We start from the raw sequence: 56,638 nt of genomic DNA, 5'->3' as shown, positions 1-56,638 counted from the left end.
TCAAACGTCGCGGCACGTTCGCGACGCTCTCGGGCATCGGCCTCATGGTGGGGGCGCTCGGCGGCCAGATCGTCGGATCGATGTTCTACGGCAGCATCGCCGCCGGCTACGTGACCTTCGCGGTGTTCTCCCTCCTCATGCTGTCGCTGTTCATCGTCTTCAACCCCGACTACTCCTCGAAGGATCTCGAGCCGGAGCCCTTCAAGTTCGGCGACTTCCTCCGGACCTTCTGGGTCAGCCCGATCAAGCACCCCGACTTCTTCTGGGCGTTCACCGGCCGGCTGCTGCTCTACACGGGCTACTTCGCCGTCACCGGGTACCAGCTCTACCTGCTCACCGACTACTTCGGCGTCGAGCGGCCGCAGGACGTCATCCCGATGCTCGGCCTCATCAGCCTCGCCGGCATCCTCATTGCGACCATCGTCTCAGGCCCGCTCTCCGACAAGCTCGGTCGCCGCAAGATCTTCGTCTTCGTCTCCTCGGCCGTCACCGGCCTGGCGTTCCTGCTGCCGTGGGTCTGGCCCGACCTCACCGCGTGGATGATCATGACCTTCATCTCCGGCCTCGGGTTCGGCATGTTCCAGGCCGTCGACACCGCGCTCATGAGCGAGGTGCTGCCGTCCGCGAAGTCCTTCGCGAAGGACCTCGGGGTCGTGAACATCGCGGCGACCCTGCCGCAGACCCTCGCGCCGGGCGTCGCCGGTGCGATCGTGCTCGCGTTCGGCTTCGAGGGCCTCTTCCCCGTCGCGATCGTGCTCTCGATCCTCGGCGCCTTCGCCGTCTGGCCGATCAAGGCGGTGAAGTGATGTCGGATGCCGCCGCCCCTTCGGCCTCGGCCGTCGTGACGCCGCCCGTGGCGGGTGAGCCCGGGGCATCCGCTGCTCGTCGGCCTCGCTCGTTGCTCGTGACCGGCCTCGTCGGCATGGCGCTCTTCGCAGCCTTCGGCCTCGCCGTGGCCGCGAACCCCGAGAGCCCGTTCACGCAGGGCATCGACGACGCGTGGCGCGCCCTCGCCGGACTCGAGCCGGGCACGGGCGGAGAGACCTGGGCCCTGCCGATGCTGTTCCAGCACCTCGGGCAGATCCCGGGTGCGGTGCTGACGCTGCTGCTCATCCCGATCTGGCTCTTCGTGATCCGCCGCTGGCGGTCGGCGCTGTTCTTCCTCGCCGCCGAGCTCGTGGGCAACTTCGGCGTGTCGCAGCTCACCAAGAACCTCGTCGATCGGCCCCGCCCGGCCGACGACCTCGCGAACGGCCTCTACGGGCCGCTGTTCGAGGTCGACCACGGCTCGTTCCCCTCTGGACATGCCGTGAGCACCGGCATCCTGCTCGTCGCGGTCGCCGCCCTGTTCCCGCCCGCGAAGCGACTCGTGTGGTGGATCATCGGCGCGTTGCTCGTGGTCGGCATGATCTGGCAGCGCACGCTGATCAACGCGCACTGGTTCTCGGACGCGCTCTTCGGCATCATCGGCGGAGCCTCGGCGACGCTCATCCTGTGGTGGGCCTTCGCGACCCTGCTGCAGAAGGACTACGGAAAACCACTCTTCCGGCGGAGTATCGAAGCACCGGCTACAGAAGGAGCATCATGACGGACACCCTGAACACCACCGGCACCGCCCTCGGCCTCGACGCCCCCGCCGCCGACATCGTGGCGGAGCTCACGCTCGAGGAGAAGGCGTCGCTCACGAGCGGCGCGAGCTTCTGGACGACGCAGGGCATCGAGCGCGCCGGCATCCCCGCGATCGTGCTCACCGATGGCCCGCACGGCGTGCGCCTGCAGAAGGGCAGCGCCGACCACCTCGGCATCGGCGACAGCGTGCCGGCCACGTGCTTCCCGCCGGCCGTCGCCCTCGGTTCGACCTTCGACCCCGAGCTGCTCGAGCGTGTCGGAACGGCCCTCGGCGAGGAGGCGCGCGCCGAAGGTGTCGGCGTGCTGCTCGGCCCGGGCGTCAACATCAAGCGCTCGCCCCTGTGCGGCCGCAACTTCGAGTACCTCTCCGAGGACCCGATCGTCTCGGGCGTGCTCGGCGCCGCCCTCGTGAACGGCCTGCAGTCGCAGGGCGTCGGCGGTTCGCTCAAGCACTTCGCGGCGAACAACCAGGAGCACGAGCGCATGAGCTCGTCGAGCGACGTCGACCCGCGGCCGCTGCGCGAGATCTACCTGCGCGGCTTCCAGCGTGTCGTCGAAGATGCGCAGCCGTGGACCGTCATGTGCTCGTACAACCGCCTGAACGGCGTCTATACGAGCGAAGACCCGTGGCTGCTGAACACGGTGCTCCGCGACGACTGGGGCTTCGAGGGTCTCGTCGTCAGCGACTGGGGAGCCGTCAACGACCGCGTCGTCGGCCTGCCCGCCGGCCTCGACCTCGAGATGCCGTCGTCCGACGGCCGCTCCGCGGCTGCACTCCTCGCGGCCGTCGCCGACGGCTCGCTCGACGAGTCGGCCCTCGACCTCGGCGCACGCCGCGTCGTCGAGCTCGTGCAGAAGGCCGTCGCCGGAGCCCGCTCTTCGGCAGGCTCGGTCGACGCCGCCTACGACGTCGACGCGCACCACGCCCTCGCTCGCGAGGCCGCGGGCCGCGGCGCCGTGCTGTTGAAGAACGACGACGCGATCCTGCCGCTCGACGCCGCGACCTCGGTCGCCGTCATCGGCGCGTTCGCCGAGAAGCCGCGCTACCAGGGCGCCGGCTCTTCGCTCATCAACCCGACGAAGCTCGACAACGCGCTCGACGCGATCACCGAGTACGCGGGTCAGGCGAACGTCGCGTTCGCCGCCGGCTTCACGACCGACGGTTCCGACGGCGCCGCCCTCGTCGCCCCCGCCGTCGAGCTCGCCTCGTCGAAGGACGTCGTCGTGCTGTTCCTCGGCCTGCCGGGTTCGTACGAGTCCGAGGGCTTCGACCGCGACGACCTGCACCTGCCGGCGGAGCAGCTCGCGCTGCTCGAGGCCGTCGTCGCGGCGAACCCGCGCACGGTCGTCGTGCTCGCCAACGGCGGCGTCGTCGAACTGCCGTTCGCCGATGACGTGCCCGCGATCCTCGAGGGCTGGCTCGGCGGCCAGGCCGGCGGCTCCGCCATCGCCGACGTGCTCTACGGCGCCGTGAACCCCTCGGGTCGTCTCGCGGAGACCATCCCGCTGAAGCTGTCGGACACCCCCGCGTACCTGAACTTCCCGGGCGACTTCGGCCACGTGCGCTACGGCGAGGGCCTCTTCGTGGGCTACCGCTGGTACGACGCCCGCGACGCCGAGGTGCGCTACCCGTTCGGCCACGGCCTGTCGTACACGACCTTCGGCTACTCCGACCTGTCGGTGGCAGCGGATGCATCAGGCATCACGGTGCGCGTCACGGTGACGAACACCGGCGACCGCGCCGGTCGCGAGGTCGTGCAGGTCTACACGGGCCTCGCCGCCTCGGGCGTGCAGCGCGCCCCGCGCGAGATCAAGGCCTTCGCCAACGTCGCCCTCGAGGCCGGCGAATCGCGCCAGGTCGAGATCGCCGTTCGGGGCGAGGACCTCGCGTACTGGGACATCCGCGTCGACCGCTGGATCGTCGAGCCCGGCGCCTACAGCGTCGAGGTCGGCGCGTCGAGCCGCGACATCCGTCTGAGCGCCGTCGTCGAGGTCGAGGGCGAGCAGGTGCGAATCCCGCTCTCGCTCGAGTCGTCGATCGCCGAGCTCGCGGCCGACCCGATCGCCGGGCCGATCGTCATGCAGGCGATGGGCTCGTTCGCGTCGGGCATGGCCGATACCGACATCTTCGACGAGGGCGGGCTCGACAAGATGATGGCGTCGTTCCCGATCGGCAAGCTCGCGGGCTTCCCGGGCGTTCCGGTGACGCCCGAGCAGATCCAGCAGCTGATCGACCTCTCGAACTCGCAGCAGGCGTAGTCGACCGCAGCGGAACCGAACGGCCGTCCCTCACGAGGGGCGGCCGTTCGCCGTCACCGCGCGCTCGGGGTGGTCGTCGTCGTGATGGGCAATCGCACAGACACGGCGGCGAGGATGGTCCGATGACCGTGATCGCGCCGCCCGAGCCCGCCGCCGGCGGCCCCGCGAGGCCTCAGCCGGCCCGACGCCGTCGGGTGGGACTCGCCCGGTTCACGGCGCTGCTCGGTGCCGCCCTCGCACTCGTGCTCATGTTCCATGCCCTCGTACCGGATGTCGCGGGCCTCGGCCTCATCGTCGACACGGCGCTCCCGTGGCTCGGGCTCGTCGTGCCGCTGCTCCTCGTCGGCGCGTTCGTCGCGCGAAGCCGTGCCGCGATCGCCACGGTCGTGCTTGCCGCTGTCGTCTGGTGCCTCGTGTTCGTGCCGTCGGTCGTCCCGCTCTCGTGGACGGCCGCTTCGGCGACGGACTCGCAGCTCACGGTGGCGAGCCAGAACGTCGAGGCCGGCTCCGGCACGGCCGCCGACTCCGCCGCGGCGCTGGCGGCCACCGGCGCCGACGTGGTCGCGCTGCAGGAGATGGACGCCGAGTCGCGCGAGGCGGCCGGCTCGGTGCTCGACGAGGTCTACCCGCATCGCTACGGCGTCGGCACGGTCGGCGTCTGGAGCGTGTTCCCGATCGAGAACGCCCAGATGCTCGATCTCGGCCTCGGCTGGAAGCGCGGGCTCGCCGCCGACCTCGGGACGCCGAGCGGGCCGGTGAGCATCTACGTCGTGCACGCGGCATCCGCTCGGCCTGCGGCGAGTGGCGAACGCGACGTCATGCTCGCGAACCTCGGCGAGCACCTGGCGCGCGATGAGAACGCCCGCGTCGTCGCGATCGGCGACTTCAACGCGGGCTCGTCGGACCGGGCGCTCGGCGAGATCACCGCGCAACTCGCGGAGGCGAACCAGACGGGCGGCGGCTTCGGCTTCACCTGGCCGGCCGTCGCTCCCGTCGTTCGCCTCGACCACGTGTTCCAGCGCGGCATGGAGGTCGTCTCGAACACGACGACGCAGGTCGGCGGCGGCGACCACCTCGCGGTCGTCGCGACACTGAACCTCGAGTAGTCAGCGGGCGTCGCCCGATGCGCCGGATGCGTCGGACGCCCCGGGCTCGCCGGCGAAGGCGCGTGCCGACGCGAGCCCTGCGTCGAGCGAATCCCCGATGCGCGGCGTCGCGGGGAACACCCGGTCGCGTCCGATCGCGTCGATCGCCCCGGTCGTCTCGAGCTGGTTCATCACGCGGGGGCTGAGCCCGACGAGGACGAGCGTCCCTCCGGCGGCGCGCAGCTGCTCGGCGTAGCGCGTGACGACGCGGATGAAGGTCGCGCCGAGCTCGTCGGTGCCGCGGAGGCGAAGCACCACGGCGGCGCGCTCGCAGCGATCGGGCACCTCGGGAAGCTGCGCGGCGAAGATGGGCGCCGCGGCGAAGAACAGGCTGCCGTACGGCACGAGCACGACGATCTCACCCGCCTCGACGCGGTTCGGCGGTTCGGTCTCGATGGGGTGCGGACTCGACGCGTCGTAGACCCAGCGGCGCACGACGACGCGGTTCGACTGCCGGGCGACGTGCAGCACGACCGCGAGGCCGACGCCCACGAGCACCGCGTACTGCAGCGGCACGATGAGGGTGAGCACGAAGGTGACGCCGAGCACGCTCGCCTGGATGCGCCCCGTGCGCCACACCATCGCGAGGTCGCGCGGCTTGAAGGTGCGCACGCCGACGAGGATGAGGAGCGCGGCGAGGGCGGGCATCGCGACCTGCGAGATCACACCGCCGAGCGCGAGGATGCCGATCACCATCACGACCGCGGTGAACACGTTCGCCAGCGCGCTCTTCGCGCCGGCCGCGCGGACGATCGCGGTCGCCGACATCGAGCCGCCCACCGGCAGGCCCTGGAAGAGTCCGCTCGCGAGGTTGGCGACGCCCTGGCCGCGGAAGTCCGCAGACGGGTCGGGGTAGCGGCCGTCGGGGTTCGGCGTGGCCCCGGAGATCGCGGCCCCCTGCACGAGGCCGACGAGTGCCAGGGACAGCGCCGGGATGAGGAGTTCGGCGGTCAGCGCGAAGTCAGGCAGGGCCGGCATCGGCACGGCGTTCGGCACCTCGGTGATGTCGCCGACGATCGCCACGCCGCCGAACCAGGGGATGAGGGTCAGTGCTGACGCAGCGGCGACCGCGACGACGAGCGAGAGCGGTCCGAGGAAGGTGCGCTCCAGCACGAGGATGAGTGCCGCGGTGACCACGCCGAGCAGGAGGCTCTGCCAGTGGATCGAGGGGAGGTGCAGCAGGATGTCGAGGCTGCGCATGATCCGGTTCGGGCCCTCGCCCTCGTAGCCGGTGAGGTTCGAGAGCTGGCCGAGCACGATGTTCACGGCCACGGCGTTGACGAATCCGACGAGCACCGCCGTCGGGATGAAGCGCACGAGCGAGCCGAGGCGTGCTAGCCCGAGGCCGAGCATGATGATGCCGGTGAGCAGGGCGAGCGTCGCGACCGCGACCCCCTGGCGGTCGGAGTCGACGACCGCGGGCACGTCGGCGATCATGACCGACATCGCGCCGGTCGCCTGCACCGACATGAAGACCGACCCGGTCGCGAGGGCGCCGCCGAGCGTGCCGAAGAGGTAGCCGTAGAGCCCGTAGACCGGATTCACCCCGGCGAGGACGCCCGATGCGAGACCGTCGGGGATGCTCTCGATGCCGAGCACGAGACCGGCGCGGGCGTCGGCGAGCACCGTGCGGCGCGTGCCGAAGCGCGCGAAGTAGCGGCGTATCGGTGCGGGCAGGCCCCGCTTGCCGGCGTCGGGCGCGGTCTCGCCAGCACCATCGGACATGCGACCCCCTGCGCTCATCGATTCCCCGCGCTCATCATAGGGTGGGCGCTCGCGCGGGCTCACTCGGTGGGCACGGACGCGGTCGAGATGACGCGAGTTGTCGCCATCGAGTTCGTGAAGCGACGACACGCGTCATCTCGGCGTGACTCGTGCGCCTACGAGCACGCCCTGATGGACTGGAGCGGAATCGCGCACCGGGTTGGGGGATTCTCCCGATGCCGCGCTTGGGCGCGATCCGTACCGTCGCTTCCATGGATCTCGCCGTATTCGCCGGCGTCGTCTCGACCGGCCTCTTCGCCATGAGCTACGTGCCCATGCTGGCGAAGGCCGTGCGCACGAAGGACCTCGCGTCGTACAGCCTCGGCAACCTCGCGATCACGAACGTCGGCAATGCGGTGTACTCCGCGTACGTGTTCAGCCTGCCGTTCGGTCCGATCTGGTTCCTGCACTCCTTCTACGTCGTCTCCTCCCTGCTCATGCTCGTCTGGTTCCTCCGATCCCGTGCTGCACTCGCTCGGACGCGATCCGCAACCCCTTGTCGCGGCCCCCGCGCCTCGCGTAGACCGGAACGTGTCCGCGTCAGCCGCGCGGGCGGAGAGGAGGAACGCGACGATGGCGATCCGACTGAATGAGACGGCGCTGCGCCACGCGCGATCGCTCGTGCGCGACGGCGACGTGGTGCGCGACGAACGCGATGCCTGGAGCGAGGACGCCCCCACGGCCGACGAGGAGAACGCGTTCATCGAACGCGAGGGGTGGACCGAGTTCCGCCACTGGCACCTCGGCATCGACGACGAGGCCGACGAGGAGACGAAGGAGGCGTATTCGTTCCCGTATGGCGACTTCCGCAAGGTGCACCGCTGCGGTGTGATCTCGCTCGAGAGTCGCGCCGGCCAGTACGACCACGACGAGATCCGCGACGCAGCCAACCGGCTCCTGAGCCTGATCGACGAGGGCTGATCGATGGCCGCAGCCACGCGAGCCGAGCGCGCCACGGCGAAGCGCGCGATCGCGCAGTCGAAGCGGGCGGAGTCCGAGGTGCGACGTCTCGCGAAGGAGCTGCCCAAGGGCACCCAGCGGGCATGGCTCGAACGGGCCGTCGCCGAGGCGAGGGCCGCCCGGAGAGCCGCCGAGGCCGAACGCCGGGCCGACCCGCGCCGCGCAGCACGACGCGCGGACTCCGCAGTCGCCGGGCTCGAGCGCGCCACCCGCATCAGCGGTCTGCGCCGTGGAGACAAGCAGCCGCCGTTGGCGGGGCTGCTGGACGCCGACGAGCGGGCCGAGGCCAGGGCGAGACTGATCAAGCGGCGTCGCGCACAGGCGAAGCAGGCGCAGAAGATGGCCAAGACGGTGGCGCGGGGAACGATCGTCGCCGCTGTGACGACGCCGACCGACGACGAACGACGACAGGACCGGCGGCAGGACAGGCGGCAGGCGGCGAACCGCCGACGAGCGCACGGCTCGTCGGCGGCCGGCCGCGCTACTTCTTGACGGTCGCGGGCTTCGCGGCAGTCGCCGACTTGGCGGCGGCGGACTTCGTGGTCGACTTCGCCGCCGAACCGGCGGCACGGGGCGCGCGCACCGTCTTCGGCTTCGCAGCAACGGCCTGCTCCGCGGCATCCGTCATCGGCTTCGGCAGCGCCGTGAAGCGCGACAGCTGCGTGACGTGCTGCGGGCCGAGCTCGTCGAGCGTCGACACCTCGAGCAGCTTCATCGTGCGGGCGATCTGCGTCGAGAGGATCGAGATCGTCTTGTCGACGCCCTCGCGTCCGCCGGCCATGAGGCCGTAGAGGTAGGCGCGGCCGATGAGGGTGAAGCGGGCGCCGAGGGCGACGGATGCCACGATGTCGGCGCCCGACATGATGCCGGTGTCGAGGTGCACCTCCATGTCGGAGCCGACCTCGCGCACGACATGCGGCAGGAGGTGGAAGGGGATCGGCGCGCGGTCGAGCTGGCGGCCGCCGTGGTTGGAGAGCACGATGCCGTCGACGCCCTTGCCGGCGAGGATCTGCGCGTCCTGCACGGTCTGCACGCCCTTGACGACGATCTTGCCGGGCCACATGGCGCGGATCGTCTCGAGGTCCTCGAACGAGATGGTGGGGTCGAACATGCCGTCGATGAGCTCGCCGACGGTGCCGCCGGTCGAGGAGAGCGAGGCGAACTCGAGCTTCGGGGTGGTGAGGAAGTTGATCCACCACTCGGGGCGGGGGATCGCGTTGACGACGGTCGCGGGGGTGAGCTGCGGCGGGATCGAGAAGCCGTTGCGCGTGTCGCGCAGGCGAGCACCGGCGACCGGGGTGTCGACCGTGAAGAAGAGGGTGTCGAAGCCCGCGGCGGCCGCGCGGCGCACGAGCTCGTAGGACTTCTCGCGGTCGCGCATCACGTAGAGCTGGAACCAGTTGCGACCGTTCGGGTTCGCGGCCTTCACGTCTTCGATCGAGGTCGTGCCCATGGTCGAGAGGGTGAACGGGATGCCGGCCGCACCCGCCGCGCCTGCGCCCGCGGTCTCGCCCTCGGTCTGCATCATGCGCGTGAAGCCCGTGGGCGCGATGCCGAACGGCATGGCGGTCGGCCCGCCGAGCACCTCGCGGCTCATGTCCACCACGGGCACGTTGCGCAGGATCGCCGGGTGGAACTCGATGTCCTCGAACGCCTGGCGCGCGCGGGCGAGCGAGATCTCGCCTTCGGCGGCGCCCTCGGTGTAGTCGAACGGCGCCTTCGGCGTGCGGCGCTTCGCGATGTCGCGGAGGTCGGAGATCGTCAGCGCCTTGTCGAGGCGGCGCTGCTTGGCATTCAGCGTCGGCGCCTTGAAGCGCATGAGCTCGGCGAGCTCCTTGGGGTTCGGGAACTGGCGCTGGACCATTGGCGTGCTGCTCTCTCTCGTCACTTCAGGCGGTCGGGGTGTCGACGAACGTCTCGGCGTAGTAGCCCGAGATGTGGTCGTGGGTTCGGGTGCGGGCGGTGGCGGCATCCGCTCGCTGGATGGCCTCGACGATGCCGCGGTGCTCACCTCGCAGGCGAGCGGATGTCGCGTGCCAGTCGGCGATCGCGGCGACGCCCTCGAGGGCGTACCCCTCGATGCCGCTGCGGAGGCCTGCCATCGTCGCGGTGATCACCTGGTTGCCGGAGGCTTCGGCGAGGGCGAGGTGGAAGGCGGCGTCGAGGGCGAGGAACTCGGTGGGCGTGAGGCCCGGGGAGTCCATCGCGTCGAGCAGGAGCTCGGCGGGCGCGAGGTCGGGCGCGGCCCCCGCGGGTGCCGTGGCCTCGGCGAGGTCGCCGGCGACCGAGCTCTCGAGGATGAGGCGCGTGCGCACGATGTCGGCGACGGGGAAGCCGCTCGCGGCGACCTGCAGGCGCATGAGGGCCGACATGCCGCCGCCGGGCGTCGCGATGATGATGGCGCCCGACGTCGGGCCCGAGCCCGCCGAGGTTCGGATGAGTCCGAGCACCTCGAGCACGCGGAGGGCCTCGCGGACGCTCGAGCGGCCGACGCCGAGTTCGGCGGAGAGGGCGCGCTCGCCGGGCAGGCGATCGCCGGGGCGCAGGGCGCCCTCGAGCAATTGCGTCTCGACGTGCTCGAGCACGATTCGCCAGGCGCGCGGTGCATCGGATGTCTCAGCGCCCATGCCGATCGTCCTCTCCGCGTGCCTGTGGTCTGACCACAGTAGCATGTGTGGTCAGACCACAGGTCGGGTCGAGTTCGGCGCGGACGCGCTACGGCACGATGATCGCGCGCCCGCGCAGCGTGCCGTCGTGCAGGCGTCGGTAGGCCTCGGGCGCCTCGTCGATCGGGAACACCTCGGTCTCGACCTTCACGAGTCCGGCGCGGGCGAGGTCGAACACCTCGAACAGCTCGGCGCGGGATCCCCAGTAGGGCGCTCGCACGGTCGAGTCGTAGGGTGCGCCGAGCATGCCGACCGGCAGCATCCCGGCGCCGACCCCGACGATCACGTGGTCGCTCTCGACGCCGGCCACGCTGCGGCCGAGATCGATGGTGGGCTGGATGGCGACGAAGTCGAACACCGCGGTCACGGGGCGTCCGCCCGTGGCCTCGCGGATCCGCTCTGCGGCGTCGGCATCGGAGGCGAAGGCGTGGTGAGCCCCGACCTCGCGGGCGAGCGCGAGCTTCTCCTCGCCGAGGTCGAGTGCGATGACCGTCGACGGGGTGATCGCCCGCAGGATCTGGATCGCGACGTGACCGAGCCCGCCGGCGCCGATCACGACGGCGGTCGAGCCGGGCACGAGCTTCGGCAGCGACATCTTGATCGCGTGGTACGGCGTGAGCCCCGCGTCGGTGAGTGCGACGTTCTGCACGGGGTCGAGGTCGCCGAGCGACAGCAGGTGCCGATCGCTCCGCACGATCATGTACTCGGCCATCGCCCCGGGCGCTCCGAGGCCGGGAGGAGCGATGCCGAGCTCGGCGGCGCGCTCGCAGTAGTTCTCCTTGCCCTGAGCGCACTGGTAGCAGCGCCCGCAGCCCTGGGGCCCGTAGACCGCGACCGAGTCGCCGATCGCGACGCCCGTGACGCCGTCGCCGAGCTTGTCGACGATGCCGGTGCCCTCATGACCGAGCGTGAGCGGCAGGCCGTAAGTGTACTGCTCCTCGGTCAGGCCCATCACGAAGCTGTCGGAGTGGCAGGCACCGGCGGCGGTCACCTTCAACCGCACCTCGCCCGGTCCGGGCTCCGGAACCTCGATCTCGACGACCTCCGGTGATCCGCCGATGGTCCGATACTGCACCGCCTTCATGGCACCCTCCCGTTCGACTCCGGCGTCCAGTACGCCGGACACCCCCAGTCTTCTCCCCGGGCCTGAACGGTGTCGGTGAACGGCAGTGAGCGGATGCCGCGGGGTCAGTCCTTCGTCGGTCGGAGCCGCACCCGGCCGCGGCCGGTCTCGTCGAGCTCGACCACGCCGCCACGCGACTTCAAGAACTCGGTGAACGAGGCGAAGCCGAGGCGGCGCTCCTGGAAGCTCGGATCCATGCGCATCATCTGGTTCTTCACCGTGCTCGACGACTGCCACTCCTCGTCGTTCTTCGCGTGGAGCAATTCAAGCGCCTTGAGCAGCAGGCGGCTGGGGTTGCGGGGGCTGCCGCCGGCGGGTTCGTCGGCCGGCGCGTGGTCGGTCGGTGCGACGAACTGCAGGGCCCGGGCCGACGCGCGCTTCGCGGGCGGTTCGGGCGCCTCGTTCGTCTCGGGCTTCTCGACTGCCGACGTGCCCGCCGCCTCCGCGACGGACTTCGACGTGGCGCGGCGCCGTCGGTTCGGCGCGGGGGCCGCCTCCGCGACCTGCTCCGTCGGCGCGTCGGTCGCGGCCGGTTCGGTCGCCTCGGGTGCCGCGGACTTCGCCCGCGACCGGCGGCCCGTCGCCGGTGGGGCGGCAGGTGCCTCTGGGGCTGCGTGCGCCGCGGCATCCGCTGCCTCGTCTTCGGCGACCGCGGCATCCGTCGCGAGCAGGGTGTCGTAGTCGGCGTACTCGTCGCAGGCCGCCGTGAGCGCACGGCTCGTGCCGCCCGCGACGCCGATGCCGACGACGTAGCGGCCGAGGCGTTTCGCCTTCTGCGCGAGGGCGACGTAGTCGGAGTCGCCCGCGACGATCACGATGTGGGTGAGGTCGTCGATGCGGAACATGTCTTCCACGGCGTCGACCGCGAGGCGGATGTCGGCGCCGTTCTTCGTCGCCGAGAGTGGGAAGAGCTGCACGAGGTCGACGGCTCGGTCGATGAGCTGGCCGCGGTAGCTCGCGTTCACGGGCGTCGACCAGTCGGCGTAGGCGCGGGCGATCGCGATCGTGCCGAACGTCGCGGCGAAGTCGAGCACGGCGTCGACGTCGACCGTCGCCTCGGCGAGCTTCTTCGCCGTCTCCGATCCGGCGGCGGGTGCCTTGCTCGTCGAGGTGTCCTTGCGGTACGCGCTGACCCTGCGCGAGCCAGGATCGCCGTGCAGTTGGTCGTAGCGCGAGATGACGATGTTGTCGAAATCGAAGTACAGGGCCACGCGGGGTTCTGCCGAGATGGGCATGAAGACCTTCCATCGGGGGTGTGCCTTCGATGCTACGCCCGCGGGCTGTGCGCGACCCGAAGGCACCCCCGGGACGGCGTCAGGCGGATGCCGCGGCGAGTTCGCTCGCGGCCCGGACCCCCGCGGCGTCGAGCACGCCGAGGAACGCCTTCATCCACCTGCCGTTGTCGGGCCAGGCGCGCGACGTGACGAGGTTGCCGTCGATCACGCCGCCGCCGTTCTCGAAGGACGCGCCGACGACCTCGAGGTCGATCGCCAGCTCGGGGTAGATCGACGAGGTGCGTCCGGCGAGCACCCCGGCCGCCGCGAGCAGCAGGGGTCCGTGACAGGTGGCCGCCACCGGGGCATCCGTCGCGAAGAAGTGACGCACGATGCGCTTCGCGTCCTCGTTGTTGCGCAGGTACTCGGGCGCGCGGCCGCCGGGGATGACGATCGCGGCGTAGTCGGACGGGTCGACGTCGGCGAGCGCGACATCCGCGGGCCAGGTGTGGCCGAGCTTCTCGGTGTACGTGTCGAAGCCGTCGACGAAGTCGTGCACGACGAACTGCAGCTTGCGAACCTCGGGCGCGCCGATGTGCACCTCGAATCCCTCCTCCTTCAGGCGCTCGTAGGGGTAGAGCACCTCGAGCGTCTCTGCGGCGTCGCCGGTGATGATGAGGATCTTGGTCATGAGGGGTACCTCCGGGGTGTGTACTTCGCTGTACGGATGCCGCGGGTCGGCGACTCGGGCGGGCCGCCGCGTCTGCGTCGACGGGCTGAGTCTGCGCCCGCCGATCCGCCGGTGTCACACCTCGTTCGCACTATGTGCGAAACGCCCCTGGATCCGCCGCGCTCGCCGCGGCCGGCCCGTATCGCGGGCCCCGGGCCCGGCGTAGCATCGGGGCATGAGCGCAGAGGAGCGTCATGGCGGCGCGGGCATCCAGTCGGCCGAGCGCGTCCTGCGTATCCTCGAGCTCGTCGGCGCGGCGCCCACCGGCCTGACCGCCGCCGAGATCGCCCAGCGGCTCGGCCTCGGGCAGTCGACGACCTACCGCCTGCTCGCGACGCTGCACCGCCAGGACTACCTCGCGCGCCAGTCGGGGGAGCACCGCTACATCCTCGGCCGCACGGTCGACCAGCTCGGCCGCGCACTGCAGTACCAGCTCGTCGCGACCGACCCGGTGCGACAGGTGTTGCGCGCGATGCACGACGCGGTCGGCGCACCCGCGTACCTCACGGTCTTCCGGGGCGACGACATCGCCGTGGCGCACATCGAGGACTCGGCGGCGCACCCCCGCATCGGGCAGCTGCACGTGGGCTTCTCCGAGGCGTCGCACGCGACCGCGTTCGGCAAGCTCATGCTGGCCTCCCGCGACGATGCAGGGGTCGCCCGGTTCCTCGAACGGCACTCGCCGACGCGCCTCACCGCGTCGAGCATCACGGACGCCGCGGCGCTGAACGACCAGCTCGACGAGATCCGAGCCCAGCAGCTCGCCGTCGAGATCGAGGAGTACCTGCCGAAGCTCGCGTGCATCGCGGCGCCGGTGCGATCGGCTGCGGGCCGCACCGTCGGCGCGGTCTCGGTCTCGGTGCAGGCGAAGGACTTCGCCGCCCGGTCGACGCAGCTCGAGCGTGCGGTGCGCCGCGGCGCGTGGCAGGTCTCGGCACGGCTCTCCGGCTGAGTCCCGCGTCGCATGCGGTGATCTCGCAAATCCGGGAACACCCGCCGACTCGGTGCGGTTGGCTTCGGATGTCGGTCGCAGGCGTTCGCCCACCAGCGAGTCCCGGACCGCCGCCCACCCACCGTCCGACCCTTCCGAGGAGCCCGCATGACCGAACCCGCCCAGACCGCCGACCGCGTCCGCATCGGCGCTTCCGACCTCGAGATCGCGCCCCTGTCGCTCGGCACGAACGTCTTCGGCTGGACCGCCGACCGCGACGCGACGTTCGCCGTGCTCGACGCGTTCACAGCCGGCGGCGGGAACTTCCTCGACACGGCCGACGGGTACTCGGCCTGGGTGCCCGGGAACGCGGGTGGTGACAGCGAGCGCCTCATCGGCGAGTGGATCGCGTCACGCGATGCGCGCGATGACGTCGTCATCGCCACCAAGGTGAGCACGCACCCCGAGTTCACGGGTCTCTCGGCCGCGAACATCCATGCGGCGGCGGATGCCTCGCTCCAGCGCCTCGGCACCGATGTGATCGACCTCTACTACGCCCACTTCGACGATGCCGACGTGACGCTCGAGGAGACCGTGGGGGCCTTCTCTGCGCTCGTGGACGCTGGCAAGGTGCGTGCGATCGGCATCTCGAACTACACGCCCGAGCGCATCGACGAGTGGTTCCGGGTGACCGAGGCGAACGGACTGCACCGCGCGGTCGCCCTGCAGCCGCACTACAACCTCGTCGAGCGGCATTTCGAGTCCAACGGCCTGCGCGAGCGCGCCGAACGCGAGGGGCTCGCGGTCTTCCCCTACTTCTCGCTCGCGAAGGGCTTCCTCGCCGGCAAGTACCGCACCGCGGCGGATGTCACCGCCGAGGGCGCGAGCGTTCGCGCCGGTGGCGCGGCGCCCTACCTCGGCGAACGCGGTACCCGAGTGCTCTCGGTGCTCGACGAGGTCGCGGCGGCCCACGGGGCATCCGTCGCTTCCGTGTCGCTCGCGTGGCTCCGTCGGCAGCCGACCGTCGTCGCCCCTATCGCCAGCGCGCGCACCGTCGAGCAGTTGGGCGACCTCCTCGCGTCGATCCAGCTCGAACTGACCGATGAGGAGCTCGCGGCACTCGCCCGCGCCTCGGCCTGAGGCGGTCGGGCAGCGGCATCCGCCGCGGTCGCGGCGACACGGCCGGTGAAGTGCAGCGTTCGCGGCGCTCCGGACCGTCGTCGTGGAATGATGCGGTGACGTCGCTCGATCGCGACGGCGGACGGGGGTCGGCGTGCACGCTCGCTGGTGGAAGCTCGACCCGGGCGGCGCCCTCGTCGGTCTGCTCATCGCCGCGCTGTCGATGACCCCGTCGCTGCTGCCGCGCCCGGCGCTCTTCCAGGGGATCATCACCGCGTTCGCGTTCCTCATCGGCTACGGCGTCGGAGTCGGCGTGTGGTGGCTGGTGCGCCGCTTCGTGCGCTGGCGTCCGACGCCCGAACACCGCCGCATCGCGTGGTGGGTGTATCTCGGTGTCGCCGTGGTGCTCGCGATCGTGCTGGCATTCGCCTCGGTCGGGTGGCAGAACGAGGTTCGCCGAACGGTCGAGCTGCCGGAGATCGACGGCTTCGACGGCCTGCTGTTCGTCGTCGGATTCGTGCCGGTCGTGTTCATCGGCATCGCCCTCGCCCGTGCCGAGCGACGACTCGGCACGCGGTTGTCAGCCCGATTCGGGCGCGGCTGGGGCGTGACCGCCGCGGTGGCGATCGTCGTCGCCTCGACCGTCGTCCTCGTCTCGGTCGTGATGTTCGGCCTCGACCGGCTCTACCTCGCGAACAACGGCCCTGCGGCCCCGTGGGTCACCGAGCCGATGAGCGCCTTCCGGTCGGCGGGGCCCGATTCCGAGGTCGAATGGGATCTCGTGGGTCGGCACGGCACCGCTTTCCTCGGAGGCGGTCCGAAGGCCGCCGACATCGAGGAACTCACCGGCGAGCCGGCGCTCGAGCCCGTGCGCGTCTACGTCGGGCAGGCGAACGCGCCGACCGTCGAGGAACGTGCCGCAATTGCGGTGCGCGAACTGGAGCGCACCGGCGCGTTCGATCGCGACGTGCTCGTCGTCGCCACGACGACCGGCTCCGGGTGGCTGGAGCCTCAGGCCGTCGACGCCGTCGAGTACCTTCACGGCGGCGACACCGCGATCGTGTCGATGCAGTACGCGTACACGCCGAGCTGGGTGTCGTTCGTCTTCGACCCCGATGCGCCGGTCGCGTCATCCGTCGCCCTGTTCCAGGCCGTTCGAGCGAAGTGGGAGACCCTGCCCGAAGCGAGTCGCCCGCAGCTCGTGGTCTACGGTCTGAGCCTCGGCGCGCATGGGACGCAGGAGGCGTTCGACGGGCTGGACGACCTGCGTGCGAACGCCGAAGGCGCGCTCCTCGTCGGCAGCCCGAACGGTGCCACGATGTGGCGGGAACTCACCGAGGGGCGCGACGCCGGCAGTCCGCAGTGGCAGCCCGTCGTCGACGGCGGCCGCGAGGTGCGCTGGCTCTCGGTACCCGGTGACTTCCACGCACTCGGACCCGATTGGGAGGCGCCGCGCGTCGCGTACCTGCAGCACGCGAACGATCCCGTCACCTGGCTCGGGCTCGAGCTGATCTGGGCGGAGCCGGACTGGCTGACCCCCGAGGAGCGTGCCGACGAGGTCAGCGACTCGATGCGCTGGATCCCCGCCGTGACCGCGTTGCAGGTCGTCATCGACATGTTCATGGGCGAGAGCGTGCCCGCCAGCCACGGACACAACTACGGCGATGTGGTGCTCGACGGCTGGCAGGCGGTCACCGGCGACGGCGACCTCGACGCGCCCGCGATGGCGCGCATCCAGGGCGTGCTCGAGGGGTATGCGGAGGTGCAGCCCGTCGGCAGCGTCAGCGAATAGTCGCGGACGCCTCAGGCCCCCGCGACCACCGCGTTGTGCAGCTCGTCGGCCTCGACGCCGAGACGCCGCACCCCGCCGCCGACGTTGGTGAGCAGCACGAAGCAGACGCCCTGCGACGGCGTGATCCAGAACTCGCATCCGCCCCATCCGCCGTGGCCGTACGCGTCGCGGACCAGGAGGCTCGGCGCGGCGTTGCGCAGGTTCCAGGTGAAGCCCCAGTCCTGGCCGCGCGAGGCGGGGTAGGGCTCGAGCTTCGTCATGCCGACGGTCAGCGGGCGAAGCATCGCCTCGACGGTGGCGGGGGCGATGAGCGAACCGTCGCCGCGGAGCAGTGCGCTGCCGATGGCCAGCAGGTCGCTCGCGCGCCCGAGTACGCCGGCACCGGGGTGCCCGAGCGCCGCGAAGCGCGGGTAGTCGAGGCCCTGCGCGGCAGCGTCGACGACCTCGTGCGGCGACGCGTCGGGGTCGAGCGTGAAGCCCGTGGCGCCGGCTCGTGCCGCCACGGCGGTGACGGCATCGAACCAGGGTTCGCCGCCGGCGTGCTCGATCATCGCGGCGACGCCGTCGAAGGCGAGGGTCGAGTACCGCGTCGCCGTGCCGGCCTCGAAGTCGCGGCCCGGTGCGACGAGCGATGCGCGCAGTCCGCCCTGGTCCATCGGCGGCTCGGAGATGCCCGAGCTGTGGCTCACGAGGTGTCGGAGCCGCACGACGTCGTCGCGCCCTTCCCCGAACTCGGGCAGGGCGCTCGAGAGGGGCGTGTCGGGCGTGAGCCGCCCGCGCTCGACGAGACGCAGGGCGGCGAGGCCGACGAGCGGCTTCGTCACCGAGAAGAGCGGATAGAGGTCGTCGACGGATGCCGCGCGCCCGCGTTCGGTGCCGAACGCCTCGAGTGCGACCACGCCCTCGCTCGTGGCGATGCCGAGCACGGCGGTCGGGAGCGCCCCGCTATCGACGTGGCGTCGCGTCCAGTCGAGGGCGTCGTCGAAGCGGGGCATGAGGGTCCTCTCGGTGGGGATGGCTGCCGGGGCCGATCGGCCCGCCGGCGGGATCGGGGCTGGGTCAGCTGCGGTAGACGACGTTCAGGGGAGCGTCGCCGCGCAGCATCCGCTCGATCTGCTCTCGCAGGAGCCGCGCCATGCGCGGCATCATCGCCGTCGAGGCGCCACCCACGTGCGGGCTGACGAGCACGTTCGGCAGCGCGAAGAGCGGATGCCCCGCCGGCAGCGGCTCCGGGTCGGTGACGTCGAGCGCGAACCGCAGCCGGCCGGAGCCAGCCTCCGCGATGATCGCGTCGGTGTCGGCGACCTTTCCGCGCGCGATGTTCACGACCAGGGCGCCGTCGGGCAGTGCGGCGAGGAAGTCGGCGTCGACGAGTCCCGTCGTGGAGTCGGAGAGCGGCACGCCCACGATCACGATGTCGGACTCGGGCAGCAGGGTCGGCAGCTCGTCGATGCCGCGGATGAAGCCCTGCTCGTCGGATCGGGCGCGGCTCGCGACGCGCGTGAGCTCGACCTCGAACGGCGCGAGGCGCGCCTCGATCGCGCGGCCGACGCCGCCGTAGCCGATGAGCAGCACGCGCCGGTCGGCGAGGCTCTCGTAGCGGGCGGCGGCCCACCGGCCCTCACCGGCCGCGCGGACGAAGTCGGGGATCCCGCGCTGCGAAGCGAGGATGAGCGCGAGCGTCAGCTCGGCGGTCGAGGTCTCGTGCACGCTCGCGGCGTTGGCGTAGACGTGGCCCGGCGGCAGTGCGCCCGGCACGTCGTCGTAGCCGATCGACTGCGACTGCACGAGCTGCGTCGCCACGCGCTCGAGCGCGCCGAGACGCGCGGAGGCGCCCATGTACGGCGGCACGACGAGGTCGATGCGATCGGCGGGCGCCTCGCCGGTGAGGTCCCAGACGCGAACCTCGGCTCCCGCGGGCGGCGTGCCGAGGGCGGTCAGCAGGGCCTGGCCCGGCACGGTCACGAGGAGGTCGCGATCAGTCATTCCGCCATCCTCTCAAACCCGGTCGACGGCGGTGAACCCGCGCACGTCACACGCCCGGAGCCTTCCTCGGCACTGGGTAGTGTGGAAAGGCCGCGCGCGACCTGCACCACGTGGCATCCGTTCGAGAGAAGGGCGCGCGTTGCCGAACCGCAGCACCATCGAAGACATCTACGCCGACACGTTGCGGCGCAACCCCGGCGAAGTCGAGTTCCACCAGGCCGTGCGCGAGGTGTTCGACTCGCTCGGGCGCGTGCTCGACAAGAACCCGCAGTACGTGCAGGCGTCGATCCTCGAGCGCATCTGCGAGCCCGAGCGGCAGATCATCTTCCGGGTGCCGTGGGTCGACGACGCCGGCCAGGTGCGCATCAACCGTGGATTCCGCGTGCAGTTCAACTCGGCGCTCGGCCCGTACAAAGGCGGCCTGCGCTTCCACCCGACCGTGCTGCTCGGCACCGTGAAGTTCCTCGGCTTCGAGCAGGTCTTCAAGAACGCGCTCACAGGCATGCCCATCGGCGGCGGCAAGGGCGGCAGCGACTTCGATCCCAAGGGCCGCTCCGACGGCGAGATCATGCGCTTCTGCCAGTCGTTCATGACGGAGGCCTACCGGCACATCGGCGAGTACACGGATGTCCCTGCGGGCGACATCGGCGTCGGTGCGCGTGAGATCGGCTACCTGTTCGGCCAGTACAAGCGCATCACCAACCGCTACGAGTCGGGCGTGCTCACCGGCAAGGGCGTGACGTGGGGCGGCTCGCTCGTGCGCACCGAGGCCACGGGCTACGGCGCCGTCTACTTCACCGAGCACATGCTCGCGACCCGCGGCCGTTCCCTCGACGGCGCCCGCGTGCTGGTCTCCGGCTCGGGCAACGTCGCCGTCTACGCGATCGAGAAGGTGCAGGCGCTCGGCGGCATCGTCGTCGGCGCCTCCGACTCGTCCGGCGCGATCCACGACCCCGACGGCATCGACCTCGAGCTGCTCCGCGACATCAAGGAACGGCGCCGCGAGCGCATCTCCGTCTACGCCGATGAGCGCGGGGGCCGGGTGAAGTTCTTGCCCGGGGCATCCGTGTGGGACATCGAGAGCGCCGAGCGCATCGACGTCGCCCTGCCGTGCGCGACGCAGAACGAGCTCTCCGAGGCGCAGGCCGTGAAGCTCGTGGCCGCAGGCGTCGTCGCCGTCGCCGAGGGCGCGAACATGCCGACGACTCCCGGCGCGCTCCGCGTGCTGCGCGAGGCCGGCGTGCTCTTCGGCCCGGGCAAGGCCGCGAACGCCGGCGGCGTCGCGACCTCCGCCCTCGAGATGCAGCAGAACGCCTCGCGCGACTCGTGGGGCTTCGAGCACACCGAGGAGCGGCTCTCCGAGATCATGGCGGGCATCCACGAGCGCACGGCGGCGACCGCCGACGAGTACGGCGTGCCGGGCGACTACGTGGTCGGCGCCAACATCGCCGGGTTCACGCGCGTCGCCGACGCGATGCTCGCCCTCGGCGTTATCTGACGCCTCAGCCGCACGAGTTCGCGGCGTACGGCACCGATCGGCTCTGCGTGATCGTCGACCCGTCGGCGACCCGGCTCGCCTCGATCGTCACGGCGCCCTCGTGCACGCTCGACGCCCGCACCGCGAACGTGTGCGCGACGCTCCGTCCCGGCAGCACCTCGGCGAAGGCGCGCTCGCCGTACGGGGTGACGATCTTCACCGAGACGGGCACCGGCTCGGCGTTCGTCACCTTCACGGCGAGATACGCCTTCGATCCGATGCATCGGGCCTCGGCGACGGCCGTGACCTCGACCGATGGCCCGTCGTCGATCTGCACGACGTTCAGGCCGCGCATCGTGTAGAGCAGCCCGTCCTCGTCGGACTCGATGTGCGGTCCGCTGTACCAGCCGCCGTCGATGCCCGCCACGACGGTCGTGATCGTGAGCGTCTGCGGGTCGATGCGGAACACCGTGGTGTCGGATGCCGCGTAGACCAGGCCGCGGCTGACGGTCATCGAGCCGAAGTCGGTCGAGACGGCAGCCGCATCGAGGGTCTGCACGACGGTGCGGCTCGGGATGTCGATGACGAACACGCCGGCGCCGTGCCTGGCGAGGCCGAAGAGACGGTCGCCCACCGTCGCGAGCGCGGCGATGCCGGCGCCGACGCCCGTGTCGACGCGCCACAGCTCGGTGCCGGTGACGGGGTTCCACGCGACGACCGTGCTGCGCGGCCCGGTCTGGTAGAGGTTGTCGCCGCCGAGGTAGGCGACGCCGGCCGAGGTCGTGACCGCGCGCACCATCTGCTGGGTGTCGATCGGGTTCACCCATGACGCTGCCGCGCGCGTCGCCGGGTTGTAGGCCGTCAGGGAGCCGCCGCCCTGGGTGTCGTTCTGGGTCGCGATGAGCACGAGCCGGTTCACGGGATCCCAGCACACGTCGAGCGGGCGGTTCTGGTTGGCGGGGAATGAGGCGATCTGGTGGGGGTCCACGTCGCTCGCCGGGTCGTACGACCAGAGTCCCTTCGAGTTGTACTGGCCCGAGTAGAGCACGCCGTCGACGACGACGCCGTCCTTCTGCTCGCCGGGGGTGCGCAGGTTCGTGACGGCCTCCGTGTCGAGGTCGTGGCGGGCGATCGCGCCGGTGCCGCCGACGTAGACGCGGCCGGCGCCGACGGCGAGGCCCATGGCCGTCTGGGGGCCGGCGGGCGCACCGGCGCCGACGAGGTCGGTCGTGGTGGTCGTGCGCGTCGCCGGGCCGATCTCGGCGATGAAGCTGTAGCCGGATGCCGCCACGAGGCGATCCCCACGGATGCCGAGTCCCCACAGCGTGCCGATGTCCGTGTCCTGCACCGCCGTCATCGTCTTCTTCGTGATCGAGTAGGCGTACACGGTGGGATCCTTCGCGAAGTACACGGTGTCGCCCTGCTGCGCGAAGAGCACCCCGGTGCGCGCGATGGTCTGGTACGTCGACGGGTTCGCGAGGTTCAGCAGCACCGACTTGCCGGGGCCCTTGAGGCCCACCGCGAGCGTGCTGTCGAGCACCGAGAGGGAGGTGACCGAGACGGCGGCGGCGAACTCGGCGGGCAGCACGTCGACGGGCGTGCGGGTTGCGCGGTCGAAGGCGAACAGCTTCGCGAGGCTCGCCCCGCCGCCGCCCGCGAGCACGCTGCCGGTGCCGAAGTACACGGTGGTGTCGGTGGCGGCGACGGCCTGGGCGATCGTCGCGCCCGGGCTCGGGATGCCCCAGCTCGTGATGGTGTTCGTCGTCGGGTCGAGCTCCCAGAGGCTCGGGGCGCTCGCCGTGGTGGGCTCGCCTCCGCCGGCCGCGTAGACCTTCCCGTCGGGCGCGACTGCCAACGCCCGCACGTCGCGGTCGCCGGTGGCGCCGATCGCGACGGCGGGGGCCTCGGGGTTGGTGAGGTCCCACTGGTAGACGTTCGCGCCCTCCATCGAGTCCCGGAGCATCCCGATGAAGAGCCGGTTGCGAGCGGGGTCGGCGGCGAGCGCCTGGATGCTGTAACCCGATGGCAGGTCCGTTCGGCTCGTCACCGTGCGCGTCGGCAGGTGGAACCCGACGACCCGGGCCGGGCTGAGGTTCCGCGAGCCGATGTACATCGTGTCGCCGACCAGGAGCCCGCTCATCAGCGGGAATTGCACGACGCCGGGGCCGAGGTCGCGAATGCGCGGACCTGTCGCGAGCGCCTGGCCGACGCCGCCGCCGGCAGCGGGCGCCGCCCAGCCCGGGGCTGCTGCACCGAACGCGAGCGCGAGCCCGCCGATGCCGCCGAGCACGAGCATCCGGCGCCTGCTGAAATCGCACGACATGGCGTTACTCCTCATCGAGTGTGTCCGTCGGCATCGATCCGTGCGGCCGGGGAGCCGCGTCGTGCCTGATTGGGCATGTTTCACCCAGAAGGCGTGCACCTCAAGGGAACCGCGCAAAGCGATCAGAACCGCACAACTGCAGCCGTCCGACGCGGCCTCTGCAGAGCGCGCAGCATCGAGATGACCCGTGTTGTCGGTTCCGCGTTGCGCCGACCGACAACACGGGTCATCTCGATCGATGGCGCGCGTGACTGCTGGCGGGCGTTGCGCTCCGGAGGGTGGAGGGAGCGCCGCTACGCGCGGGGCTTCGGCAGACGGATCGGCGAGGTGAGCGCCACTTCCTCGGAGAAGTCGGCGGGCACGAGCCGGTCGTTCGGCACAGTCGGCACGAGCTCGCGCTCGCGGTCCGCCCCTCGGTCGCGCCCTGCCCGGCGTGAACGCTCGGCCACGCGATCCCGCCCGAACTCCCGCTCGATCTCGCGTTCGAGCTGATCGACCTGCAGCGTCGGCACGGCTTGCGTGGTCACGGCCGCGATCGCAGCGGTCGGGGCATCCGAGAACCGCACGGCGGGTCGCCAGGCATATCGCGGATGCCGCGTCAGCCGCATCCCTCGTGACACCACGAGCCAGCCGAGGCCGATGAGCGCGGCGACCATCGCAGCGACGGCAGCGAGTCCGAGCGCCCAGCGCGGGCCCATGCCGTCGGCGACCGCGCCCACGATCGGGGCGCCGATGGGCGTGCCGCCGGCGAGGATCGCCATGTAGAGCGCCATCACGCGGCCGCGAAGCTCGGGCTCCGTCGTGGTCTGCACGTACCCGTTCGCCGTTGTGAGGATCGTCACCGCGCCGAGTCCGATGAGGATCGTCGAGGCCGCGAAGGTCCAGTAGGTGGGCATGAGTGCGGCGGTGAGCGTCGCGAAGCCGAGGAACGCGCACGCGAGGATGACGACGCGGATGCGCGCCCGCTCACGGCGTGCGGCGAGGAGCGCACCGGTCAGCGAGCCGATCGCGAGGATCGACGAGAGGAGTCCGTACTCGCCGGCGCCGCGGCCGAACTCGACGGCCATCGTCGAGGAGAAGATCGGGAAGTTCATGCCGAACGCGCCGATGAGGAAGACCATCACGAAGACGACGACGAGGTCGGGCCTGCCGGCCACGTAGCGGAACCCGGCGACGAACTGGCCCTTGGCGCGGGGTGCTCGAGGGGAGCGCTTCAGCTGCCGGCCCTTCAGCATCGCGAGCGCGCCCAGCACCGCGAGGAAGGTGAACGCATTGATGATGAAGACCCAGCCCGACCCCACGAGCACGATGAGGAAGCCCGCGACGGCTGGGCCGATCATGCGGGCGGTGTTGAACGACGCCGAGTTCAGGGCGACGGCGTTCGACATGTCGGAGTTGGAGACGAGGTCGGAGACGAAGGTCTGCCGTGCCGGGTTGTCGATGGCGTTCACGAGGCCGAGGGCGAGCGCGAAGAGGTAGAGGTGCCAGAGTTCGGCGGTGCCGAAGACGAGCAGGAGCCCGAGCCCGAGCCCGAGCAGCATGAGCAGGCTCTGCGTGAGCATGAGGATCTTGCGGCGGTCGAAGCGGTCGGCGATGAGGCCGGTGATCGGCACGAGCAGCAGCTGCGGCGCGAACTGCAGGGCCATGGTGATGCCGACGGCGAAGGCGTCGTTGTCGGTGAGCTCGGTCAGCACCACCCAGTTCTGGGCGGTGGCCTGCATCCAGGCGCCGACGTTCGAGACGAGGGCGCCGATGAACCAGATTCGGTAGTTGCGGTGGGCGAGGGATCGGAACATTGCACTCACTGGTCGGTGAGCCTCCTGAGGATGGTCGTGGCCTCGGCGAGCGTCTCGCGTTCGGCTGGGGTGAGGGCCGCGAAGCGCTTCGCGAGCCAGGCGTCGCGACGGCGGCGGGTCTCGAGCACGATCGCCTCGCCGGTCGCGGTCGCCGCGACGATGACCTTGCGGCCGTCGTCGGGTGAGGCTGCACGGGTGGCGTAGCCCGCGTCGACGAGGCAGTTCACCGTGCGGTTCATCGACGGCGCAGTGACCCGCTCGAGCTCGGCGAGCCGGCCGATGGTGAGCGGCCCCTCGGTCGAGATCCAGCCGAGGGTCGAGAACTGCGAGCCGCTGAGCTCGGTCTCGGTGCGCTCCTGGCGGAGCCGGCGGGAGAGTCGCATGATCGCGATGCGCAGTTCGGTGCTCTGCTCGGCGAGCGTGCGGCGCCTGGCGGCCGGTGCTCGCGTCGCCGCCGCAGGGGTCGATCGATCGGCCGAGGCAGGGCGCGCGACATCCGTCATATTGCTTAGTGTAACAAATTAGCATTGCTAAGGAAAATGCACCGCCCGGCACCGCGGGCGACCGGGCAGGACAGCGGATGCCCGGGAACGGCGGATGCCCCGGACCGCGTGCGGTCCGGGGCATCCGGTTCCTGTGTGCGCCGCCGCAGGACCCATGGGTCGACCACGTCGGAGCTGCACCGCGCATCCTCACGGATGCGGGCGTCTCTGGGGCGTTACTCGAACAGTGACAGCGTCAGCGTCGAGCTGTAGTTGCCGGCCGCGACCGAGCTCTCGGTGCGGAGGAACAGGCCCGCGTTCGCGGTCCATGCGCCCTCGCTGGCGATCTCGCCGGAGTTCCACGCCGAGGCGAAGAGCTCCTGGTCGACGAGGCCGACGTTGTTCGCCGGGTCGGCGTCGTCGTCGACCACGGTGTCGACCTCGTCGCCGATGGCGACCAGGCCCGACTCACCGCCGTCGATGAGCTCCGGGCTCCAGCCGAGGTGGCCCGCCCCGATGTCGGGCTGCCCGGCGTCGCCGGCGAAGGCCGTGCTCGAGCCGAGCACGTACCAGGCGGCACCCTCGGGGATGTCCTCGGCCGCGCGCGTGTCGGTCACGGTGACGGTCGGGAGCGTTCCCGTGAACTGGCGCACCAGGTCGGTCGAGCCGTCCTCCGCCAGCGTGACGGAGGTGCCGGCGACGGTCATCGCCAGCACGCCGGGCTCGTTCAACTCGGTGACCTCGACGTTCACGTCGACCGTGCTGTCGTCGCCGACGGGGTCGGCCGCGTTCGCCGCGGCAGCGCCCGCCGCCGTCAACATGAGCGCGCCGAACGTCACGGCGGTGACCCGCAACGCGGTGGAGGTGCTGATCTTCTTCATTTCGATTCCTTTACTCGGATGGGGATTGGACGGGGCTTCGGCGATCACCCGCAGTTGCGGGCGTCGTAGTCCACGACACGCGGTGTCACGGTTCCGTCGGAGGTGCGGGTCGCCTCGACGGTGACCTGACCCGCTTCGACGCTCACCGCTCGCGAGTTGAACGTCGCGACCGCGTTCTTGCCGGCGGCGACCGTGGCGAACGACTTCTCGCCGTAGGCGCTCGTGGTCTTCACCGAGATCGCCTCGTCCTCGCGGTTCGTGGCCTTCACGGTCACGTACGCCTTCGAGGCGATGCACCGGGTCTCGGCGACGACCTCGACGTCGACCTCGGGAACGGCCGACTCGCATTCGAACCGGGCGTCGCCCCAGATGCCGTGCGCCCCGTTGATGCTGCCGGGCGCCTGGACGATGAGGTCGACGTACTGCGCACCGGTCAGGTCGATGTCCACCGACTCGGGCGCGAAGCCCGGCGTGAACGTGCGCGACTGGTAGCGGTTGACGCCGTCGGTGTCGACCTTGAAGATCACGTTGCCGCCGAAGCCCGACTCGAGCCCCACCTCTGCGGTGAAGGCCGAGCACTTGCCGCCGACGAAGTAGGTGATCTTCGACTGGGCGTGGACGCCGAGCCCCTTCTCGTACACGGGCGACGTGCCGGTGGCGGGGTCCGTGTAGTTGATCTTCAGGGGCAGGTCGGGCGACGACGCCGAGTCCTTGTTCGCGACGTCCTTGCCGATGACGCCCCACCCGTTCGTGGCGCTCAGCCAGTCGAGGTCGGATGCCCACGCGGAGCCCTCCGGCACCGCCGGCAGCGGCTGGTCGACGATCTGCCAGTCGAAGATCTTCATCCGGCTCTCGTTCGGCAGCACGACCGAGGCGACCTCCTTGCCCGGGTTCAGGCGGATGAGGTTCGAGTAGACCTGGTACTTGCCCGTCGGGTACTCGTACACGGCGGGGTTCGTGGCGCTGTTGCGGCCGAGCGACGTGATGGCGACGGTCGAACCCTGCAGGCCCGAGGCCTGCAGCAGCCAGTTCGGGAAGTAGATGTTCTGCTTCGCGGTCGTGCCGTCGGTGTAGGTGATCGTCAGCTCGGGATTGACGCCGGCTCCCGTCGCCGCCGAGGCGAGCACCGCGAGGTGCGTGCCCTGACCCGAGAGGGCGATGGTCTGCCCCGCCGGCGTCACCGAGTTCGGCGTGCCGACCGGGGTGGGCCACGTGTACTCGATCGCCGTGTCTCCGGTGCCAACGGTGACGGTGCCGCCGGGGGCGACCCCCGCGGCCTCGAGGGCGGCCTTCGAGAAGGATGCCCCGCCGCCGTCGAAGTTGCCGGCGGTCGCCGTGTCGAGGTCGGTGATCGACACCGCGTTGAACGCGCCCTGCAGCGAACCGTAGGCGACGTAGAGCTGGTTCGCCCCAGTCACCTCGACCTGCTGGTTCGAGGCCGAGGTGTACGCGGCCTTCACGGTGAGGGTCTGCAGGTCGGCGCCCGATTCCGGGGTCACCTCGAGCACGAACTCGGCGGTGATCGAAGCGCCGGGCTCGACGCGGTCGGCCGTTCCGCCCGTCGTGGACACGAGGTTCCAGCCCTCGGGCAGCACGGGGGAGAGCACCACGTCGTCCTTCGCCGCGGTGCCCGTGTTGGTGAACGTCGCGGTGGCCGTCGTCTGCTCGCCCTGGAACACGCGGTCGTCGAGGGTGACGTCGACGGATGCCGCCGAGGCGTCCTGATCGCGGCCGCCCACGGCGCTCGTGCCGGAGAGCACGACCTGCGCCGAGGCATCCGATGCCAGTTCGCCCGTCGAGACCACCACGACGCCGCCGGTGCGGTCGCCGTCGTACGCCCAGCCGGTTCGTCCCTCGAGCGCGGCGACGTCGTCGACCTGCTCGAGCGCCGTGCCGTCGAGCTCGACCGCAGCGGGCTCCGAGCCGGTGTGCACCTCGAGGCGGTAGTCGCGGCCGGCGGCCTTGCCGTCGTACTCGCCCTCGCGCTCGCCGAGGGTGACGGTCACGTCGCCCTCCGCAGCGGCAGCGGGTGCGCTGACCTCGAAGTCCTGGTGGCTCGCCTCGCCCTCGGCGTGCGAACGGGTGACCTTGTCGTCCTCGTAGAGTGTGAACGAGGAGTCGCCCTGCGGGTACGTCGTCAGGGTGATCGCCGAGTCCTCGGGCACGAGCGAGGCGTTGCGGGCCGTGATGCCCTGCGGCACCACCGCGCCGGCGCGAACGAAGATCGGCAGCGTGTCGAGCGGGGCCGAGTAGCCGTTGACGACCTTGCCGCCCTCGTGGACCGTGCCGGTCCAGTAGTCGACCCAGCGGTCGCCTGCGGGCAGGTAGATGCCGTTGCGCACGTCGGAGTCGGTGAACACCGGCGCCACGAGGTAGTCCTCGCCGAGCAGGAACTCGTTGTTCGCCTCGACGCTGTAGGCGCCGGGGTCGCTCGGGTACTCGAGCGCGATCGAGCGCATCATCGAGACGCCCGTGCGATGCGACTCCTCGGCGAGCGTGTAGATGTAGGGCATCAGGCGCTGGCGGAGCTGCAAGTAGTCGCGGTTGATCGCGGTCGCCTCGTCGCCGTACAGCCACGGCCGCTTGTCGGTCTGCGCCCAGCCGCTCATGGAGTAGAGCGCGGGGGCGAAGGCCTTCCACTGCAGGTCGCGGACGTAGCTCTTCGTCGAGCCGCCGAAGATGCCGTCGACGTCGCCCGTGCTGAAGGCGAGGCCCGAGTTGCCGGCGCCGGTGAGCGCCGAGACCTGCCAGCGCACCGCGTCGAGGTTGCCCGAGTGGTCGCCAGTCCACTGCATGCCGCAGCGCTGCGATCCCGCCCAGCCCTCGACCATGAGGGAGGTGCCGCGGGCGTCTGAGTACTGCTCGATGCCGCCGTGCGCGGCCTCGCACCCCGTGAGTGCCTGACGGTAGCCCTGGCCGACCCACGCGACGTCGAGCTTGCGCAGGCGAACGCCGGCCTCGCCGACCTCGAACTCCTGGTTGGTGAGGGAGCGCTGGGTCCAGAGGCCCGTCTTCAGGCCGGTCTCCTGCTCGATCGCGTCGACGGTCTGGGGCAGGTCGACGTACTCGCAGCCGTACCCGTCGTTGACGAGCATCCAGCCGGCGGGCATGTCGTTCTCGACGAAGTCCTTCGCGAAGTCGAGCGCCTGGGGGGTCTGCAGCTTGGCGGGGTCCTTGTACGCCGTGTAGGTCGAGCTGCCGCGGTTGTAGCAGTCGGCGTCGCCGTACTCGAGTCCGTAGACCGGCGGCATCATCGGGCGGCCTGTGAGCTGGGTGTACGAGTCGAGCGACTGCTTGTAATCGCCGACGAAGTAGTAGGCGTCGAACCGCTTCTCCTCGTGCGTCGTCGTGTGCGCGGCGAAGTCGTAGCTGCCTCGGGCGAAGGTGTTGCGGAGCACGCCGTAGCCGTTGGACGACATGTAGTACGGCACCGCGTTGGGGTAGCCGTCGTCGTCCCAGTCGAAGTTCTTCGCGATGTTGACGGTGGCGCCGGTGTGGACCGAGCGGCCGTTCTGCATGCCGCCGCCGATGAACTGCTCGCCCTCGATCGGGGCGAGGTGCTGCGTGGCGCTCGAGGCGCCGAAGGTGATCGGCGCCGATTCCGACCAGATGACGGAGCCGTCGGCACGGGTCGCGGTCGAGGCGCCGGTCGCGCGGTCGATGACGAGCGAGACGGCCTCGGTCGCGATGGTGATCGTGTCGCCCTCGGTGACGGTGATCTGCGGGGCGTCGAAGCTGTCGGCGCCGACGACGATGTTCGCCGTGCGCGCGGGGTCGTTCTGCGGGGTGTTGGCCGGGTCGGTGAAGCTGCCGCTCGGGTCGGCCTCGAGCCGGAAGGTGCGGGCGTCGAGGAACGAGACGCGCATCGCGCCGCCTGCTGCGGTGAGGGTGACGCTCGCGCCGTCCTGCTGCACGGCGCTGATCGCGCCGAGGGGAGTGCCTGCGCCGTCGACGGCGACCTCGGGGACCACCGGCTTCGGGGTGATCGGCGTGGTGGCGGCCGCCGCGCCGACGGCGGTGGCCGCAGCCGGCGGCTCAGGTGCGGCGAAGGCGGGCGAGACGCCCGTCGTCGCCAGCACGGCGATGGCGGCTGCCGCGACGACCGACGAGGCGCGTTGGCCCCGTCGTGCGCGGCTCGTGCGGTCGGGGCTCATCGTTGCTCGCTTTCACCGTTGATTGCAATTGACGTTAAGAAGGGCCAAACGCTCATATAAGATCACTTCTTGGTCACTCGGGTCAAGGGGTACGGGACACGAATCCGTGATTCGTCCGATAGCTCCGTGGCAGGTCCGTTGGATTCCTGCCCGCCCGGGGGCCCGCAGCCCCGGTCGCCTGCCATGATGTCGGCATGGCGACCTTCACCGACGAGCACGGGGTCCGGATCCACTACGAGTCGTGGCGAGTGCCCGACGCGACCGCGGTGATCCAACTCGCTCACGGCGTCGGCGAGCACATCGGCCGGTACGCCGAGCTCATCGAGGCGCTGAACGGCGCGGGCTACTCGGTCTGGGCCGACGACCATCGCGGGCACGGGCAGACCGGCTTCGAGCAGCACGGCGGCGACCTGACGCGCATGGGCCGGCTCGGCCCCGGCGGGCTCCGGGCGACGATCGACGCGGTCGAGCAGTTCACGGGAGTCATCCGCGACGCCGAAGGGCCCGAGTTGCCGCTCGTGCTGCTCGGGCACTCGTGGGGCTCGCTCATGTCGCAGATCATCGTGAACCGCAGCGCCGAGAAGTACGACGGCGTCGTGCTCACCGGCACGGCCCACCGCACGCTCGTCGACATGAACGGCGGCGACCTGAACGCCCGGCACAAGCGGCACGGACCCACGCCGGTCGAGTGGCTGAGCCGCGACCCCGAGGTCGCGTCGGCGTTCATGGCCGACCCGTACACGACCCACGTTCCGCTGCGGAAGCTCTTCGGCACGATCGACGCGGCGCGCTTGCTCGGTCGCCCGGCACGTCACCTGCCCGCCGAACTGCCGCTGCTCATCATGGTCGGCTCCGACGACACGCTCGGCGGCGAGGCGAGTGCGGTGAAGCTCGCGAACGCCTACGTGCACCGCTCGGGCCTCGTCGACGTTCAGCTCATCGTCTACGCGGGCGCGCGGCACGAGGTGTTCAACGAGACGAACCGTGCCGAGGTGCGCGCCGACCTCATCGGCTGGCTCGACGAGCGCTTCGCGGTCGACTGAGCGGACGTCCGACCGCTCCCGGGCTCGACGGCGGCAGCGGATGCCGCGGCCGCTCGCGCCTCAGATCGCCGCGCGCCCCGGGGGCACGTCGAAGCCGAGCAGCCGGATGCGTGGATGGCTCGTGAGCTGCGACTCGGTCGCCCAGGGGTAGACGATCGTCGTGATGTTGCAGTTGCCGAGCACCGGCAGCAGGTCGCGGTAGCCGTCTGGGTCCATACCCGCGAGCTCGCAGAACAGCAGCCTGATGAGCGTCGCGTGCCCGACGACGAGCACGCGTCCCTCGGGGAACTCCTCGACGAGTTCGTCGAACACCGGCAGGGCGCGGGCGATGCCGTCGCGGCCGCGTTCGCCGCCCGGCAGCGGGTTCGTCGCAGGCGCGCGGCAGAATGCCGGCCACTCCTGGGGGAAGCGCTCGGCGAGCTCGGTCGGGGTGAGCCCCTCGCCGTCGCCGAAGTCGATCTCGACGAGGCGGTCGTCGATGCGGAGGGCGAGGCCGGTCGTCTCGACGGATGGCGCGGCCGAACGCCGCGCGCGGGAGAGTGGCGAGGCCACGATCGCATCCAGGCTCGCATCGACCGCCCAGGCGCCGAGTGCCGCGGCCTGGCCGAGGCCGTGGCGCGTCAGCGGGACATCCGAATTGCCCGCGTACCGGTGGTCGGCGTGCCAGGTCGTCTCGCCGTGGCGTGCCAGGTAGAACGTCGTCATCTCGGGCCCCCTGCCGTCCCCTCGATCGTAGGCTGCCGCATCCAAGCCCGGCATCCGTAGGCTGTACCGCATGCACGGTGAATACAAGGTGCCCGGTGGCAAGCTCGTGGTCGTCGATTTCGAGGTGCGCGACGGGGTGATCACGGATCCGCGCGTGGCGGGCGACTTCTTCCTCGAGCCCGACGAGGCGCTGGGCGACATCGACGCGGCGCTCACCGGCCTCTCCGCGGCATCCGACGCGAAGCAGATCGCCGCGGCGATCACCGCCGGCCTCCGCCACGACGCGGTCATGCTCGGCTTCTCGCCCGAGGCGATCGCAGTCGCGGTGCGACGGGCGATGACGGATGCCACGAGCTGGGCCGACTACGAATGGGAGATCGTGCACGACGCGGCCGTGCCGCCGCGCACGCACCTCGCGCTCGACGAGGTGCTCGCGACCCGCGTCGGCGAGGGCCGCCGCAAGCCCACGCTGCGCTTCTGGGAGTGGGACGAGTCTGCGGTCGTCATCGGCAGCTTCCAGTCGGTCAGGAACGAGGTCGACCCCGAAGGCGCCGAGAAGTACGGCTTCGAGGTCGTGCGCCGCATCTCGGGCGGCGGCGCGATGATGATGGAGCGCGGCAATGTCGTCACGTACTCGCTCTACGTACCGGGCGAGCTCGTGCAGGGCATGAGCTTCGCCGACTCCTACGCGTTCCTCGACGACTGGGTGCTGCAGGGGCTGCGTGCTATCGGCATCGAGGCGACGTACCAGCCGCTCAACGACATCGCGAGCCCGCTCGGCAAGATCGGCGGCGCCGCCCAGAAGCGGCTCGGCTCGGGCGGGGTGCTGCACCACGTGACCATGGCCTACGACCTCGACAACGAGAAGATGCTCGAGGTACTGCGCATCGGTCGCGAGAAGATCAGCGACAAGGGCATCGCGAGCGCTGCGAAGCGCGTCGACCCGCTGCGTTCGCAGACCGGGCTGTCGCGGGCGGCGATCATCGAGAGCCTGAAGCAGACCTTCGCCTCGCTCTACGGCGCGACGCCGGGCACTGTGAGTGCCGACGAACTCGCCGAGGCCGAGGCGCTCGTGGAGTCCAAGTTCTCGACGCAGGAGTGGCTCCAGCGGGTGCCCTGACCGCGCACCGACCCGCGCGCGAGGAAGGCTCAGCGATCCCCGTTAGACTCGCCGGGTGGATTGGTGGATCTGGGTCGGCATCGCCGCGGTAGCGTGCGCCTTCGTGGCGTTCGCCGTGCGGCGCGGCTGGATCGACCTCTCCGACAAGACCAAGCGCGGCGGCGGTGGCGGCGGGGTCATGATGATCGGCGACGAGGTCTTCGCGCCCCGCAAGCACGAGGCGCAGGTCGAGCTCGACCGGCAGAGCCGGCTTCCGGTTCCCTCGCCGATTCCGGGTGACGGCGACAAGGGCATCGCGTTCGCCGACGACGGCACGGATGCCTCGCGGCCCGAGCCTGCAGGGGCCGACCGCTTCCGCGGCACGATCCGCCTCGACGTCGACCGCGACTGAGTTCCTCCCTCGGCCGGGTCGGGCCATGGGCTGCCTCGATACGCTTCGCTGCTCCGCCGGCGGATGTCTCGACGACTGACAGACTGGACCGGTGAGCTTCGACGAACCCGACCGCATCATCCATGCGGACAACCTCGCCGTGCTGCCGACCTTCCCCGACGGCCGCTTCACGCTCATCTACCTCGACCCGCCGTTCAACACGGGCCGCGCACAGTCGCGGCAGTCGACCCGCCACGTGCGCGTCGTACCGACGGATGACGCCGAGCCCGAGCCATCCGGAGCCATCACCGGGTTCGCGGGCAAGCGCTACGAGCGCATCCGCGGCGACCTGCTGCGCTACGACGACCGCTTCGACGACTACTGGGGCTTCCTCGAGCCGCGACTCATCGAGGCGTGGCGGCTGCTCGCCGACGACGGCACCCTGTACCTGCACCTCGACTACCGCGAGGCGCACTACGCGAAGGTGCTGCTCGACGCCCTGTTCGGTCGCGAGTGCTTCCTCAACGAGCTCATCTGGGCCTACGACTACGGCGCGAAGGCCAAGCGCAAGTGGCCGACGAAGCACGACACGATCCTCGTCTACGTGAAGAACCCGTCGGGGTACTGGTTCGACTCGAGTGCCGTCGACCGCGAGCCCTACATGGCGCCCGGGCTCGTGACGCCCGAGAAGGCGGAGCTCGGCAAGCTGCCGACCGACGTGTGGTGGCACACGATCGTGTCCCCGACGGGCCGTGAGAAGACGGGGTACCCGACGCAGAAGCCCGAGGGCATCCTCCGCCGTATCGTGCAGGCCTCGACGCGCGAGGGCGACTGGGTGCTCGACTTCTTCGCGGGGTCGGGCACGACGGGCGCCGTCGCGGCGACCCTCGGCCGGCGCTTCGTGCTCGTCGACGAGAACCCCGAGGCGATCGCCGTCATGAAGGGCCGGTTCACGGATGTCGCGGGCGTCGTGTTCCAGGCGGGCGCGACGCCGTAACCGGCTGAGGTGGTTGCCCGTGAGCTGCGCCGATCGCGACGACGCGGGCCCCGCTCGGGCGGGTGTGCCCGGGCGAGGCCCGCGTGCCGTGCCAGCCGGATCAGCCGCTCGTGGTGGTGCGTCAGCGCGTCGTCTGCACCGACAGCTGGTCGAGCACGAAGTCGGTCTGCTGGCCGTCGTCCTCGGTGCTGACGAACGAGATGGTGACCGTCTGGCCGGCGAACTGCGTCAGGTCGATGACCCGCCTGGAGTAGGCGGGCACGCGGTCGCCGTTCCACCAGGTGGCCACCGTCGTCGTCTGTCCGCCCGACTGGACCTGCAGCTCGAGCTTGTCGGCCTTGACCGCGCGGTCCTCCGAGGGGCTGTTGATCCGCATGTAGAAGTCGAGCACCGTGGTGCCCTTGCGCGGGACCTGCACGCCCGAGCGGCTCAGCGAGTCGACGCTCGCCACGCCGTTGCCGCCCATCCAGGCGTAGTACTGGCCGCTGCGGGCGCCGAAGTAGCTCCACGTGCCGACCACGCCGCCGACGACGTCCCAGCCGTCGCCCTGGTCCTCGAGGTCGCCGTTCACGAGTGACTCCGTGCGACGGACGTCGCGGAAGTCGATCGTGTGCTCGTTCAGGATGTCGCGTGCCTGCCGGTCGACCGAGAGCCCCGACTTCGGTCGATCGACGTTGAACCACTCGGCGAAGTCGAACGAGTCGTACTGGTCGAGATTGCGGAAGGTCGCCTCGGGGCCGCCGTCGAGCTCGCGCCACAGCGAGATCATCGCCCCCGCGACGCGGCCTTCGACGTGCTCGCCGTTGTCGGGGTTGGGCCGAGCCGGCGCGATCGTCGTGTCCTGAAGTCCCGTCTGCATGAGGTCCATCCAGTCGGTCGTGTTGTAGTAGTAGCGGCCGTCGCCCATGGCGTAGCCCGTGACGGCGTTCGCGAATCCTTCGGTCCAGGCGCACATCGCCCCCGTGACGCGGTGCAGCGAGTGCGGCGAGGGGCAGTCGCCCGTCGGCCAGCGCCAGTTGTAGAGCAGGTGCTGGAAGTTGTGCCCGGCTTCGTGCACGACCGTGTGCAGGGTGTCGGGCATCGCGTCGGTGAGGTAGACGGAGCGCACGTTCGCGGCGGTCTGGTAGTAGCCGCCGTCGGTGTTGCCCGGTGCCCAGCGCGCCTTGAGCTTCTCGCAGTCGGTCGTCTGCTCCGCGGTCCAGCAGTCGGTGCCCGAACCGCGCAGCTCGTAGAGCGCGTTGTGGATGTCGAAGGCGTTGAACGCCCGCATGTGCAGGGCGCTCGGCACCGAGGTGCCGAAGTCCTGCACGGTGCCCGCCGCGACGTCGGTGACCGGGGCGGAGCGGGTCGTGTACGAGGTGGCACCCGTCATGTCGTCGATCTCCCACCACGCGTTGCGGGTGGTGAACTCGACGCTCAGCGACGCGAGCTCGGGAGCCGGCGAGGTGAAGCAGAGTTCGTAGCTGCCGTCCTCGGCATCGGTGAGGCCGGTCGCCAGCGTCGCCGCGGGGGCGTCGGGGGTCGTCTGCCCGAGGACCGCGACGGCGACCCGACGCGCGGCACGCCAGTCGCCGGTCCAGTCGGCGATGTCGAGGTCGCCGACGGCGCAGATCGCGTCGGATGCCGCGGTCACCTCGCCGACCTTCGGCTTCTCGGTCGCCGAGCGCTTGGTGTCGGCGTCGCCGTTCTTCCCGTGGGTGGTCGACGATGTTCCGGCCGCGCCGGGCGCCGACTCGGCGGCGGTCCGGCCGATCGTGAGCTCGGTCGAGGCGTGCGCGCTGCGCTCCTCGGCCGGCTGGGCGGTATCGACGACGTCGACCTGGATCTGCGCGGGACCGGCGACGTCGGCGATCACCTCGAAGGTCACGGTCCGGCCGGACTCGTCGAGTGCGAGGTCCTGCGTCGCGACGGTGTCGAGGCCGCGCTCGGTCGGAGCCGAGAATCCGTCGGTGACGATTCGCAGGCCCGCGGGCAGGCGCACGGCGAGCTGGGCGTCGTCGATCGGGACCTCGGTGTCGAGTTGGACCGTGACGGTCGCCGTCTCGCCGAGCCCCGGCACCCGGTCGAGCGCGACCGCGGCGGTGACGCAGCCGACGGGCGACTCGGAGAGCTCGTTGGCCGGTGGGGCGATGGTGCACGACTGGGGGGCGGATGCGGCGGCCGCTCCGCCGGCCTCGGCGGCGTGCGCGGAGGGGACGCCGAGCGTGAGGGCGGTCAGGACAAGTGTTCCGGTCGTTGCGGCCGCAATGCTGCGACTGCTGGCGCGTAGGTTCATGGGCCAAGCGTCGCGAATGGTATGTCACATGTGCAATACCACTTGCGCCTATGGCCGCCATAGGCGGAGCGGTGTCCCCCTGCGCCGGAATCGCGGCGTGCGCGGCGGCGACTCAGGCCAGGAAGCCGGCTTCGAGCAGGCCCTTCGCCTGCAGCACGCTCCACGGGCTGAGGAGGAACGGCGCCTCGACGGCCGTGCGCGCGAACGCCGCCGGGTCGACCCATCGCCAGTCCATCACCTCGTCGGGATCGGGCGCCGGGTCGCCCGTGAACTCGGCGAGGTAGACGGGACAGACCTCGTTCTCGACGACGCCGTCGGGCGCCACCGCCCGATAGCGGAAGTCGGGCAGTGCGGCTCGGAGCGCGACCGCCGTCACGCCGAGCTCGGTGGCGAGCCGCCGGCGAACGGCCTCCTCGACCGGCTCGTCGGGAGCCGGGTGCCCGCACGCCGTGTTGGTCCAGACCCCGGGCCAGGTGCGCTTCCGCAGCGAACGGCGGGTCAGCAGCATCCGCCCGTCCCGGTCGAAGACGTAGCACGAGAAGGCGAGGTGCAGCGGGGTGTCGGCGGTGTGCACCGCGGCCTTGTCCATCGTGCCGATCGGTGCCCCGTTGAGGTCGAGCAGCACGACCTGCTCGACCGCGGCCGGCGTGCCGATCGGCACACCGACGGCGGGCGCGCCGATCGGCGACGCGCTCATCGCGCCACCGCGGTCGCAGGAACCCCCGACGCCTGCAGCACGAGGTCGCGCACGCTCGCCGCCGGCACGAGGTCGTCGGCCGACCGCGCGCCCCAGAACGGCAGGCTCGCGTCCGAGCACAGCAGCAGCGGCGTGTCGGCGGCGCTGTCGGGCAGCCGGCCGTGCGTGCCGCGCACCCACGAGGGGTCGAGCGGCACGACGTTCATCGCGTACCGCAGGCCGAGCTTCTTGCGCACGAGGCCGAGCCCCGCCTTGGCCTTCGCGAGGCGGTCGGCCGGGTCGAAGAACAGCTCGGCCGGGTCGTACCCGGGCTTGCGGTGGATGTCGACGCCGCGCGCGAACTCGGGAGCCCGGTCGTCGTCGAGCCAGTAGTAGTACGTGAACCAGGCGCCGGGTTCGGCGACCACGACGAGCTCGCCCGAGCGTTCGTGGTCGAGGCCGTAGCGGGCCTGCGCTTCGCGATCGAGCACCTCGTCGACGCCCGGCAGCGCCTCGAGCACCTCGCGCACGCGGCGCAGGTCGGCGTCGTCGGCGACGTAGACGTGCGCCACCTGGTGGTCGGCGACGGCGAAGGCCCGAGACGTCCAGGGGTCGAGCTGCTCGCGGCCGTCTTGCACGTAGACCTCGAGCAGTCCCTCGCGTCGGAGCGCCCGGTTGACGTCGACCGGATGCCGCGCCTCGGCGATGCCGTACTCGGCGACCGCGATCACGGTGACGCCCGATGCGGCGGCATCGTCGAGCAGGGGCGCGAGCGCGGAGTCGAGCTCGGCGGCGGCGGCGTCGGCCTCCGGCCCGTCGGGACCGAAGCGCTGCAGGTCGTAGTCGAGGTGGGGCAGGTAGGCCATCACGAGGTCGGAGCGCTGTTCGCGCATGATCTTGCGGGTCGCCTCGACGATCCATCGCGTCGAGGCGATGGTGGCCGTCGGACCCCAGTACTGGAACAGCGGGAACTCGCCGAGTGCGCCCACGAGCTCGTCGTGCAGTGCGGGCGGTCGCACGTAGGCGTCGGGCGACTTGCGCCCGTCGGCGTGGTAGATCGGCCGCGGGGTCACGGTGATGTCGGTCGTCGCGCCCATCGCGTACCACCAGCCGACGTTCGCGGCGGTGAACCCGGGCTTCGCCCGGCGCGCGGTCTCCCAGACCTTCTCGCCCTGCACGAGCCTGTTGTGCTGGCGCCACAGGTGCACCTCGCCCTGGTCGCGGAAGTACCAGCCGTTGCCCACGATGCCGTGCTGGGCGGGGGCGAGCCCGGTCAGCATCGTCGACTGCACGCTGCACGTCACGGCGGGCAGCACGGTGCCGAGACTCGTCTGGGCGCCCGACGCGGCCATGGCGCGGAGCCTCGGCATGTGCGAGAGGGCGCGCGGTGTCAGGCCGACGACGTCGAGCAGCAGAACGGATGTCACGAGGCCACCTCCGAGAGTGAGCGGGTGTCGGCCGGGGCGGGCCGGGGCGGCGCGCCGAGCAGCTCGTCGGCCGCCCAGCGCACCTCGCCCGCGATGCCGGCGACGAGGTCGTCGACGCCGCCCGGCAGCACGCTCCAAGTGTAGGTCTCGACGTCGAGGTGGGCCTCGTCGCCGTGGGGGATGCCGCGGACCGCGTCGACGGCGGCTCGCAGCACCTCGGTCGTCGCCGAGATCGGCGCGCTCGGCGCGAGATGCAGGGGCACGTGGAAGTGCACGCGCCACGGGCCATCGGCCGGCAGCTGGTCGAGCGCCTCGGGCAGGTCGTCGACGGCGAGCACCGTGCCGTCGGGGGAGAGCTCGCGCGTCTGGTGCAGGTAGCGCTGCTCGACGAAGGCGGCGACCGCCTCGCGGTTCGCCGGGTCGCCCGGATGCTCGACGTGCAGCGCGGCCGAGGCCTGCACCTTCACGACGCGCAGCCCCGCATCCGCGATCTGCCGCACCGCGGCCACGGGGTCGGCGAACGAGACGGCCAGGTGGCACGTGTCGAGGCAGACGCCGATGAACTCGGGGTCGATGCCCTCGGCCACGCGCGGCGCAAGCCAGCGCACGACGTCGTCGACGGTGTCGAGCGTGCAGCCCGGCTCGGGCTCGATCGCGAGGCGCACGGTGCGGCCGGTCTCGTCCTGCAGGCGCCGGAGCTCCCGCGACACGTGCACGAGCGCCTCGGTCGCGCGAGCGTCGTCGACGGCGGTCCACGGGTCGCGCCAGCCGAGCGGCAGCGTCGAGATGCTGCCGGATGCCCCGGCGGGCAGCAGCTCGGCGAGCACGCGCGCGCAGTCGAGCGTGAAGGACGCGCGGCGCGGGTCGGTCCAGTCGGGTCGGTACACGTCGAGCTTCACGACGTCGGCGTGGAACGCGCTGTACGGGAAGGCGTTGACCGTGCGGAGCTCGAGCCCGTTGGCGTCGAGGCGCTCGCGCAGCCGCTCGCGATCGGCCTCGCTCGACGCGAGCCGGAGGGCGAGCTCGGCCGGCAGCCAGAGGCCGACGCCGAGCCGGTCGAGGCCGGCCTGCTCGCGCACCGGGCCGGCGAAGGCGTCGAGCTGCTCGAGCACCCCCTCGAGGTCTTCGGCCGGGTGCACGTTGGTGCAGTACGAGAGCTCCATCAGGCCCTCGCCCCCCGGAGCACGGAGTTGCCCTCGAAGGTCGCGCCGGCCGTGGGGACGGCCGGAGTCCCCGAGGCATCCGCTGCGCCCGAGGCATCCGCTGCGCCCGAGGCATCCGTCGACTCGTCGAACCCGGGCACCGGGTCGAGGTGCAGCCGCCCGCTCTGGCCGTAGAACGCGACCGGGTTCTGCCAGAGCACCACGTCGACGTCGTGCTCGGTGAAGCCGGCGTCGAGCATGGCCTGGCCCGTCTTGCGGGTCTTGAGCGGGTCGGAGTTACCCCAGTCGGCCGCCGAGTTCACGAGGACCCGTTCGGTGCCGTGCTCGCGGAGGATCGCGACCATGCGCGCCTCGTCCATCTTCGTGTCGGGGTAGATCGAGAAGCCCATCCAGCACCCGCTGTCGGCGACGGACGCGACCGTCGTCTCGTTGAGGTGGTCGACGACGACCATCCCGGGGTCGACGCCGGCGTCGCGGATCACGTCGAGCGTTCGCAGCGTGCCGGCCGCCTTGTCGCGATGCGGCGTGTGCACCATCGCGGGCAGTTCGAACTCGCGGGCGAGCGCGAGCTGCGCGACGAAGACCTCGTCCTCCTCGGCGGTCATCGAGTCGTAGCCGAGCTCGCCGACCGCCACCACGCCGTCCTTGGCGAGGTAGCGCGGCAGCACGGCCAGCACCTCGCGGCAGCGCGGGTCGTTGGCCTCCTTCGGGTTCAGTCCGATCGTGGCGTGATGGCGGATGCCGTACTGCGCGGCGCGGAACCGCTCCCAGCCGATGAGCCCGTCGAAGTAGTCGACGAAGCTGCCGACGTTCGTGCGCGGCTGCCCGAGCCAGAACGCCGGTTCGACGACGGCGCGGACGCCGGCGAGGTACATCGCTGCGTAGTCGTTCGTGGTGCGCGCGCTCATGTGGATGTGCGGGTCGAAGATTCGCATGGTCAGCCTCCGGGCGTGGTCTGGATCGTGGAGAGTCGGGTCATGTCGGCGCTGATCTCGCGGCCGGCGGCGCGGCGCTCGGCGATGAGCGCTGCGGCCATGCGGGCGAGCTCGGCGTCGCCCCGCGAGTCGATGCCCGCGACGGCGTCGAGGGGGATGCCCATGAAGAGCGCTTTCAGCACGCCGTGGCGCCAGCCGTGCTGGTCGAGCTCGCGGGCCGAGAAGTCGCCGAGCGCGGCGGCGACGAGGCGCGGGTCGTTCGTGCGCAGCGCGTCGGCGACGAGGTCGCGACCGGTCGCGACGAGCGGCGCGGCGAGCATCGGCTCGGCGTTCGGCTCGCACAGTGCGTTGAGGCCGCGGAGCACGCCGCGACGTTCGGCATCGTCGCCGTACCGGTAGAGCTCGGCGACGGTGTCGGCCGCGATCCCGTCGTCGTCGACGGCGGCGACGAGCGCCTGCACGAGCGCCGCACGGGCCCGGTCGTCGTCGGTGCCGTGCACGAGTCCGAGCGGATCGTGCTCCGGGTCGACGGGGTCGCGTCCCACCGAGCGCCCGGCCGCCGGGAAGAGCACCGAGATGCGCCGTGGGTCCGCCGTCACGTCGTCGACCGCCGCGATCGTCCAGGGATGGGTCATCGTTCCTCCTTCAACGCCTCGTGAATGGCACGGATGCCGCGGGCTGCTGCGCCCGGCGCATCGTGCGAGTGGCGCGGCAGCTCGATGGCCGCCACGCCCCGGTAGCCGAGTTCCTGCAGCGTCGCGAGGGCCGCTGCGAGGTCGAGCCGGCCCCGCCCGAGTTCGAGGTGCTCGTGCACGCCGGGCATCATGTCGTCGACCTGCACGTTGACGAGCAGGTCGCCCGCGGCGCGGAGGGCGCCGACGACGCCGTCGGGCTCGACCGCGACGCAGTGCCCGAGGTCGACGGTGATGCCGAACGCCTCGGGGCGGCCGAGCTCGTCGCGGAGGCGGAGGGCGTCGGCGACGGTCTCGACGAGCATGCCCGGCTCGGGCTCGAAGCCGAGGCGCACGCCGACGGCGTCAGCGAGGTCGACGACCTCGCGCATGCGCTCGACGAGCATCGACCATGCCTCGTCGGATGCGACGTCGCCCGGCACGACTCCCGACCAGAGCGACACGCAGTCGGCGCGGAGCACCGCTGCCAGCTCGACGGCGCGCCCGAGGAAACGCAGTCGCGGCTCGGCCTCCCGGTCGACGAGCGTCGGGCGGTGCTTCACGAACGGGTCGAGCAGGTACCGGCTGCCGGTCTCGACGACGACGGGCCAACCGAGCTCGTCGAGGCGCCCGCGAAGCCGTGCGGCGCGCTCGAACGCGTCGTCGGCGAACGGGTCGAGGTGCGGATGGCCGAGCGTCAGCGCGAGGGCTCGGTATCCCTCGGCCTCGAGCACCGTGAGCGTGTCGTCGAGGGTGTGGTCGGCGAATCCGTTCGTGCCGTAGCCGATGCTGAAGCCGGGGGTCATGTCACATCGCCCCGCTTGCGGCGCGCCGAGTGCGCGCGGCGTGCGAGATCGACGCCCGTGAGGAGCGCGGCCGAGCCGAGGGCGCCGGTGCGCGCGACGAGCGTGGTCTGCAGCGGGATCATCGCGCCGATGCCCGCCCGGGTGGCGGTGCGGACGTTGCCCGCCGACGGGTCGTCGAGCGTGCGGAGCTGCGTCGGCACCGTCGCGGCGAGGTAGGAGGCCGCCGCGGCGACGGTCGCGAGCGTGGCGCCGATGCGCCACGCGGTCGAGGCCTTCCCGGTCGGGCTGATGCCGGTCGGGTCGACCCGACTCGCGGCGATCCGCGCGTCGAAGGCGCCGCGGTCGCCCGCAGCGGCCGCCACCGCGCTCGCCGCGGTCATCGCGAGGGTCGCGCCGGCGACGCCGACCGATCCGCCGTGCACTTCGCCGCGCGATTGCAGCGTGACCCCGGCCGTGTGCAGCGCGACGGTCGCGGCGGCGGGAGCGGCCCGTCGCGCTCCGCCCGCCCCCATCATGACGTCGAGCCCGCGGCAGGCGGCCATCGAGACCGGCCCGAGCGGCGTCGACTTCGCCACGGTGTTGTAGAGCACGATCGCGCCGACGAGCGGCATCGCGACGCCGAGGCCTCGCCGTCCGCCGCCCGCCGCCGCGAGGGCGAGGCCCGCCGCGAAGCATCCGCTCACGACTGCGAGCGCGGTGCCCGCCGACACCCGACCCGAGGGGATGGGCCGCTCGGGCCGCTCCTCGGCGTCGAGCTCGCGGTCGGCGTAGTCGTTCAGCGCCATGCCCCCGCTGTAGAGCAGCACGGATGCCGCGGGCAGCAGCCACTGCCGACCGGTGAACCGGGCGCCCCCGGCGTGCCCGCCGGCCAGCGTGTCGCCGATCACCGTCAGCGCGGCCGGCGCGCGGACGAGGTCGAGGAGGTCCGCGGGGGAGGTCATGCCGGCGTCACCGCGCTCTCCGCGGCGGCGCGGACTCGCGTTCCCGTGGCGTGCGCCCAGTCGTGCAGGGCGATCGTCTGCTGCGAGAAGTCGTGCACGTCGCTGCCCCACGGGTCCTTGAAGAAGAACCCGAACGCGGGGATGGCGCCGCGCTGGCCGTCGGCCGCGGCGAGGGCGAGGAGCCGGGCGATGTCGAGGATGAGCGGTGCCGCGAGCATCGAGTCGTAGGCGCTCCAGATCGTCTGCATCGTGATGCGCGACGAGAGGAATCCCTCGGCGTGGATGTGGTCCCAGGCGGTCTTCACGTCGCCGAGGTCGGGCACGTTGTCGATGTGCAGGGGAGCGACGACGTGGTCGCCGACGAGGCTGACGAGACCACGGGTCTTGGTCGCGAGCTTGCTGCGCACGGCCTCGGGGTCGGCGAGGGTGGCGCCGTCGCCGCCGCCGAGGAGGTTGGAGCCGGCCCACGAGAGCACGCGCATGCCGCGAGCCGTGAACATCGGGGCGAGCGCGGTGCGCAGCAGCGTCTCGCCGGTCTTGCCGTCCTGACCGGCGAAGGGGATGCCCCGCTCGGTCGCGAGGGAGCGGATGACGGGCACGTCGATGCCGGCAGAGGGGGTGAAGCACGCGTACGCGCTGCCCGACTCGATCGCGGCGAGGGCGGCGATCGAGCTCGCCGGCAGCAGGGGCCGATCGGGGTCCTCGAGCGCGGCGGTGAACAGCTCGGGGTCGTGGAACTCGACGTGGTCCTCGAGGATCGGCTCCGTCGAGGAGATGTCGACGACGACGACCCGACCGAGGCCGTGCCGCTCGCGGAAGTCGGTGATGTCGGCGGCCATGCGGCGAACGGCGTCGGCCTGCGACCCGGTGTGGGTCCTCCGGTCGTATCCCGGACGGATCTCGGCGTCGGCGCGATCGAGCGCGTCGTCGGCCGTCGCCACGAAGCGGTGCGCGAGCATGCCGGAGTCGACGAGCGCGTGCGCCCGTTCACGGAGTGGGGTCGTGCTGACGTCGTGCCCGCCGATCACGAGGTCGGCGAACGCCGGCAGCGGGACGCCCGCGAACGCCTCGCCCGCGGTCGTGCACCCGGTCGGCGGGGCGAGCTCGGCGCGCATCGCGTGCAGTCCGACGGCGACCACGGTGCCGATCGAGCCGCGGCCGCCGATCAGCCAGAGGCCGACCCGGCCCTCGCGCCAGGCGTCGGTACCGATCGCCGTCGCGGATGTCTCGTGCTGCGTCATGTCGTTCCTCCGGGTGGTGTCTGGTCGATGTGTCGTGTCGGTGCGTGCCGCGTCGTTCAACTCGTGCGCCCCCGCAGGGAGTGTGCGAGATCGGTCAGGTAGGCGGCGAGCCGATCGGGCAGGCCGGCTTCGGCGAGTCGGATGCCGCGTGCCACGTGCTCGTCGATCGTGCGCGTGACCGCGGCGCGCGCGCCGGTGCGGGTCACGATGTCGCGGATCGCGGCGGCATCCGCCTCGGTAGCAGCCGGGTCGCCCAGTGTCGCGTCGAGCCGCGCACGGCCGGCAACGTCGGCCCGCTGGTAGGCGAGGCGCACGTGCTCGGTGCGCTTGCCCTGCTGCACGTCGGACAGCACCGACTTGCCGGTCGCGTCAGCCGAGCCGAAGAGGCCGAGCTCGTCGTCGGCGAGCTGGTACGCGATGCCGAAGGCGATGCCGATCTGCTGCAGGCACTCGAGCTCGGCCGCAGACGCGGCGCCGCTCGCGACGGCGCCGAGACGCAGGGGGAGGGCCACGCTGTAGGCGGCGGTCTTCAGCTCGGCGACGAGCAGCGGCTCGGATGCATCGGGCCGAAGCAGTTCGGAACGGACGTCGAGGAACTCGCCCGCGATCGTGGTCTCGAGTGCGGCGGATGCCTCGGCGGCGAGTCGTTGCTGCACCGACGCCGGAGCCGGCGCTTCGAGGAGCGCCAGCAGCGCAGCGTTGATCGCGAGGTCGCCGGCGAGCAGGGCGGCGGTCATCGCCTGACGCTCGGCCGCGACGGCCGGCAGCCCGGCGACCCGCCCGGCGTCGGCGTATCGGGCGACGAGGTTGGGCTGGCCATGTCGCACGCGATCGCCGTCGATGAGGTCGTCGTGCATGCAGAGGCCGAGGTGCAGGAGCTGCTGGGCGCCGGCGACCTCGGCGAGCAGGTCGGCGTCGGAGCCGCCCATGCCGAAGAACGCGGCTGCGACGAGTCGGGGCCGCATGTGCTTGCCGCCGTCGGACGCCCGGGCCTCGGCGATGAGCTCGCCCGCGGCGGGGCCCGCGGCGGCGCACCGCGCCTGTACCCGGTCCCAGTGGGCCGCGGTGATCGCCGGCGCCCGTCGCGCGAACTCCTCGACGAGCAGGGCCAAGGTCGGGGCTTCCGCCTCGAGGACGGCGCTCGCGCGGGCCGCTTCGGGCGCGGCCGCGATCGCGGTCGCCGGGGTCGGCTTCATGGCTACTCCTCCGTCGACATTGACAGGGCGGTGGCGTGTCCTCGCAGGGGAGGTTTGGTCACCCCGTCGAATATGTCGACAGAAGTGTCAAAAACGCTCAACTTCTTACTGAAGCTCAGCATAAGTCGCGCAGAAGTTGAACGTCAATCGACAAAACTTCTGGGCGCGGGTGCGAAACTCACGCCGATCGGAGTGAGTGGCGCTCGTTCCAACGCGGACTTCCGCCGTGGACGACGGAATTCAGGCCGTCGTTCTCGCGGGCGTCGGCGAAGAGAACCGGGACGAATGGCTCGACCGGTGCGGCCGGTTCGCGGCGGCGGCGCCCCGGGACGAACCGGGCGGGCGGGCTCAGCCCGACTGGCGCACCACGAGCTCGGTGGGCAGGATCGTCGCCGACTCGACGTCTTCGCCGGCGATGAGGCGCACGAGCTTGCGTGCCATCTCGGCGCCCATCTCGGACGACGGCTGCCGCACGGTCGTGAGCGGCGGCACCGCGGTGGCGGCGTAGCGGTCGTCGTCGAAGCCGACGACGGCGACGTCGTCGGGCACCGAGCGACCGGCGTCCGCGAGGGCGGAGAGGGCGCCCATCGCCATCTGGTCGTTGGCGGCGAAGACGGCATCGAGCTCCGGCGCGCGCTCGAGCAGTCGGTGCATCGCCGCGGCGCCGGAGGCGGCCGTGAAGTCGCCGAACTCGATGAGGTCGTCGGCCAGCCCGGCTCCGGTGACGACTGTGGTGAATCCATGCAGGCGATCGACCCCGGGCGGCATGTCCTGCGGGCCGGCGATCGTCGCGATGCGGGTGCGCCCGGCATCGATGAGGTGCTGCGCGGCTGCCGTGGCGCCGTGCTCGTTGTCGACGTCGACGGTGTACCCGCTCGACTCCTCGGGATCGAGCGGTCGCCCGCCGAACACGAGGGGCAGTGAACGCGAGAGGTGCGCGAAGGAATGGTCGCCCGTGTGGTGCGAGACGACGAGCGCGCCGTCGACGTTGCCGCCGAGCAGGTAGCGCCGGGTCTTGTCGGGATCGAGCTCCGACTCGATGAGCATGTTCAGCGTGTACTCGGTGCCCGCCAGCGCCAGCGCGGCCCCCTGCACGATCGAGGCGAAGAACGGGTCGTCGAAGACGCGGGCCGCCGACTCGGGCACGATGAGGGCGATCGCCTGGGTGCGCCGGCTCGCGAGCGAGCGCGCTGCACGGTTCGGCACGTAGTTCAGGGCCGTGATCGCCGCCTGCACGGACTCCACGACCTCGGGGCTCACCTTCGGGGAGCCGTTGACGACCCGGGAGACCGTGGCACGTGAGACGCCGGCCTGAGCCGCGACCATCTCGAGGGTCGGCGCGTGGCCGGCCGGAATGCTCCCCCTCATCGTGGGCCCCTTCCAGTGCTCCGGTTCACCCCACGATAGTCGTCGCGGCGAGCTGACTCTTCGCGTTCGCGATCAACGCCGCGAACGCGTGGGCGCTGTCCTTCGGCGTCCGCTCGAACGTGTCGTAGTCGACGCGCACGATGCCGAACCGCTTCTCGTAGCCCCAGGCCCACTCGAAGTTGTCGAGCAGCGACCAGACGAAGTACCCGCGCACGTCGGCGCCCTGCTCGATCGCCTCGGCGATCGCGTCGACGTGGTCGAGCACGTACCGGGTGCGCTCGAGGTCGTGCACGGCGCCGTCGGCCGAGACGATGTCGTCGTAGGCGGCGCCGTTCTCCGTCACGAAGAGCGGCGGCAGGTTCGGGTACTCGGCACCGAGCCGCACGAGCAGGCGGGTGAGGCCCGCGGGGTTGACCTCCCAGTCCATCGCCGTGCGGGGCAGCCCCCGAGACGGCATCGAGACGTATTCGCTGCCGGGGAACGGCGAGCGGCCGGGCCGGTCGGTCGGCCGCAGGGATGGCGCGGTGTCGGCGGGCAGCGGATGCCCCGAGACGTTGTCGTCGTGGTAGTGGTTCACGCCGAGGAAGTCGATCGGCTGCGAGATCTGCGCCAGGTCGCCGGGCAGGATCCGCTCGTCGAGCCCGAACTCCCGCACGTCGCTGAGCAGGTCGTCGGGGTACGCGCCGAGCAGCAGGGGGTCGAGGTACATCCGGTTCCAGAGGGCGTCGATGCGTCGCGCGGCCTCGAGGTCGACGGGGTCGGCGGGATCGTTCGGCACCGCGTTCGTGAGGTTCAGCGTGATGCCGAGCCGGATGTCGCGCCCCGCGCCATCCGCGAGGCCCCGGAGCTTCTCGACCGCGAGGCCGTGCGCGAGGTGTTGGTGGTGCACGGCTGCGAGCCCGGCGACCGGGTCGTTCAGGCCGGGTGCGTGCTCGCCCCCGACGTAGCCGATGAGCGATGAGCAGAGCGGCTCGTTGAACGTCGTCCAGTGCGTGACGCGGTCGCCGAGTGCGCCGTACACGGCTTCGGCGTACTCCGCGAAGCGGTAGGCGGTGTCGCGGTTCGCCCAGCCGCCCCGCTCCTGCAGGGCCTGCGGCAGGTCCCAGTGGTAGAGCGTGAGCCACGGCAGGATGCCGGCGCCGAGCAGTTCGTCGACGAGCCTCGAGTAGAAGTCGAGCCCCTCCTGGTTGACGCTGCGGCCGCCGGGCACGACCCGCGCCCAGCTCGTCGAGAACCGGTAGGAGTCGAGGCCGAGCGTGCGCATGAGTGCCACGTCCTCCGGCATGCGGTGGTAGTGGTCGACCGCCCGGTCGGGGGTGTCGCCGCCGGCGACGGCACCGGGGACCCGCGCGAAGGCGTCCCAGATGGAGTCCTCCTTGCCGCCTTCGTGCGCGGCGCCCTCGATCTGGGCCGCGGCGGTCGCCGAGCCCCAGATGAAGTCGGCCGGCCAGTTCCGTCGGAACGACGCGTGATTCTCGTTCAACCCTTCACAGCTCCTTGCATGATTCCCGAGATGAGTTGCTTGCCCGCGATGACGAACAGCACGAGCAGGGGGATGGTGGCGAGCACCGCGCCGGTCAGCACGACGGAGTAGTCGACGTAGTACCCCGACTGCAGCTGGCTGAGCGCCGTCTGCAGCGTGGGGTTGGTCGGGCTCAGCACGATGAGCGGCCACAGGTAGTCGGTCCACGCCATCATGAAGGTGAAGAGGCCGAGGATCGCCATCGCGGGCCGAGCGGCGGGCAGTGCGACGTTGAAGAAGGTGCGGATCTGGTTCGCGCCGTCGACGCGGGCGGCCTCGATGAGCTCGTCGGGGATGACGTCGACGAGGTACTGCCGCATGAAGAACACGCCGAAGGCGGTGACGAGCGTCGGCACGATGACGGCGCCGATGGTGCCCGTCCAGCCGAACTCGCGCATGACCATGAACAGCGGGATGATGCCGAGCTGCGTGGGGATCGCCATGGTCGCGATGACGAACACCATGAGTCCGTCGCGGCCGCGGAAGCGGAGCTTGGCGAACGCGTATCCGGCGAGCGTCGAGAACGTCACGACCGAGATCGTGATGACGGACGAGATGATGATCGAGTTGCCGAGGGCGAGCCAGAACGGGATCGCGTCGAGCACCTTGGTCGCGTTGGCGAGGAAGTTGCCGCCAGGCAGGAGCGGGAGCGTCTCGCCGCGGGTGGCGTTCGTGCCGCTGCCGACGACGACCGACCACCAGAGGGGGTAGGCGCCGCCGATGATGAACGCGGCGAGCAGCCCATAGGTGAGGAAGCCGGGACGGCTGCCGATGCCGGCGGTGCCCATCGCGCGACGGCGGCCGTTGCCGCCGTCGCCCCAGCGGGGACGCGCGGGTCGATCGGGTTCGACGTCGTCATCGATCATCACCGCGGGGATGGGTTCGGGGATCAGGGTGCTCATGCCGCTCCTCCTCGGGTGGCGCGTTCGCGTGCGCGGCGCGCGCGGCGGTCGGGTTTGTCGCCGCCGGTGGCGATGCGCCGGGAGATCAGGAAGTTGATGAGGCCGAATCCGACGATGAGCAGGAACAGCAGCCAGGCGACGGCGGCGGCCTCGCCGAAGTCGCGTCGGAAGAAGGCGAGCTCCCACATGAACAGCACGGTCGTCTGGAACTGTCGATCGCTGCCGCCGATGCCGCCGGCGGTCGAGACGTCGAAGAGGCGTGGCTCGGTGAAGATCTGCAGGCCGCCGATCGTGGCGGTGATGATGACGAAGATGAGCGTCGGGCGGATCGAGGGGATCGTGATCGAGAAGAAGCGGCGAACGGCTCCGGCGCCGTCGATCGCGGCCGACTCGTAGAGGTCGCGCGGCACCGACTGCATCGCCGCGAGCAGGATGAGGGCGTTGTAGCCCGTCCAGCGGAAGTTCACCATGGTGGCGATCGCGATGTGGCTGAGGAAGGTGTCGTGCTTCCACGCCTGGTCGGGGATGCCGAAGACGTTGAGGATGTTGTTGACGAGGCCGTCGGCCTCGTTGAAGGCGCTCGAGAAGATGATCGCCACCGCGACGGGGGTCACGATGTAGGGCAGCAGCACGCTCATGCGCCAGAAGGTCGGCGCGCGCAGGCCCTGGTCGAGCAGGTACGCGACGATCAGGGCGATCGCCAGCTGGGGGATCGACGACAGCAGGAAGATGCTGATCGTGTTGCCGATCGAGTTCCAGAACATGGAGTCGCCGAGGATCTCGACGAAGTTCTCGAACCCGACGAACGGCCCCTGGCCCTTCAGGAGGTCCCACTCGTGCATCGACACGACGAGCGTGTAGCCGAGCGGGAAGAGGCCGACGAGGGCGAAGAGGATGAAGAAGGGCGAGACGTAGAAGTACGGGCTCGCCTTGACGTCGAAGCGCGAGAGGCGCTGGCGGAAGGTCAGGGGTTCGGATGCCGCGGATCGGCGCTGCGGCGTCGGGGTCCCGCTCGCGGGGGGCCGAATGGTCGTGGTCATGCGAAGTCCAGTCGTGGGAGTTGGCGGGGGAGGGATGTCCCTCGGGCGACGTGCCCGAGGGACATCCGTACCGTGGCGGGGCTACTCGCCGACGAGCTCGTGGAGCAGCTCGATCGCCTGGTCCCATGCGGCGGTGCCGTCGACCTCGCCGCGGTCGAGCGCCGACAGCGCGGGACCGAAGACGTTCTCCTGGATCACGGAGTCGTCGGGGCCCTTGAACTGGGCGACGACGCCCTCAGCGCGAGCAGCGAGGATGGCGCCCGTGGGTGCGCCGTTGAAGAACTCGTTCGGCGTGGCCTCGGAGGCGAGGGTCTCCTGTGCTTCGATCGTGCTCGGGAAGTTGCCTGCGGCAGCCGACTGCTTCACCTGCTGCTCCGGCTGGGTGAGCCAGTCCGCGAGCTTCGCTGCGGCTTCCTTGTGCTCCGAGGTCTCGGGGACCGAGAGGAAGGCGCCGCCCCAGTTGGCTGCGCCACCGGGGAAGACGTCGGCGAAGTCCCAGCCGGTGGAGGCGTCGCCGCCGCCGGTCTCGACCTGGCCTTCGACGACGCCGAGCATCCAGCCCGGGCAGACGAAGGTCGCGAAGGTGCCGTCGACGAACGACTTGCCGCCGTTCCAGTCCCACGCCGCCTGCGCGGCCGAGAGGCCGTCGTCGACCGCGCCCGAGAGCAGGTCGAAGTTCGCCTTGAGGTCCGCGTTGTCTTCGACGTTCAGTTCGCCGTCGCTCGTGTAGTACCCCTCGGGCATCTGGTTGACCATCGAGTTCCAGACGAAGCCCGAGTGGTCGAACCAGGCCTTGCCGGTCGCCTGCTGGTACTGGCGTCCGACGTCGAAGTAGTGCGCCCAGTCGCCGTTCAGCAGTTCGGCGACGCTCTCGCGGTCGCTCGCGAGGCCGGCAGCCTCGAGTGCCGGGCCGTTGTAGCAGATGCCGCTCGGGCCGATGTCGGTGCCGTAGCCGATGACGCGGCCCTCGGGGTCGGTCGCCTGCTCGTACTTCCAGTCGACCCAGTCGGCCTTGCGGTCGTCGATGCCGTACTCGGTGAGGTCGACGAACTGGTCGGAGACCTCCATGATCGCGCCGAGCCAGCCCTCCTCGATCGCGACGACGTCGGAGAGGCCCGAGCCGGCGGCGAGCTTGGTGAAGGCGTCGGTGCGGGCGTTGCCGCCCGTGTCGATGTTGGTCGCCTCGATCGTGACGCCGGGGTTGGCTTCCTCGTACTCGGTGTAGAGGTCGTCGTATCCGAACGTGCCGAACGTGGTGACGGTCAGTGTGATGTCGCCGTCGGTCTCTTCGCCGCCGCCGGACGAGCAGGCGGAGGCGAGGAGGGCGATGGTCGCTGCGCCGGCAACGGCTGCGGCGACCTTCGTGTGGCGTGAGAGCTTCACGGTCACTCCTTTGTGTGTGCGTGGACGGGAATGTGCGCAGCGTGAGAGCGCTCTCTTCCCAACCGGTGAGAGCGCTCTCACGATTCGAGAGGTGACTCTATGCAGTCGTCCGGGAAAAGTCAAGAGAGCGCTCTCACGCAGTGTTCCCGTCGCTGGCCCGAGCGTTCTTCGGGCATCGGGGATGGGCTCCGGTGGGTGCTCAGCAAGCCCCGCGTAGACTCGAACGGTGTCATCGAGTGAACGCCAGCACCCGTCCGACGAGGCGCAGCAGAAGCGTCGTCTCGTGATCGCCGGCTCGCTGAGCCTCGCCCTCGTCGCCGTCGCCGTCGTCGTGATCGGCGCCGTTGCGGGCGGTTCGGCCGCGGGTTCGCCCGGCGACGGGGCATCCGATTCGGCTGAGAGCGCGACCCCACGTCCGGTGTCCGGCGCGGCGCAGGAGCCCGCCGCCGTCGACACCTTCGACCGCACGGCGCACTCCCTCGACGACCCGAACAGCATCTGGGTGGTCGTCGACAAGCTGCGCCCCCTGAATCCGCAGGACTTCGAGCCCGACGACCTCGTCGACGTCGACGTGCCGCACACCTGGGACCCGATGATGCGACAGGAGGCGGCCGACGCGGTCGTCGCGATGTTCCAGGCCGCGTCCGACGAGGCCGACCTGACGCTCGCGTCGAACAGCGCGTTCCGCTCGTACAGCGCCCAGGAGGAGATCTACGACGGCGACGACCTGCTGACGGCCCGGCCCGGGTTCAGCGAGCACCAGACCGGCCTCGTGATGGACATCGGCGCCGAGAGCGGCGACTGCTCGCTCGACGCGTGCTTCGCCGACACCGCAGAGGGCGTCTGGCTGCGCGACAACGCCTGGCGCTTCGGCTTCATCCTGCGCTACCCGGCCGACAAGACGCCCGTCACCGGCTACGAGTTCGAGCCGTGGCACTTCCGCTACGTCGGGGTGCCGCTCGCGACCGAGATGCACGAGACCGGCGTCACGACGCTCGAGGAGTTCTTCGGCCTGCCCGCAGCGCCCGAGTATGAGTGAGCGCGTGCCGCATCGCGGCCTCTCGCTCACGGTGCTGGTCGTCAACCAGCTCCTCGCGGGCGTCGGCGTGGCCTCGGGCATCGCCGTCGCCGCGCTCCTCGTCGAAGAGCTGACGGGCGTCGTCGCCCTCGCGGGCCTCGCCCAGTCGGCCAGCGTGCTCGGGGCCGCGATCGTCGCGATCCCGCTCGCGCGGCTCGCGGTCCGCTCGGGCCGCCACGTGGCGCTCGCGACGGGCTACGCGCTCGCGATGACGGGCGCCCTGCTCGTGATCGCCGCCGCTGCGAGCGGCTGGGTTCCCCTCGTCTTCCTCGGCCTGGCGGCCTTCGGCGCCGGCAGTGCCGCGGGCCTGCAGGCGCGCTTCGCCGCGACCGAGGTCGCGGCCGCGGGGTTCGAGGCGCGCTCGATGTCGATCGTGCTCTGGGCGACCACCATCGGCTCGGTTGCGGGGCCCTTGCTGTCGGCCACGGGGAACGCCGTCGGCATCGCGCTCGGCCTGCCGCCGCTCGTCGGCCCGTTCCTCTTCTCGGGCGTCGCGTTCGCGCTCTCGACCCTGCTCGTGGCCACGCTGCTTCGGCTGCCGAAGCCGGGCACGATGGCGACGGACGCCGCGAGCAGCGCTCCCGACGCCGGGACGCAGGCCGATGAGCTCGCCCCCGACCGCGTCGTCGACGCCGGGGGAGCGGCGCCCGCCGCCGAGCCCATCGGGGCGTGGGCCGCGTTCCGCATCGCCGTGCGAGAACCGCGGTCGCTCTTCGCGATCCTCGCCATCGTGTGCTCGCACACCGTCATGGTGGGCGTCATGGTGATGACCCCGGTGCACATGACCGCCCACGGCCTCTCGCTCTCGCTCGTCGGCGTCGTGATCAGCATCCACATCATCGGGATGTACGGGGCGAGCCCGCTCGTCGGCTGGCTCGCCGACCGCATCGGCCCGCCGCGCGTGATCGTGATCGGCGTCGGCATCCTCACGGCGGCGGCGCTCATCGGCATCCTCGCGCCCGCCGACGACATGCTGCTCGTGCCGCTCGCGCTCGGCCTCCTCGGCCTCGGCTGGTCGTGCGGACTCATCGGCGGATCGACGCTGCTCACGACCTCGGTCGAGCCGTCGATCCGGGTGCCGTTGCAGGGCGCGACCGACGCCGCGATGAATCTCGCGGCCGCGGCATCCGCTGCGCTCTCGGGGGTCGTGCTCGGAGCCGCGGGCTTCGCCGGAGTGAACGTCGTCGCGCTGCTCGTGCTCGTGCCGCTCATCGTCGCCGGGCTGCGCGCCCGCCGTGCCGGGCTCAGCGAGGCGGGTCGACGCGCTCCCGTGAGCTGAGCGCCTCGAGCAGTGCGGCCGCGGTGGCGGCGTCGTCGACGGTCACGACGAATCGCCGACCGCCCCGACGCGTGACCTGCAGCGCCTCGCCGGCGCGGAGCACGATGCCGAACGCGCCGTCGGGTGCGATGCGGATGCCCCAGCCGCCGAACTCGGCGGTCGGGTGCACGTTCCTGACGGACACCGCCTCGACCTCGGCGAGGGGCACGCTGAAGCGCGGGACGCCGACGGGGGAGCGCACGAGGAGGCCGCGGTCGTCGACGCGGACCCGGAACACGAACGTCGTGACGGCGAGGAGTACGAGCAGCACGGTCACCCCGAGCATCACCCACCAGGCCGTCGAGCCCGCGGCGGCGACGACGACGGTGCCGATCGCGAGGGCGACGATGCTCAGGATGATCGCGACCACGGCCGCTGGGGCCATGGCCGTCGTGCGCACCCACATCGCCCGCTCGCCGGCGGCGAGGTCGAGCGGTTCGACGGTGCGAGCCGGGGTGCGACCGTCGGTCGTGACGTTCGGCTGCGCGAACCACGCGCCGACTCCCGCGCCGGCGGCGAGCAGCCCGCTCACGAGCAGCGGCCACCCGACGCCGGGGGCGTCCTGCGGGTCGGCGAGTCCGCGCTGCATCCCGAACGTCCAGGTGATGCCGACGACCAGCAGCACGTTGGTGCCGATCGAGAGCGCGCCGAGCAGCCGCAGCATCGGCCCCCACTGGCCGTCGCGCGTGCCGACGAGCATGATGCCAGCGAAGAGCGCTGCGAGGCCGAACCCGAGCAGGGCCGTGGTGAGCGGGACGACCCAGGCGGGACCGAATCCATCGGGGCCGCTCCCGCTCCAGTGCGTGGCGACCGTCGGCGGAACGTCAGGGAGCCAGGCGACCATGAGGGCGACGGCGACGAGGGTGATGGCGGCCGGCAGCGCGCAGCCGATCAGCAGGAAGCGGCGGCGGGCGGTGCGGACGTCGGCGTGCGCGGTCATCGGTAGGTCTCCTTCACGAGAGCGGCGAGGGTGTCGGCGGCGAGGCCGAGGGTGCGCGCACGGGCGACCAGCGCGGCGATGTCGTGGTGCAGGTGCGCGAGGGGCTCGACCGCGTCGGTGACGATGGCCCCTCGGCCGCGGCGCATGTCGACGAGCCCCTCGTCGCGGAGCTGCTGGTAGGCGCGCAGCACCGTGTGCAGGTTGATGCCGAGCGAGCCGGCGACATCACGGGCCGAGGGCAGGCGGTCGCCTGCGGCGAGTCGTCCCGCGGCGGCGTCGGCGTGCACGGACGCGACGATCTGGGCGAAGATCGGCGTGTCGCTCGCGGGGTCGACTCGGATCAGCATGCGGTGAACCTTTCAAACTGTTCTATAAATACTAGAACAGTTTTGATCAGCCCGCGCGCACGGGGGCCGGGTGGTCGGTCGCGGCCCCGGTTTTCCGGCGAGAGCGCGCTCTCACCGGCTTCCCAGAGTTTGAGAGGCTTCCTCACAAATTCGCGTGATGGGGTGTCAATCGCCCCCCGATCACGTACCCGGAATCCCCCCCGCCTGTGCCCTTCGCCTTCTTCTCGTCTGCCTCCACGCCCGCTGAACTCCCCGCACGACGCCGCTCGACGTATCGCGCTCCGTCATCGGGCGCCGCTGCACTCCCGGGCGAATCCGCGACGGATGCCGTCACCGCGGCGACATCCGACGCCGGTGCTTCGGCCGCTGGTGCTTCCGCCGACGCCGGTGCTGCGCGCGCCGACAGCGCCGACAGCGCCGACACCGCCGCGGTCGAGCGCCGTGCTGAGCGCCGTGCGAGGCACCGTGCCGAACGAGTGCGCAACCGCCGCCCGTCGAGCGGCGCGCCCCGCAGGTTCATGGCACTCGGCTGCGCGAGCGCGATCCTGAGCGTCAGCGCGTTCGGCGCCGTCGCTGCGGCATCCGCCGATGACGAGACGCGGCTCGCCGCGGCTCAGGAGGCCTCGATCACCTCGGCCGCATCCGCCGCCGAACGCGACGTCATCAGCGCGCCGGTCTCGATCGCGAAGCGACCGACCGTCACGAGCGGGCTCTCGACCGCAGCTGCGCCGTTCACCGGCGGC

Annotated in this window: 49 protein-coding genes (2 of these 49 only partly in view); 18 read left to right on the top strand and 31 right to left on the bottom strand. The window is 71.3% G+C overall.

The window, feature by feature from the left end; all coding sequences use genetic code 11:
* From ESP57_RS09405 to ESP57_RS09390, 4 genes are all read left to right on the top strand, one after another.
* On the top strand, positions 1–806 hold the 3' portion of the coding sequence (locus tag ESP57_RS09405) for an MFS transporter (RefSeq protein WP_115959144.1). Its footprint begins 511 nt before the window's first position; only the last 806 of its 1,317 coding nucleotides appear in the window; its start codon lies beyond the left edge, outside the window; the stop codon is at positions 804–806.
* A complete protein-coding gene (locus tag ESP57_RS09400) occupies positions 806–1,588 on the top strand; it encodes a phosphatase PAP2 family protein (protein WP_129231336.1) in 783 nt (260 codons plus the stop codon). Before ESP57_RS09405 ends, ESP57_RS09400 begins: the two co-directional genes overlap by 1 nt.
* Positions 1,585–3,888: a glycoside hydrolase family 3 C-terminal domain-containing protein gene (locus ESP57_RS09395; protein ID WP_129231335.1), complete on the top strand. Its 2,304-nt coding sequence runs from the start codon at positions 1,585–1,587 to the stop codon at positions 3,886–3,888. The genes ESP57_RS09400 and ESP57_RS09395 overlap by 4 nt, the downstream gene beginning before the upstream one ends.
* A 122-nt stretch (positions 3,889–4,010) precedes the next feature.
* The gene (locus ESP57_RS09390) at positions 4,011–4,994 is read left to right on the top strand and encodes an endonuclease/exonuclease/phosphatase family protein (protein ID WP_129231334.1); all 984 of its coding nucleotides are present in this window, start codon (positions 4,011–4,013) and stop codon (positions 4,992–4,994) included.
* On the opposite strand, the gene ESP57_RS09385 is transcribed toward ESP57_RS09390, so the two are convergent.
* Complete coding sequence (locus ESP57_RS09385; protein WP_129231333.1) at positions 4,995–6,758, bottom strand: SulP family inorganic anion transporter; 1,764 nt, start codon at positions 6,756–6,758, stop codon at positions 4,995–4,997.
* A 251-nt stretch (positions 6,759–7,009) separates the two neighbouring features.
* Here ESP57_RS09385 and ESP57_RS09380 point away from each other — a divergent pair, with 251 nt between their 5' ends.
* From ESP57_RS09380 to ESP57_RS09370, 3 genes are read left to right on the top strand one after another with little or no spacing between them, the layout of a single operon-like run.
* Positions 7,010–7,390, top strand: coding sequence for a hypothetical protein (locus ESP57_RS09380; RefSeq protein ID WP_199470624.1), 381 nt, complete (start codon positions 7,010–7,012; stop codon positions 7,388–7,390).
* Complete coding sequence (locus ESP57_RS09375; protein ID WP_056006368.1) at positions 7,371–7,718, top strand: hypothetical protein; 348 nt, start codon at positions 7,371–7,373, stop codon at positions 7,716–7,718. Before ESP57_RS09380 ends, ESP57_RS09375 begins: the two co-directional genes overlap by 20 nt.
* Positions 7,719–7,721: 3 nt before the next feature.
* A complete protein-coding gene (locus ESP57_RS09370; protein ID WP_056006365.1) occupies positions 7,722–8,249 on the top strand; it encodes a hypothetical protein in 528 nt (175 codons plus the stop codon).
* Here ESP57_RS09370 and ESP57_RS09365 read toward each other — a convergent pair.
* The 5 genes from ESP57_RS09365 to ESP57_RS09345 form a co-directional block, all read right to left on the bottom strand.
* On the bottom strand, positions 8,239–9,621 hold the full coding sequence (locus ESP57_RS09365; protein WP_056006362.1) for an alpha-hydroxy acid oxidase: 1,383 nt from the start codon (positions 9,619–9,621) through the stop codon (positions 8,239–8,241). The genes ESP57_RS09370 and ESP57_RS09365 overlap by 11 nt on opposite strands.
* Positions 9,622–9,646: 25 nt before the next feature.
* Positions 9,647–10,384: a FadR/GntR family transcriptional regulator gene (locus tag ESP57_RS09360; RefSeq protein ID WP_115959128.1), complete on the bottom strand. Its 738-nt coding sequence runs from the start codon at positions 10,382–10,384 to the stop codon at positions 9,647–9,649.
* An 88-nt stretch (positions 10,385–10,472) separates the two neighbouring features.
* Entirely contained in the window at positions 10,473–11,507 is a 1,035-nt protein-coding gene (locus ESP57_RS09355; protein WP_129231666.1) for an NAD(P)-dependent alcohol dehydrogenase, read from the bottom strand.
* 104 nt (positions 11,508–11,611) lie between these two features.
* Positions 11,612–12,781 carry an NYN domain-containing protein gene (locus tag ESP57_RS09350; RefSeq protein ID WP_129231332.1) on the bottom strand — a complete coding sequence of 390 codons (1,170 nt, stop codon included), beginning with the start codon at positions 12,779–12,781 and terminating at the stop codon, positions 11,612–11,614.
* 79 nt (positions 12,782–12,860) lie between these two features.
* Complete coding sequence (locus tag ESP57_RS09345) at positions 12,861–13,451, bottom strand: DJ-1/PfpI family protein (protein WP_129231331.1); 591 nt, start codon at positions 13,449–13,451, stop codon at positions 12,861–12,863.
* 214 nt (positions 13,452–13,665) lie between these two features.
* Between ESP57_RS09345 and ESP57_RS09340 the strand changes: the two genes are divergently transcribed.
* The 3 genes from ESP57_RS09340 (at position 13,666) to ESP57_RS09330 (ending at position 17,332) form a co-directional block, all read left to right on the top strand.
* Entirely contained in the window at positions 13,666–14,442 is a 777-nt protein-coding gene (locus ESP57_RS09340; protein ID WP_129231330.1) for an IclR family transcriptional regulator, read from the top strand.
* A gap of 147 nt (positions 14,443–14,589) precedes the next feature.
* A complete protein-coding gene (locus tag ESP57_RS09335; RefSeq protein WP_129231329.1) occupies positions 14,590–15,561 on the top strand; it encodes an aldo/keto reductase in 972 nt (323 codons plus the stop codon).
* Between the two features lie 133 nt (positions 15,562–15,694).
* Positions 15,695–17,332 (top strand): alpha/beta hydrolase, encoded by a 1,638-nt coding sequence (locus ESP57_RS09330; protein ID WP_129231328.1) that lies wholly within the window; start codon positions 15,695–15,697, stop codon positions 17,330–17,332.
* 11 nt (positions 17,333–17,343) lie between these two features.
* On the opposite strand, the gene ESP57_RS09325 is transcribed toward ESP57_RS09330, so the two are convergent.
* The gene (locus tag ESP57_RS09325) at positions 17,344–18,327 is read right to left on the bottom strand and encodes a serine hydrolase domain-containing protein (RefSeq protein ID WP_056006342.1); all 984 of its coding nucleotides are present in this window, start codon (positions 18,325–18,327) and stop codon (positions 17,344–17,346) included.
* 64 nt (positions 18,328–18,391) lie between these two features.
* Positions 18,392–19,318: a 2-hydroxyacid dehydrogenase gene (locus ESP57_RS09320; RefSeq protein WP_129231327.1), complete on the bottom strand. Its 927-nt coding sequence runs from the start codon at positions 19,316–19,318 to the stop codon at positions 18,392–18,394.
* A 139-nt stretch (positions 19,319–19,457) separates the two neighbouring features.
* On the opposite strand from ESP57_RS09320, the gene gdhA reads away from it, so the two are divergent.
* Positions 19,458–20,816: an NADP-specific glutamate dehydrogenase gene (gdhA, locus tag ESP57_RS09315; protein ID WP_115959114.1), complete on the top strand. Its 1,359-nt coding sequence runs from the start codon at positions 19,458–19,460 to the stop codon at positions 20,814–20,816.
* A gap of 4 nt (positions 20,817–20,820) precedes the next feature.
* On the opposite strand, the gene ESP57_RS09310 is transcribed toward gdhA, so the two are convergent.
* The 5 genes from ESP57_RS09310 to ESP57_RS09290 all read right to left on the bottom strand — a co-directional run bounded on the left by ESP57_RS09310 (position 20,821) and on the right by ESP57_RS09290 (position 30,431).
* Positions 20,821–23,118 carry a hypothetical protein gene (locus ESP57_RS09310; RefSeq protein WP_243648470.1) on the bottom strand — a complete coding sequence of 766 codons (2,298 nt, stop codon included), beginning with the start codon at positions 23,116–23,118 and terminating at the stop codon, positions 20,821–20,823.
* 293 nt (positions 23,119–23,411) lie between these two features.
* The gene (locus ESP57_RS09305; protein ID WP_207904517.1) at positions 23,412–24,914 is read right to left on the bottom strand and encodes an MFS transporter; all 1,503 of its coding nucleotides are present in this window, start codon (positions 24,912–24,914) and stop codon (positions 23,412–23,414) included.
* A 5-nt stretch (positions 24,915–24,919) separates the two neighbouring features.
* Positions 24,920–25,417 carry a MarR family winged helix-turn-helix transcriptional regulator gene (locus ESP57_RS09300; protein WP_129231325.1) on the bottom strand — a complete coding sequence of 166 codons (498 nt, stop codon included), beginning with the start codon at positions 25,415–25,417 and terminating at the stop codon, positions 24,920–24,922.
* 215 nt (positions 25,418–25,632) lie between these two features.
* Positions 25,633–26,277 (bottom strand): hypothetical protein, encoded by a 645-nt coding sequence (locus ESP57_RS09295; RefSeq protein WP_056006332.1) that lies wholly within the window; start codon positions 26,275–26,277, stop codon positions 25,633–25,635.
* Positions 26,278–26,321: 44 nt separating this feature from the next.
* Positions 26,322–30,431, bottom strand: a complete 4,110-nt coding sequence (locus tag ESP57_RS09290) for an NPCBM/NEW2 domain-containing protein (protein ID WP_129231324.1) — start codon at positions 30,429–30,431, stop codon at positions 26,322–26,324.
* 194 nt (positions 30,432–30,625) lie between these two features.
* On the opposite strand from ESP57_RS09290, the gene ESP57_RS09285 reads away from it, so the two are divergent.
* On the top strand, positions 30,626–31,474 hold the full coding sequence (locus ESP57_RS09285; protein WP_129231323.1) for an alpha/beta fold hydrolase: 849 nt from the start codon (positions 30,626–30,628) through the stop codon (positions 31,472–31,474).
* A gap of 60 nt (positions 31,475–31,534) precedes the next feature.
* On the opposite strand, the gene ESP57_RS09280 is transcribed toward ESP57_RS09285, so the two are convergent.
* Positions 31,535–32,179 (bottom strand): histidine phosphatase family protein, encoded by a 645-nt coding sequence (locus ESP57_RS09280; RefSeq protein WP_129231322.1) that lies wholly within the window; start codon positions 32,177–32,179, stop codon positions 31,535–31,537.
* Between the two features lie 70 nt (positions 32,180–32,249).
* Here ESP57_RS09280 and lplAB point away from each other — a divergent pair, with 70 nt between their 5' ends.
* The 3 genes from lplAB (at position 32,250) to ESP57_RS09265 (ending at position 34,666) form a co-directional block, all read left to right on the top strand.
* On the top strand, positions 32,250–33,299 hold the full coding sequence (gene lplAB, locus ESP57_RS09275; RefSeq protein ID WP_129231321.1) for a lipoate-protein ligase LplAB: 1,050 nt from the start codon (positions 32,250–32,252) through the stop codon (positions 33,297–33,299).
* A gap of 55 nt (positions 33,300–33,354) precedes the next feature.
* Positions 33,355–33,690 carry a hypothetical protein gene (locus ESP57_RS09270; RefSeq protein WP_243648469.1) on the top strand — a complete coding sequence of 112 codons (336 nt, stop codon included), beginning with the start codon at positions 33,355–33,357 and terminating at the stop codon, positions 33,688–33,690.
* A 91-nt stretch (positions 33,691–33,781) separates the two neighbouring features.
* Positions 33,782–34,666 (top strand): DNA-methyltransferase, encoded by an 885-nt coding sequence (locus tag ESP57_RS09265; protein ID WP_115959100.1) that lies wholly within the window; start codon positions 33,782–33,784, stop codon positions 34,664–34,666.
* A 121-nt stretch (positions 34,667–34,787) separates the two neighbouring features.
* Here the strand turns inward: ESP57_RS09265 and ESP57_RS09260 are convergent, their stop codons facing one another.
* From ESP57_RS09260 to ESP57_RS09195, 15 genes are all read right to left on the bottom strand, one after another.
* The gene (locus ESP57_RS09260) at positions 34,788–36,941 is read right to left on the bottom strand and encodes a hypothetical protein (RefSeq protein WP_129231320.1); all 2,154 of its coding nucleotides are present in this window, start codon (positions 36,939–36,941) and stop codon (positions 34,788–34,790) included.
* A gap of 112 nt (positions 36,942–37,053) precedes the next feature.
* Positions 37,054–37,638: an isopentenyl-diphosphate Delta-isomerase gene (gene idi, locus ESP57_RS09255; RefSeq protein ID WP_056006316.1), complete on the bottom strand. Its 585-nt coding sequence runs from the start codon at positions 37,636–37,638 to the stop codon at positions 37,054–37,056.
* Entirely contained in the window at positions 37,635–39,044 is a 1,410-nt protein-coding gene (locus tag ESP57_RS09250; protein ID WP_129231319.1) for an alkaline phosphatase family protein, read from the bottom strand. The genes idi and ESP57_RS09250 overlap by 4 nt, the downstream gene beginning before the upstream one ends.
* On the bottom strand, positions 39,041–40,207 hold the full coding sequence (gene eboE, locus ESP57_RS09245; protein WP_129231318.1) for a metabolite traffic protein EboE: 1,167 nt from the start codon (positions 40,205–40,207) through the stop codon (positions 39,041–39,043). The genes ESP57_RS09250 and eboE overlap by 4 nt, the downstream gene beginning before the upstream one ends.
* The gene (locus ESP57_RS09240) at positions 40,207–41,142 is read right to left on the bottom strand and encodes a TatD family hydrolase (RefSeq protein ID WP_129231317.1); all 936 of its coding nucleotides are present in this window, start codon (positions 41,140–41,142) and stop codon (positions 40,207–40,209) included. The genes eboE and ESP57_RS09240 overlap by 1 nt, the downstream gene beginning before the upstream one ends.
* 2 nt (positions 41,143–41,144) lie before the next feature.
* Complete coding sequence (locus ESP57_RS18585) at positions 41,145–41,777, bottom strand: EboA domain-containing protein (RefSeq protein ID WP_207904516.1); 633 nt, start codon at positions 41,775–41,777, stop codon at positions 41,145–41,147.
* Positions 41,774–42,619 carry a sugar phosphate isomerase/epimerase family protein gene (locus ESP57_RS18580; RefSeq protein WP_207904515.1) on the bottom strand — a complete coding sequence of 282 codons (846 nt, stop codon included), beginning with the start codon at positions 42,617–42,619 and terminating at the stop codon, positions 41,774–41,776. Before ESP57_RS18580 ends, ESP57_RS18585 begins: the two co-directional genes overlap by 4 nt.
* Complete coding sequence (locus ESP57_RS09230) at positions 42,616–43,560, bottom strand: SCO3242 family prenyltransferase (protein WP_129231316.1); 945 nt, start codon at positions 43,558–43,560, stop codon at positions 42,616–42,618. The genes ESP57_RS18580 and ESP57_RS09230 overlap by 4 nt, the downstream gene beginning before the upstream one ends.
* Positions 43,557–44,801: an inositol-3-phosphate synthase gene (locus ESP57_RS09225; RefSeq protein ID WP_115959084.1), complete on the bottom strand. Its 1,245-nt coding sequence runs from the start codon at positions 44,799–44,801 to the stop codon at positions 43,557–43,559. Before ESP57_RS09225 ends, ESP57_RS09230 begins: the two co-directional genes overlap by 4 nt.
* A gap of 56 nt (positions 44,802–44,857) precedes the next feature.
* On the bottom strand, positions 44,858–45,997 hold the full coding sequence (locus tag ESP57_RS09220; protein ID WP_129231315.1) for a polyprenyl synthetase family protein: 1,140 nt from the start codon (positions 45,995–45,997) through the stop codon (positions 44,858–44,860).
* 348 nt (positions 45,998–46,345) lie between these two features.
* Positions 46,346–47,365, bottom strand: coding sequence for a LacI family DNA-binding transcriptional regulator (locus ESP57_RS09215; RefSeq protein WP_115959080.1), 1,020 nt, complete (start codon positions 47,363–47,365; stop codon positions 46,346–46,348).
* Between the two features lie 25 nt (positions 47,366–47,390).
* Positions 47,391–48,848 (bottom strand): glycoside hydrolase family 1 protein, encoded by a 1,458-nt coding sequence (locus ESP57_RS09210; RefSeq protein ID WP_115959078.1) that lies wholly within the window; start codon positions 48,846–48,848, stop codon positions 47,391–47,393.
* Positions 48,845–49,675 (bottom strand): carbohydrate ABC transporter permease, encoded by an 831-nt coding sequence (locus tag ESP57_RS09205; RefSeq protein WP_235507651.1) that lies wholly within the window; start codon positions 49,673–49,675, stop codon positions 48,845–48,847. Before ESP57_RS09205 ends, ESP57_RS09210 begins: the two co-directional genes overlap by 4 nt.
* A gap of 110 nt (positions 49,676–49,785) precedes the next feature.
* The gene (locus ESP57_RS09200) at positions 49,786–50,829 is read right to left on the bottom strand and encodes a carbohydrate ABC transporter permease (protein WP_129231314.1); all 1,044 of its coding nucleotides are present in this window, start codon (positions 50,827–50,829) and stop codon (positions 49,786–49,788) included.
* 81 nt (positions 50,830–50,910) lie between these two features.
* Positions 50,911–52,212 (bottom strand): ABC transporter substrate-binding protein, encoded by a 1,302-nt coding sequence (locus ESP57_RS09195; protein WP_129231313.1) that lies wholly within the window; start codon positions 52,210–52,212, stop codon positions 50,911–50,913.
* Positions 52,213–52,438: 226 nt separating this feature from the next.
* Here ESP57_RS09195 and ESP57_RS09190 point away from each other — a divergent pair, with 226 nt between their 5' ends.
* Together ESP57_RS09190 and ESP57_RS09185 are read left to right on the top strand one after the other, a co-directional pair.
* Positions 52,439–53,251, top strand: coding sequence for a M15 family metallopeptidase (locus tag ESP57_RS09190; RefSeq protein ID WP_243648468.1), 813 nt, complete (start codon positions 52,439–52,441; stop codon positions 53,249–53,251).
* A complete protein-coding gene (locus ESP57_RS09185; RefSeq protein WP_129231312.1) occupies positions 53,244–54,569 on the top strand; it encodes an MFS transporter in 1,326 nt (441 codons plus the stop codon). Before ESP57_RS09190 ends, ESP57_RS09185 begins: the two co-directional genes overlap by 8 nt.
* Here ESP57_RS09185 and ESP57_RS09180 read toward each other — a convergent pair.
* Entirely contained in the window at positions 54,535–55,548 is a 1,014-nt protein-coding gene (locus ESP57_RS09180; RefSeq protein WP_129231311.1) for a DUF1648 domain-containing protein, read from the bottom strand. The two genes, ESP57_RS09185 and ESP57_RS09180, sit on opposite strands and share 35 nt — an antisense overlap.
* Entirely contained in the window at positions 55,545–55,895 is a 351-nt protein-coding gene (locus tag ESP57_RS09175) for a GntR family transcriptional regulator (RefSeq protein ID WP_129231310.1), read from the bottom strand. Before ESP57_RS09175 ends, ESP57_RS09180 begins: the two co-directional genes overlap by 4 nt.
* 206 nt (positions 55,896–56,101) lie before the next feature.
* Here ESP57_RS09175 and ESP57_RS09170 point away from each other — a divergent pair, with 206 nt between their 5' ends.
* Positions 56,102–56,638, top strand: partial view of an amidase domain-containing protein gene (locus tag ESP57_RS09170; protein WP_129231309.1) — the 5' end (the start) only. Its footprint extends 783 nt past the window's final position; the window shows 537 of its 1,320 coding nt (coding positions 1–537); it begins with the start codon at positions 56,102–56,104; its stop codon lies beyond the right edge, outside the window.

It is taken from the genome of Agromyces fucosus (genome assembly GCF_004134865.1).
Classification (GTDB): Bacteria; Actinomycetota; Actinomycetes; order Actinomycetales; family Microbacteriaceae; genus Agromyces; species Agromyces fucosus.
The sequence above is the reverse complement of the archived record's forward strand: the minus strand, read 5'-3'. Positions and strand labels throughout refer to the sequence as shown.

What these genes read in the sequence shown, in the direction of transcription:
- ESP57_RS09400 (WP_129231336.1), top strand. Translation starts at nt 806, where the DNA reads ATGTCGGATGCCGCCGCCCCTTCGGCCTCGGCCGTCGTGACGCCGCCC.
- ESP57_RS09395 (WP_129231335.1), top strand. Translation starts at nt 1,585, where the DNA reads ATGACGGACACCCTGAACACCACCGGCACCGCCCTCGGCCTCGACGCC.
- ESP57_RS09390 (WP_129231334.1), top strand. Translation starts at nt 4,011, where the DNA reads ATGACCGTGATCGCGCCGCCCGAGCCCGCCGCCGGCGGCCCCGCGAGG.
- ESP57_RS09385 (WP_129231333.1), bottom strand. Translation starts at nt 6,758, where the DNA reads ATGTCCGATGGTGCTGGCGAGACCGCGCCCGACGCCGGCAAGCGGGGC.
- ESP57_RS09380 (WP_199470624.1), top strand. Translation starts at nt 7,010, where the DNA reads ATGGATCTCGCCGTATTCGCCGGCGTCGTCTCGACCGGCCTCTTCGCC.
- ESP57_RS09375 (WP_056006368.1), top strand. Translation starts at nt 7,371, where the DNA reads ATGGCGATCCGACTGAATGAGACGGCGCTGCGCCACGCGCGATCGCTC.
- ESP57_RS09370 (WP_056006365.1), top strand. Translation starts at nt 7,722, where the DNA reads ATGGCCGCAGCCACGCGAGCCGAGCGCGCCACGGCGAAGCGCGCGATC.
- ESP57_RS09365 (WP_056006362.1), bottom strand. Translation starts at nt 9,621, where the DNA reads ATGGTCCAGCGCCAGTTCCCGAACCCCAAGGAGCTCGCCGAGCTCATG.
- ESP57_RS09360 (WP_115959128.1), bottom strand. Translation starts at nt 10,384, where the DNA reads ATGGGCGCTGAGACATCCGATGCACCGCGCGCCTGGCGAATCGTGCTC.
- ESP57_RS09355 (WP_129231666.1), bottom strand. Translation starts at nt 11,507, where the DNA reads ATGAAGGCGGTGCAGTATCGGACCATCGGCGGATCACCGGAGGTCGTC.
- ESP57_RS09350 (WP_129231332.1), bottom strand. Translation starts at nt 12,781, where the DNA reads ATGCCCATCTCGGCAGAACCCCGCGTGGCCCTGTACTTCGATTTCGAC.
- ESP57_RS09345 (WP_129231331.1), bottom strand. Translation starts at nt 13,451, where the DNA reads ATGACCAAGATCCTCATCATCACCGGCGACGCCGCAGAGACGCTCGAG.
- ESP57_RS09340 (WP_129231330.1), top strand. Translation starts at nt 13,666, where the DNA reads ATGAGCGCAGAGGAGCGTCATGGCGGCGCGGGCATCCAGTCGGCCGAG.
- ESP57_RS09335 (WP_129231329.1), top strand. Translation starts at nt 14,590, where the DNA reads ATGACCGAACCCGCCCAGACCGCCGACCGCGTCCGCATCGGCGCTTCC.
- ESP57_RS09325 (WP_056006342.1), bottom strand. Translation starts at nt 18,327, where the DNA reads ATGCCCCGCTTCGACGACGCCCTCGACTGGACGCGACGCCACGTCGAT.
- ESP57_RS09320 (WP_129231327.1), bottom strand. Translation starts at nt 19,318, where the DNA reads ATGACTGATCGCGACCTCCTCGTGACCGTGCCGGGCCAGGCCCTGCTG.
- ESP57_RS09310 (WP_243648470.1), bottom strand. Translation starts at nt 23,118, where the DNA reads ATGTCGTGCGATTTCAGCAGGCGCCGGATGCTCGTGCTCGGCGGCATC.
- ESP57_RS09305 (WP_207904517.1), bottom strand. Translation starts at nt 24,914, where the DNA reads ATGTTCCGATCCCTCGCCCACCGCAACTACCGAATCTGGTTCATCGGC.
- ESP57_RS09300 (WP_129231325.1), bottom strand. Translation starts at nt 25,417, where the DNA reads ATGACGGATGTCGCGCGCCCTGCCTCGGCCGATCGATCGACCCCTGCG.
- ESP57_RS09295 (WP_056006332.1), bottom strand. Translation starts at nt 26,277, where the DNA reads ATGAAGAAGATCAGCACCTCCACCGCGTTGCGGGTCACCGCCGTGACG.
- ESP57_RS09290 (WP_129231324.1), bottom strand. Translation starts at nt 30,431, where the DNA reads ATGAGCCCCGACCGCACGAGCCGCGCACGACGGGGCCAACGCGCCTCG.
- ESP57_RS09285 (WP_129231323.1), top strand. Translation starts at nt 30,626, where the DNA reads ATGGCGACCTTCACCGACGAGCACGGGGTCCGGATCCACTACGAGTCG.
- ESP57_RS09280 (WP_129231322.1), bottom strand. Translation starts at nt 32,179, where the DNA reads ATGACGACGTTCTACCTGGCACGCCACGGCGAGACGACCTGGCACGCC.
- lplAB (WP_129231321.1), top strand. Translation starts at nt 32,250, where the DNA reads ATGCACGGTGAATACAAGGTGCCCGGTGGCAAGCTCGTGGTCGTCGAT.
- ESP57_RS09260 (WP_129231320.1), bottom strand. Translation starts at nt 36,941, where the DNA reads ATGAACCTACGCGCCAGCAGTCGCAGCATTGCGGCCGCAACGACCGGA.
- idi (WP_056006316.1), bottom strand. Translation starts at nt 37,638, where the DNA reads ATGAGCGCGTCGCCGATCGGCGCGCCCGCCGTCGGTGTGCCGATCGGC.
- eboE (WP_129231318.1), bottom strand. Translation starts at nt 40,207, where the DNA reads ATGGAGCTCTCGTACTGCACCAACGTGCACCCGGCCGAAGACCTCGAG.
- ESP57_RS09240 (WP_129231317.1), bottom strand. Translation starts at nt 41,142, where the DNA reads ATGCGAATCTTCGACCCGCACATCCACATGAGCGCGCGCACCACGAAC.
- ESP57_RS18585 (WP_207904516.1), bottom strand. Translation starts at nt 41,777, where the DNA reads ATGACCCATCCCTGGACGATCGCGGCGGTCGACGACGTGACGGCGGAC.
- ESP57_RS18580 (WP_207904515.1), bottom strand. Translation starts at nt 42,619, where the DNA reads ATGACCCCCGGCTTCAGCATCGGCTACGGCACGAACGGATTCGCCGAC.
- ESP57_RS09230 (WP_129231316.1), bottom strand. Translation starts at nt 43,560, where the DNA reads ATGACCTCCCCCGCGGACCTCCTCGACCTCGTCCGCGCGCCGGCCGCG.
- ESP57_RS09225 (WP_115959084.1), bottom strand. Translation starts at nt 44,801, where the DNA reads ATGACGCAGCACGAGACATCCGCGACGGCGATCGGTACCGACGCCTGG.
- ESP57_RS09220 (WP_129231315.1), bottom strand. Translation starts at nt 45,997, where the DNA reads ATGAAGCCGACCCCGGCGACCGCGATCGCGGCCGCGCCCGAAGCGGCC.
- ESP57_RS09215 (WP_115959080.1), bottom strand. Translation starts at nt 47,365, where the DNA reads ATGAGGGGGAGCATTCCGGCCGGCCACGCGCCGACCCTCGAGATGGTC.
- ESP57_RS09205 (WP_235507651.1), bottom strand. Translation starts at nt 49,675, where the DNA reads ATGGGCACCGCCGGCATCGGCAGCCGTCCCGGCTTCCTCACCTATGGG.
- ESP57_RS09200 (WP_129231314.1), bottom strand. Translation starts at nt 50,829, where the DNA reads ATGACCACGACCATTCGGCCCCCCGCGAGCGGGACCCCGACGCCGCAG.
- ESP57_RS09185 (WP_129231312.1), top strand. Translation starts at nt 53,244, where the DNA reads ATGAGTGAGCGCGTGCCGCATCGCGGCCTCTCGCTCACGGTGCTGGTC.
- ESP57_RS09180 (WP_129231311.1), bottom strand. Translation starts at nt 55,548, where the DNA reads ATGACCGCGCACGCCGACGTCCGCACCGCCCGCCGCCGCTTCCTGCTG.
- ESP57_RS09175 (WP_129231310.1), bottom strand. Translation starts at nt 55,895, where the DNA reads ATGCTGATCCGAGTCGACCCCGCGAGCGACACGCCGATCTTCGCCCAG.